This is a genomic window from Alcanivorax sp. (assembly GCF_002733835.1).
Lineage (GTDB): Bacteria > Pseudomonadota > Gammaproteobacteria > Pseudomonadales > Alcanivoracaceae > Alcanivorax.
Genome location: NZ_NVWY01000016.1, coordinates 1 through 57,671, shown reverse-complemented (window position 1 = coordinate 57,671; position 57,671 = coordinate 1). Strand labels below are relative to the sequence as shown.

At 60.3% G+C, this 57,671-nt stretch carries 54 protein-coding genes (1 of these 54 running past the window's edge); 22 read left to right on the top strand and 32 right to left on the bottom strand.

Annotation, left to right across the window (positions count from 1 at the left end; all coding sequences use genetic code 11):
* From COA55_RS09400 to ompR, 3 genes are all read right to left on the bottom strand, one after another.
* Positions 1–542 carry the 5' portion of an outer membrane beta-barrel protein gene (locus tag COA55_RS09400; protein WP_290501770.1) on the bottom strand. Its footprint begins 31 nt before the window's first position, so 542 of the gene's 573 nt are visible here — the first part of the coding sequence; its start codon is at positions 540–542; its stop codon lies beyond the left edge, outside the window.
* A gap of 611 nt (positions 543–1,153) precedes the next feature.
* Positions 1,154–2,473 (bottom strand): ATP-binding protein, encoded by a 1,320-nt coding sequence (locus COA55_RS09395; RefSeq protein WP_290501769.1) that lies wholly within the window; start codon positions 2,471–2,473, stop codon positions 1,154–1,156.
* A 96-nt stretch (positions 2,474–2,569) separates the two neighbouring features.
* Positions 2,570–3,280, bottom strand: a complete 711-nt coding sequence (ompR, locus tag COA55_RS09390; RefSeq protein ID WP_007150894.1) for a two-component system response regulator OmpR — start codon at positions 3,278–3,280, stop codon at positions 2,570–2,572.
* A gap of 181 nt (positions 3,281–3,461) precedes the next feature.
* On the opposite strand from ompR, the gene COA55_RS09385 reads away from it, so the two are divergent.
* The 10 genes from COA55_RS09385 to rsd all read left to right on the top strand — a co-directional run bounded on the left by COA55_RS09385 (position 3,462) and on the right by rsd (position 16,277).
* Positions 3,462–4,805, top strand: a complete 1,344-nt coding sequence (locus COA55_RS09385; RefSeq protein ID WP_290501768.1) for an HlyD family efflux transporter periplasmic adaptor subunit — start codon at positions 3,462–3,464, stop codon at positions 4,803–4,805.
* The gene (locus COA55_RS09380) at positions 4,798–8,409 is read left to right on the top strand and encodes an efflux RND transporter permease subunit (RefSeq protein WP_290501766.1); all 3,612 of its coding nucleotides are present in this window, start codon (positions 4,798–4,800) and stop codon (positions 8,407–8,409) included. Before COA55_RS09385 ends, COA55_RS09380 begins: the two co-directional genes overlap by 8 nt.
* A gap of 136 nt (positions 8,410–8,545) precedes the next feature.
* Positions 8,546–8,908 (top strand): response regulator, encoded by a 363-nt coding sequence (locus tag COA55_RS09375; protein WP_290501764.1) that lies wholly within the window; start codon positions 8,546–8,548, stop codon positions 8,906–8,908.
* Positions 8,909–9,090: 182 nt separating this feature from the next.
* Positions 9,091–11,454, top strand: a complete 2,364-nt coding sequence (locus COA55_RS09370; RefSeq protein ID WP_290501763.1) for a Tex family protein — start codon at positions 9,091–9,093, stop codon at positions 11,452–11,454.
* Between the two features lie 105 nt (positions 11,455–11,559).
* On the top strand, positions 11,560–13,122 hold the full coding sequence (gshA, locus tag COA55_RS09365) for a glutamate--cysteine ligase (protein WP_290501761.1): 1,563 nt from the start codon (positions 11,560–11,562) through the stop codon (positions 13,120–13,122).
* Positions 13,123–13,372: 250 nt separating this feature from the next.
* A complete protein-coding gene (locus COA55_RS09360; protein WP_007150230.1) occupies positions 13,373–13,564 on the top strand; it encodes a ribosome modulation factor in 192 nt (63 codons plus the stop codon).
* Between the two features lie 161 nt (positions 13,565–13,725).
* The gene (locus COA55_RS09355; protein WP_290501759.1) at positions 13,726–14,229 is read left to right on the top strand and encodes a disulfide bond formation protein B; all 504 of its coding nucleotides are present in this window, start codon (positions 13,726–13,728) and stop codon (positions 14,227–14,229) included.
* Positions 14,230–14,236: 7 nt separating this feature from the next.
* Positions 14,237–14,626, top strand: coding sequence for a CidA/LrgA family protein (locus COA55_RS09350; protein WP_290501758.1), 390 nt, complete (start codon positions 14,237–14,239; stop codon positions 14,624–14,626).
* Complete coding sequence (locus COA55_RS09345; protein ID WP_290501756.1) at positions 14,616–15,344, top strand: LrgB family protein; 729 nt, start codon at positions 14,616–14,618, stop codon at positions 15,342–15,344. Before COA55_RS09350 ends, COA55_RS09345 begins: the two co-directional genes overlap by 11 nt.
* 432 nt (positions 15,345–15,776) lie before the next feature.
* Positions 15,777–16,277 (top strand): sigma D regulator, encoded by a 501-nt coding sequence (gene rsd, locus COA55_RS09340; protein WP_290501754.1) that lies wholly within the window; start codon positions 15,777–15,779, stop codon positions 16,275–16,277.
* Positions 16,278–16,601: 324 nt separating this feature from the next.
* Here rsd and COA55_RS09335 read toward each other — a convergent pair whose 3' ends face one another.
* Together COA55_RS09335 and COA55_RS09330 are read right to left on the bottom strand one after the other, a co-directional pair.
* Positions 16,602–17,321 (bottom strand): FKBP-type peptidyl-prolyl cis-trans isomerase, encoded by a 720-nt coding sequence (locus COA55_RS09335; protein WP_290501753.1) that lies wholly within the window; start codon positions 17,319–17,321, stop codon positions 16,602–16,604.
* 22 nt (positions 17,322–17,343) lie between these two features.
* On the bottom strand, positions 17,344–17,685 hold the full coding sequence (locus COA55_RS09330) for a DUF4124 domain-containing protein (protein ID WP_290501751.1): 342 nt from the start codon (positions 17,683–17,685) through the stop codon (positions 17,344–17,346).
* Positions 17,686–17,950: 265 nt separating this feature from the next.
* Between COA55_RS09330 and COA55_RS09325 the strand changes: the two genes are divergently transcribed.
* Entirely contained in the window at positions 17,951–18,619 is a 669-nt protein-coding gene (locus COA55_RS09325; protein WP_290501750.1) for a ParA family protein, read from the top strand.
* A gap of 187 nt (positions 18,620–18,806) precedes the next feature.
* Here COA55_RS09325 and bioA read toward each other — a convergent pair whose 3' ends face one another.
* On the bottom strand, positions 18,807–20,081 hold the full coding sequence (gene bioA, locus COA55_RS09320) for an adenosylmethionine--8-amino-7-oxononanoate transaminase (protein WP_290501748.1): 1,275 nt from the start codon (positions 20,079–20,081) through the stop codon (positions 18,807–18,809).
* A 200-nt stretch (positions 20,082–20,281) separates the two neighbouring features.
* Positions 20,282–20,746 carry a TIGR02444 family protein gene (locus tag COA55_RS09315; protein ID WP_290501746.1) on the bottom strand — a complete coding sequence of 155 codons (465 nt, stop codon included), beginning with the start codon at positions 20,744–20,746 and terminating at the stop codon, positions 20,282–20,284.
* A 123-nt stretch (positions 20,747–20,869) separates the two neighbouring features.
* Here COA55_RS09315 and COA55_RS09310 point away from each other — a divergent pair, with 123 nt between their 5' ends.
* Entirely contained in the window at positions 20,870–22,783 is a 1,914-nt protein-coding gene (locus COA55_RS09310) for an ATP-binding cassette domain-containing protein (RefSeq protein WP_290501745.1), read from the top strand.
* 138 nt (positions 22,784–22,921) lie between these two features.
* Here the strand turns inward: COA55_RS09310 and COA55_RS09305 are convergent, their stop codons facing one another.
* Positions 22,922–24,088, bottom strand: coding sequence for an acetyl-CoA C-acetyltransferase (locus COA55_RS09305; RefSeq protein ID WP_290501744.1), 1,167 nt, complete (start codon positions 24,086–24,088; stop codon positions 22,922–22,924).
* A 413-nt stretch (positions 24,089–24,501) separates the two neighbouring features.
* On the opposite strand from COA55_RS09305, the gene COA55_RS09300 reads away from it, so the two are divergent.
* Positions 24,502–25,662 (top strand): lipid A deacylase LpxR family protein, encoded by a 1,161-nt coding sequence (locus COA55_RS09300; RefSeq protein WP_290501742.1) that lies wholly within the window; start codon positions 24,502–24,504, stop codon positions 25,660–25,662.
* A 190-nt stretch (positions 25,663–25,852) separates the two neighbouring features.
* Here the strand turns inward: COA55_RS09300 and COA55_RS09295 are convergent, their stop codons facing one another.
* The 12 genes from COA55_RS09295 to COA55_RS09240 all read right to left on the bottom strand — a co-directional run bounded on the left by COA55_RS09295 (position 25,853) and on the right by COA55_RS09240 (position 36,950).
* Positions 25,853–26,266, bottom strand: coding sequence for a YciI family protein (locus COA55_RS09295; RefSeq protein WP_063520082.1), 414 nt, complete (start codon positions 26,264–26,266; stop codon positions 25,853–25,855).
* A gap of 22 nt (positions 26,267–26,288) precedes the next feature.
* Complete coding sequence (locus COA55_RS09290) at positions 26,289–26,735, bottom strand: nuclear transport factor 2 family protein (RefSeq protein ID WP_290501740.1); 447 nt, start codon at positions 26,733–26,735, stop codon at positions 26,289–26,291.
* Positions 26,736–27,194: 459 nt separating this feature from the next.
* Positions 27,195–28,451: an RNA polymerase sigma factor gene (locus COA55_RS09285; protein WP_290501739.1), complete on the bottom strand. Its 1,257-nt coding sequence runs from the start codon at positions 28,449–28,451 to the stop codon at positions 27,195–27,197.
* 16 nt (positions 28,452–28,467) lie between these two features.
* Entirely contained in the window at positions 28,468–28,851 is a 384-nt protein-coding gene (locus COA55_RS09280; protein ID WP_290501737.1) for a CbiX/SirB N-terminal domain-containing protein, read from the bottom strand.
* 96 nt (positions 28,852–28,947) lie between these two features.
* Positions 28,948–29,757: a histone deacetylase gene (locus COA55_RS09275; protein ID WP_363970148.1), complete on the bottom strand. Its 810-nt coding sequence runs from the start codon at positions 29,755–29,757 to the stop codon at positions 28,948–28,950.
* A gap of 136 nt (positions 29,758–29,893) precedes the next feature.
* Positions 29,894–31,279 carry an efflux transporter outer membrane subunit gene (locus COA55_RS09270; protein ID WP_290501733.1) on the bottom strand — a complete coding sequence of 462 codons (1,386 nt, stop codon included), beginning with the start codon at positions 31,277–31,279 and terminating at the stop codon, positions 29,894–29,896.
* A complete protein-coding gene (locus COA55_RS09265; protein ID WP_290501731.1) occupies positions 31,272–33,206 on the bottom strand; it encodes a MacB family efflux pump subunit in 1,935 nt (644 codons plus the stop codon). The genes COA55_RS09270 and COA55_RS09265 overlap by 8 nt, the downstream gene beginning before the upstream one ends.
* Positions 33,206–34,366: an efflux RND transporter periplasmic adaptor subunit gene (locus COA55_RS09260; RefSeq protein ID WP_063537191.1), complete on the bottom strand. Its 1,161-nt coding sequence runs from the start codon at positions 34,364–34,366 to the stop codon at positions 33,206–33,208. Before COA55_RS09260 ends, COA55_RS09265 begins: the two co-directional genes overlap by 1 nt.
* Before the next feature lie 232 nt (positions 34,367–34,598).
* Positions 34,599–35,279 (bottom strand): DUF4336 domain-containing protein, encoded by a 681-nt coding sequence (locus COA55_RS09255; RefSeq protein ID WP_290501729.1) that lies wholly within the window; start codon positions 35,277–35,279, stop codon positions 34,599–34,601.
* Between the two features lie 59 nt (positions 35,280–35,338).
* Positions 35,339–35,554, bottom strand: coding sequence for a DUF3820 family protein (locus COA55_RS09250; RefSeq protein ID WP_063519858.1), 216 nt, complete (start codon positions 35,552–35,554; stop codon positions 35,339–35,341).
* A gap of 119 nt (positions 35,555–35,673) precedes the next feature.
* Entirely contained in the window at positions 35,674–36,528 is an 855-nt protein-coding gene (locus COA55_RS09245; protein WP_290501775.1) for a cation diffusion facilitator family transporter, read from the bottom strand.
* Between the two features lie 80 nt (positions 36,529–36,608).
* Positions 36,609–36,950: a DUF3703 domain-containing protein gene (locus tag COA55_RS09240; RefSeq protein ID WP_290501726.1), complete on the bottom strand. Its 342-nt coding sequence runs from the start codon at positions 36,948–36,950 to the stop codon at positions 36,609–36,611.
* A gap of 96 nt (positions 36,951–37,046) precedes the next feature.
* Here COA55_RS09240 and COA55_RS09235 point away from each other — a divergent pair, with 96 nt between their 5' ends.
* Together COA55_RS09235 and COA55_RS09230 are read left to right on the top strand one after the other, a co-directional pair.
* Complete coding sequence (locus COA55_RS09235; protein ID WP_290501725.1) at positions 37,047–37,463, top strand: helix-turn-helix domain-containing protein; 417 nt, start codon at positions 37,047–37,049, stop codon at positions 37,461–37,463.
* Between the two features lie 170 nt (positions 37,464–37,633).
* Positions 37,634–38,026: a hypothetical protein gene (locus COA55_RS09230; RefSeq protein ID WP_290501723.1), complete on the top strand. Its 393-nt coding sequence runs from the start codon at positions 37,634–37,636 to the stop codon at positions 38,024–38,026.
* 194 nt (positions 38,027–38,220) lie between these two features.
* Here the strand turns inward: COA55_RS09230 and COA55_RS09225 are convergent, their stop codons facing one another.
* The 4 genes from COA55_RS09225 to COA55_RS09210 form a co-directional block, all read right to left on the bottom strand.
* The gene (locus COA55_RS09225; RefSeq protein ID WP_290501721.1) at positions 38,221–39,333 is read right to left on the bottom strand and encodes a DUF1513 domain-containing protein; all 1,113 of its coding nucleotides are present in this window, start codon (positions 39,331–39,333) and stop codon (positions 38,221–38,223) included.
* 147 nt (positions 39,334–39,480) lie between these two features.
* Positions 39,481–40,515, bottom strand: coding sequence for an imelysin family protein (locus COA55_RS09220; RefSeq protein ID WP_290501720.1), 1,035 nt, complete (start codon positions 40,513–40,515; stop codon positions 39,481–39,483).
* Between the two features lie 36 nt (positions 40,516–40,551).
* Complete coding sequence (locus tag COA55_RS09215) at positions 40,552–41,946, bottom strand: di-heme oxidoredictase family protein (RefSeq protein ID WP_063537192.1); 1,395 nt, start codon at positions 41,944–41,946, stop codon at positions 40,552–40,554.
* Positions 41,947–42,059: 113 nt separating this feature from the next.
* Positions 42,060–43,349, bottom strand: a complete 1,290-nt coding sequence (locus COA55_RS09210) for an imelysin family protein (protein ID WP_290501717.1) — start codon at positions 43,347–43,349, stop codon at positions 42,060–42,062.
* 267 nt (positions 43,350–43,616) lie between these two features.
* On the opposite strand from COA55_RS09210, the gene nhaD reads away from it, so the two are divergent.
* Positions 43,617–44,846, top strand: coding sequence for a sodium:proton antiporter NhaD (gene nhaD, locus COA55_RS09205; RefSeq protein ID WP_290501715.1), 1,230 nt, complete (start codon positions 43,617–43,619; stop codon positions 44,844–44,846).
* A 37-nt stretch (positions 44,847–44,883) separates the two neighbouring features.
* Here the strand turns inward: nhaD and COA55_RS09200 are convergent, their stop codons facing one another.
* Both COA55_RS09200 and COA55_RS09195 read right to left on the bottom strand, forming a co-directional pair.
* A complete protein-coding gene (locus COA55_RS09200; RefSeq protein WP_290501713.1) occupies positions 44,884–45,417 on the bottom strand; it encodes a hypothetical protein in 534 nt (177 codons plus the stop codon).
* A gap of 403 nt (positions 45,418–45,820) precedes the next feature.
* Positions 45,821–46,183, bottom strand: a complete 363-nt coding sequence (locus COA55_RS09195) for a hypothetical protein (RefSeq protein ID WP_290501711.1) — start codon at positions 46,181–46,183, stop codon at positions 45,821–45,823.
* A gap of 134 nt (positions 46,184–46,317) precedes the next feature.
* Here COA55_RS09195 and COA55_RS09190 point away from each other — a divergent pair, with 134 nt between their 5' ends.
* The gene (locus COA55_RS09190) at positions 46,318–46,626 is read left to right on the top strand and encodes a hypothetical protein (RefSeq protein ID WP_039926707.1); all 309 of its coding nucleotides are present in this window, start codon (positions 46,318–46,320) and stop codon (positions 46,624–46,626) included.
* Here the strand turns inward: COA55_RS09190 and COA55_RS09185 are convergent, their stop codons facing one another.
* A complete protein-coding gene (locus COA55_RS09185; protein WP_231880664.1) occupies positions 46,627–47,475 on the bottom strand; it encodes a BamA/TamA family outer membrane protein in 849 nt (282 codons plus the stop codon).
* On the bottom strand, positions 47,415–47,813 hold the full coding sequence (locus COA55_RS09180) for a hypothetical protein (RefSeq protein ID WP_290501709.1): 399 nt from the start codon (positions 47,811–47,813) through the stop codon (positions 47,415–47,417). Before COA55_RS09180 ends, COA55_RS09185 begins: the two co-directional genes overlap by 61 nt.
* A gap of 83 nt (positions 47,814–47,896) precedes the next feature.
* On the opposite strand from COA55_RS09180, the gene COA55_RS09175 reads away from it, so the two are divergent.
* Complete coding sequence (locus COA55_RS09175) at positions 47,897–49,465, top strand: phospholipase D family protein (protein ID WP_290501707.1); 1,569 nt, start codon at positions 47,897–47,899, stop codon at positions 49,463–49,465.
* Between the two features lie 49 nt (positions 49,466–49,514).
* On the opposite strand, the gene COA55_RS09170 is transcribed toward COA55_RS09175, so the two are convergent.
* Positions 49,515–50,054, bottom strand: coding sequence for a DinB family protein (locus COA55_RS09170; protein WP_290501705.1), 540 nt, complete (start codon positions 50,052–50,054; stop codon positions 49,515–49,517).
* A 13-nt stretch (positions 50,055–50,067) separates the two neighbouring features.
* Positions 50,068–50,304, bottom strand: coding sequence for a serine protease (locus tag COA55_RS09165; protein WP_290501703.1), 237 nt, complete (start codon positions 50,302–50,304; stop codon positions 50,068–50,070).
* A gap of 259 nt (positions 50,305–50,563) precedes the next feature.
* On the opposite strand from COA55_RS09165, the gene COA55_RS09160 reads away from it, so the two are divergent.
* Genes COA55_RS09160 through COA55_RS09145 form a run of 4 tightly spaced genes read left to right on the top strand, consistent with a single transcriptional unit; the run spans position 50,564 to position 54,918 of the window.
* On the top strand, positions 50,564–51,355 hold the full coding sequence (locus COA55_RS09160; protein ID WP_231880667.1) for a DUF3348 domain-containing protein: 792 nt from the start codon (positions 50,564–50,566) through the stop codon (positions 51,353–51,355).
* Positions 51,352–53,598, top strand: coding sequence for a DUF802 domain-containing protein (locus tag COA55_RS09155; RefSeq protein ID WP_290501700.1), 2,247 nt, complete (start codon positions 51,352–51,354; stop codon positions 53,596–53,598). The genes COA55_RS09160 and COA55_RS09155 overlap by 4 nt, the downstream gene beginning before the upstream one ends.
* On the top strand, positions 53,598–54,236 hold the full coding sequence (locus tag COA55_RS09150) for an OmpA family protein (protein WP_063538460.1): 639 nt from the start codon (positions 53,598–53,600) through the stop codon (positions 54,234–54,236). Before COA55_RS09155 ends, COA55_RS09150 begins: the two co-directional genes overlap by 1 nt.
* Positions 54,226–54,918, top strand: coding sequence for a DUF2894 domain-containing protein (locus tag COA55_RS09145; protein WP_290501697.1), 693 nt, complete (start codon positions 54,226–54,228; stop codon positions 54,916–54,918). The genes COA55_RS09150 and COA55_RS09145 overlap by 11 nt, the downstream gene beginning before the upstream one ends.
* Positions 54,919–55,119: 201 nt before the next feature.
* Here COA55_RS09145 and COA55_RS09140 read toward each other — a convergent pair whose 3' ends face one another.
* Positions 55,120–57,204: a BCCT family transporter gene (locus COA55_RS09140; protein WP_290501695.1), complete on the bottom strand. Its 2,085-nt coding sequence runs from the start codon at positions 57,202–57,204 to the stop codon at positions 55,120–55,122.
* Between the two features lie 79 nt (positions 57,205–57,283).
* Positions 57,284–57,514: a hypothetical protein gene (locus tag COA55_RS09135; protein ID WP_290501693.1), complete on the bottom strand. Its 231-nt coding sequence runs from the start codon at positions 57,512–57,514 to the stop codon at positions 57,284–57,286.
* Between the last annotated feature and the right edge of the window lie 157 nt (positions 57,515–57,671).

Sequence of the window (57,671 nt, the reverse complement as noted above, 5' to 3'; positions counted from 1 at the left end):
GTGGTCAGGTCATTGTCGTCGTCATCCAGCTGCAGCCATTCCACCGTCAGGGCATTACGTTCGTTCAGCTTGATCGACGCCCCCATGCCGTAGGAGGGATCGCTGGCCACATCGTCTTCGCTATCGCCGCCGGCCACGGTGACCTCGCGCTTCACCGAGGAGTGCCCAAGTAGCACATAGGGGGACAGCGGCAAACGGTAACTCAGGCCCATTTTCAGATAGCCACCCACCAGCCATTGCGGGTCCACGCTAACCCGGGCCGTCTCCAGCCCGCCCTCATCGTCACTGACGCCATAACCCAGCCGCGCTTCCAGCGCGAGCAGGGTGTTGTACTGCCAGCCCCACACCGCCTGAACGCTGCGCGGTTGTGCATCATCACCAACAGGGATCTGCTGATCGAGCAGGTTGTACTGCACGCCCGCATAACCGGTCCGCAACGGATCATCACTGGCCCGCAGCGGCGCACTGACAATGACGCCAACCGCAACCAGCATGGCCAGCCCCATGCGCATCCCGAAAACTCGTCGTTGGTGTATTGTCATTACCGCTCCCTGGGTTATAAGGCTGGGCGACCGACGCCTCACGCCTCAAAGCTTAGATCAAAACCGGAGAAAGAACAGCGCTGATGTCGCTTCCGGGTTCGAGCATCAGGCGTCCGAAGAATTTACCCAAACGAAAAAAAGGCCGCACAGGCGTGCGACCCAAAACCTCTCGTGGCACACAGGCCACAACAGGCTATCGGCATTCACAACACAAACATTAACCCAACCTGGTTAACGCCCGTGAGGATCAGCGAATAGAATCTGGCTGGAAATACAGGTCATCGTGGTGGCAACCACACGGCGAGGATATTCATAAGGCGCTCTCCCAAGTCCATTTGGTGTTCGCCCTGCTGCCTGCGCGCTGTGCCCGCTTCTTGTCCCATTCACCTGTTCACGGTTATGTTTTCGAACAGGTTGGCAGTGGCATCAACAACGTATTGTTGCAACAGGATCCATTTTTTTCATCGTTATTATTGGCTGTCTGTCATTGGTGTTTTTCCAGTTACCCATGCCAGTAACTGCGTACTAGAATGCACCGACCCTTACACTGCAAACCTTGCGCCAGCGCACATTCCGGGCCACAAAATGTGGTTTTTTGTTACCGGAAAACCTTATCTCACACCGGCGGAAAGGGGCTCCGGTTGCACGAATTTACCGGTTACCGGAAAACGCACTTCCACTAACAGCCCGCCATGGGGATGGTTGGCCAGCTGAATTTCACCATGGTGCATGTCCACAATCCGTTTCACGATCGCCAGCCCCAGGCCACTGCCACTGAGCGTGCGCGCCTTTTCGCCCCGGGAAAACGGCTGTAACAGCAGAGGGATGTCTTCTTCACGCACGCCGCGCCCATGATCACGCACGGTAAGCACTACCTTGTTTTCGGTAACAGCGGTGCGAATTTCCACCGGCGAGGCACCGTACTTGAGGGCGTTACCCACCAGGTTGGCCAGCATTCGTTTTACGGTCAGTCGCTTGAGCATTAACCGGGGCAAATCTTCCAGTTCGAACCGTAGCTGTTCGGCCGGGTACTTGCCGGCCACTTCCTGAATCAGGTCATTCAGGTTTTCAAAATCCGGCTGCTCATCCGCCCCGTCACGGATAAAGGAAATAAACTGATCGAGGATCGCATCCATATCCTCAATGTCTTCGACAATGCCTTTTGCCAGCTCTTCGTCCTGCATGAATTCCGCCGACAAACGCAGACGCGTCAACGGGGTTCGCAAATCATGGGACACCCCGGCCAACAGCAACGCCCGATCTCGCTGGGCATGCTGCAAGTCACGGGTCATCCGGTTAAAGGCGGTATTCACCGCCTGAATTTCCTCCGGCCCAATGGTGGTATCCAACACCGGCACCGCCTCGCCGCGTCCCACTTTCAAAGCCACTTTGGCCAGCCGGCGCAACGGTAAGTTCAGCCCCCGGGCAATCAGCAAGCCGCCGATGATGGCCAGCAAAGGCACGGTCACCCCCCAGCCCAACAACAGGTAGCGATCGTAATCCCGGAAGAACGCCATGGGCACCCGCACCCACTGCTCACCAAACGACGGCGCATTCACCCACAGAACCGGTTGGCGGTTGTCTTCCAGACGCACCGTCACCGGCTCTTCCAGCATGCCTTCCAGTTCTTCCTGAAAACGGCCCACCACCGGACGCGACAGCAGCATGGTGCCATCGTGCAGCTTTTCCGGAATCGCCACCGCAATGCCAGTGGCATTACCCAGCCGGTCGGCCAGATCCGCATCCGCCGCCGCCCGCGAATCATCAAACGCCAGCTCTGCTTGCAACACCGTCAAGCGGGCGTATTCACGGATACCGGGCAGGTAGGCATTACGGGCAAAGAACCACAGGGTCAGCGCCTGGCTAATTCCAATCACCAGCCCCACCACGATGGCGGAACGGACAAAGGCAGTACGGGGATAGAGTGTCATTGATACATCGCCAGAAGCCGGACGCCGAACGCCAGACAAAGAAAAGAACTCCCGACTTTAAGCGTCAGGCCTCCGGCGTCAAGCGTCAGGCGTTCCTTAATCAGGCACAAACACATACCCCACACCCCAGACCGTCTGGATGTAGCGGGGTTTGGAGGGGTCGTCTTCCAGCAGGCGGCGCAGGCGTGATACCTGTACGTCGATGGAACGCTCCATGGCGGACCATTCGCGGCCCCGGGCCAGGCTCATCAGTTTGTCACGGGTGAGCGGCTCGCGGGGGTTCTGCAGCAATGCCTTGAGCACGGCGAATTCGCCCGTGGTCAGACTTTGCGGATCGCCATCACGGGTCAGGGTGCGGTTGGCCAGATCCAGAATCCAGGGGCCAAAGGTCACGGATCCTTCTTCCTTGCTGGGCGCTCCGGGCAGCTCGCGCACATGGCGGCGCAGCACCGCGCGGATACGGGCATCCAGTTCCTTGGGGTTGAACGGCTTGGGCAGGTAGTCATCGGCGCCGGCATCCAGGCCTTCAATGCGCTCGGCATCATCGCCCTTTGCGGTGAGCATGATGATCGGCATAACGTTCTCGGCCTCACGCAGGCGACGGCAGATCGACAGGCCATCTTCCCCCGGCAGCATCAGGTCCAGCACCATCAGGGAATACAGCTCGCGGGACAGGGCACGGTCCATCTGCTCCGCATCGCCCACCGCCTTTACGGTATAGCCAGCTTCTTCCAGAAACCGTTGCAGCAGGCTACGCAGTCGCGCATCGTCATCCACGACCAGAATCTTGTCTTGTTGTTCGCTCACGGCACCTCCGAAGGTTTACTGGTCCCTGATTTACGCGTTGTGGTCCGAACGTGCAAGAAAATGGCACGAAGAGATTGTATAAAAACATTGCCAGCGTTGAAGATAGGGGCTGCCGATAGGCACTCCCACAAGAAAACGCTAGAGTAGCTGGCTGAGAATCATTATCGATAAAGGATTTCCCTTGCGAGACCGCCTGAAACAACTTCCCCCGGTAGCCTTCGTTATTCTGGGCACGGTGCTGGCGATCATTCTGCTCGCCATCTTCAAACCGTCCGCCCCCACCCGCGACGTGCTGGACAACCATGCCCGGGTGCGTTTCGTGCTGGCCGATCCCCAGGCGCGCTCGCCGCAGATCCAGCTGTTCGGCCGGGTGCAGTCCCCCCGCGCGGCCGGTCTCACCGCCGTGGTCACCGCCAATGTGGACAGCATTCCGGTACGGGCCGGCAACCGGGTCACCGAAGGCCAATTACTGATCCAGCTGGACGACACCGAAGCCGCCCTGGCCCGGGACCGCGCCAAAGCCACCCGCGACGAAGCCGCCGCCCAGCTGGAAACCACCCGGCTGCGCTACCAGAGCGACAAGAAAAACCTGACGCTGGAAAAGAAGCTGGCCCAGCTGTCCGCCGATAATCTGGAGCGCATCCAGTCCCTGCGTGAACGCAAACTGGTGGCCCAGACCCAGCTGGATCAGGCCGAAGAAGCCCAGGCCCGGGCAGACCTGTCTCTCAGCCAGCGGCAACTCAGTGTCAGTGATTTCCGTAACGAGCTGGCGCGCATGGAAGCCCGCCTGGCCAGCGCCGAGGCGCAGCTGGAACAAGCGAAGATCGACCTGGCTCGCACCACCGTCAACGCACCGTTCGACGGCACCATTACCCAGGTGAGCGTGGCCCCCGGCGAGCGGGTACGCCCCGGCGAGCCGCTCATTGACCTGTTTGCCGATACCGAACTGGAAGTGCGCGCGCAGATTCCCGACCGCTACCTGCCGGCCGTTCGCGAAGGGCTGATCGCCGGCGACCTGACCGCCAGCACCCAGCTGGAAGGCCATACCCTGCCATTGAATCTGAAACGGCTGGCCGGGGATGCGGCCGATGCCCGTGGCGGTATCGACGGCCTGTTTGCCTTCAGCGGTGACAGTGCCAAAGGGGTGCCCACCGCCGCGCTGGGCCGCCCGCTGACCATCACCCTGACGCTCCCCGCCCAGCCGCAACTGCTGGCGCTGCCGGCCACCGCCCTGCATGGGCTCAACCGCCTGTACCGCATCGACGACGACCACCGCTTGCAGCGCGTGTCCGCCCATATCGTCGGGGAAGCCATCGATGGCGACCGCTCCCTGCTGTTGCTGCGCGCCGACACCCTGAAAGGCGGCGAACGCATCATGACCACCCAGCTGCCCCAGGCCATCGTCGGCCTGGCCGTGGACCCGCAACCGGTGCCCGGCAGTAACGCTGATACCGAAACCGAGACCCAGAGCAGCAGCCCGGAAACGGATACAGAACCGGATAACCAGGGCGGTGACAGTGAGTGAGTCGCGGGGCCTGATTGCCAGCTTTACCGAACACAAGGTTGCCTCCAACCTGCTGATGGCGCTGATGATCATGCTCGGGGTACTGGGCCTGACCCGGCTGAACACCCAGCTGTTCCCGGATTTCGATTTCGAGTACGTCACCGTCACCATCCCCTGGCGCGGCGCCAGCCCGGAAGATGTGCAACGCTCCATCACCATTCCCGTTGAGCAGGCCCTGAAAACCCTGCCCAACACCCGCAAGTTGATCGCCCGCTCCCAGCAGGGCGCCAGCGCCATCTTTATTGAACTGGAAGACGGCAGTGACCTGGGCCTGGCCCTGGATGAAGTGCGTCAGCGCATCGACTCCATCCGCAACCTGCCACAGGATGCCGAACGCCCGGTGATTCAGAAAATCACCCGCTATTCCCTGGTCACCTCAATTCTGGTGTCCACGGAAAACGGCAGCCGGGAAGAGCTGCGCCCGCTGGTGCGGGAAATGGAAGATGAGCTGCTGGCGCTGGGCGCCGGCAAAGTGGAATTCATCGGCCTGCCGGAAGAAGAAATGGCCATCCAGGTGCCCACCAGCACCCTGCACGATCTGGGCATGACCCTGGGGCAGATCGGCGACAAGGTTCGCAGCTTCAGCCAAGACACCCCCGCCGGCACCGTGGGCCGTGACGACGCCGCCAAACAACTGCGGGCACTGGGCCAGCGCCGTGACGAAAGGGCGTTTGCCGAATTGCCCCTGATCACCACTGCCGACGGCCAGCAGCTGAGCCTGGGCGACGTGGCCATCATCGAACGACGCCCCCGGGATGATCAGGCCACGCTCACCTTCGAAGGCAAACCCGCCATCGAACTGCAGGTGATGCGCGGCGAAGATGACGACATGCTGGACCTGGCAAAAAAGGTTCGTGCATGGGGCGCCGAGCACAAAGATTCGCTGCCCGCCGGCGTCAAAATGACGTTCTATTTCGAAGCCTGGAAGCACGTGCAGGAACGTATTTCCACCCTGCTGTGGAACGGTATTTCCGGGCTGGTACTGGTGGTACTGACCCTCTACTTCTTTCTTAACTCCCGGGTGGCCAGGTGGGTCACGATTGGTATTCCCGTGTCGTTCATGGCCACCCTCGGAATACTCTGGGTGTTCGGCGGCACCATCAACATGATCAGCCTGTTCGGCCTGATTCTGGCCCTGGGCCTGATCGTGGACGACGCCATCGTGGTGGGCGAAGACACCCTCACCCATCTGCAGCAGGGCGAATCCGCCCAGCGCGCGGCCCTGGGGGGTGCGCGGCGCATGTTCTGGCCAGTGGTGGCATCGTCCACCACCACCATCGCCGCCTTCCTGCCGCTGGGCATGATGGGCGGCGCCATGGGCAAGATCGCTTTCGACATTCCCTTCGTGATGATCTGTGTGATCCTCGCCTCCCTGATGGAATGTTTTCTGGTGCTGCCCGGCCACCTGCACCACAGTTTTCGCGGCATTGAGGTCAAGGCCAGTGGCCTGCGCGAACGCATCGACGCCGGTTTCAATCGTTTCCGGGATGAGCGCTTCCGCCCCCTGGTGGAATGGTCCATCGACCACCGCAAACTGGTCAGCGTGTCGGCCGTCTGCGCCTTTATTGTCGCCCTGTCACTGGTGGCCACCGGCTGGCTCAAGTTCACCTTCTTCCCACCGGTGGATGGCGACCAGCTGCGTGCCGTGGTGGAGTTTTCCTCCGGCACCGACAAACAACAGGTGGACAACTTCCTGGCCGAGCTGGAACACACCCTGGAAGAAACCAACGAGGAACTGGGCGGGCATCTGGTCCATACCATCATCAGCCACCACGGCGCCGCCGCCGGCTTCCCCAATATCGGCGGGCGCCAGGACAAGTTCGGTGATGAATACGGCACCCTGGTGGTGGAGGTCTACACCGGCTCGGACCGGGACATCTCCAACGATCAACTGGTCGACGCCTGGCGCGAAAAACTCTCCCTGCCGGCAGGCCTGGATCAGCTGACCATATCCCAGGCCGAAGCCGGCCCACCGGGCAAACCCATCGAAGTCAAACTCACCGGCAGCGATGCTCTCACCCTGAAAGCCGCCTCATTGGCCCTGCAGGAACGCCTCAACGAGTTTTCCGGCGTCAGCAATGTGGATGACGACCTGCCCTACGGCAAGGAACAGCTGACCTTTCAGCTCACCGCCCAGGGCCGCGCTCTGGGGCTGACCCTCAGCGACGTGGCCAGCCAGCTGCGCTCCGCCTTCGACGGCAGCCTGGCGCAGCTCTACAACGAAGAAGACGAGGAAGTGGAAGTGCGGGTGATGCTGCCGGACAGCGAACGTCGACGCTTCAGCGCCATCGAACGCCTGCCCATCATCACCAATCAGGGCGAAGCCATTCCCCTGCGCGACGTTGTCACCTTTGACGCCCGCAAGGGCGTGGACCTGCTGCGCCGCGTCAACGGCGAACTGGCGGTCACTGTCTACGCCGACCTGGACCCGGAACAGGGCAACGCCAACGAAATTATCGCCACACTCAACGAAGGTATCCTGCCGGAATTGAAGAGCCAGTACGGCATCGGCGTGGGCTACGAAGGCAAGCTGCAGGAGCAGGCGGAAAACCTGCAGGATCTGGCCACCGGCGCCCTGCTCGGGCTGGCCATCATCTATATCGTGCTGGCCTGGGTGTTCAGTTCCTATTCCTGGCCAATCGCGATCATGACGGCGATCTTCTTCGGCCTCACCGGGGCGGTCATCGGGCATATCTTCACCGCCCCCTTCGGCATTAAATTCTCCATGTTCTCGGCCATGGGGCTGTTCGGTCTGTCCGGCATTATCGTCAACGACTCCATCGTGCTGGTGAGCTTCTACCAGCAGCTGGTCGCCGAAGGCATGGAACGATTCCAGGCGATTGTGGAGGCCTGTGTACGCCGTCTGCGCGCGGTGCTGCTCACGTCCATCACCACCATCGCCGGCCTCACCCCGATTCTGTTCGAAAGCTCCCTGCAGGCCCAGTTCCTCAAACCCATGGCGGTCAGCCTGGTGTTCGGGCTGCTGTTCGGCACCGGGCTGATTCTGTTGGTGGTGCCCGCCATGCTGATGCTGATTGAGGAGCAGCGCGATCGCATCCACGGACTCAGCCACCATCTGGCGTCAGACAACTGGGGCTCCCTGTTGCAGCGCGCCTGGCGTTTTGATCCGGCTCACTACCGCCAGCAACCCGGCCCGCAGGGCCTGGGCGGCAACCTCTGGTGGGTCATGCTGCTCGGCCCCTTCCTGCTGCTCAAAGTGTTCGGCAACCTTGCCTTGCTCATGGCCGCCGCCAGCAACGATGCCAGCCTGCTGCTGCTCATCCCTGCCGGGCTGGCGTGGCTGCTCATGTTGGGGCTGGGAGCAGCCTTTCTGTGGTGCCTGTTCCGTCGGCGCCACCTGGCGCTGGCGCTGGCGCCGCGCTGGCTGCTGATGACCGGGCTGGGCAGCCTTATCATTGCCGCCCTGGCACCACTGGCAGGGCATCACGGCGATCTGCTGGCCAACAGTTTCTGGGCACTGGCCCGCTGGACGCTGATAACCGCCCTGATTGTGTTGCCCATTCTGCTATGGGGGCGGCGCAGCGCCCACACATTTACCCGGTAAGCTGCCCCATTGCGGCACACATGTGCCACAATTCGACAGCTTACCTTTTGACCCGTCGCTGGTATGATTCGCGATTGGATCGAGACACATATAAAAATACAGCCGATGGGATCAATAGCGGCTTGAGGAGAGCAACATGGCCAAAATTCTTGTGGTGGACGATTCCCCGACCCAGCTGACCAATCTGGTAAAGATTGTCCAGGGTCAGGGCCATGATGTCGTTACTGCCACCAACGGCATGGAAGGGATAGAAAAAGCCCGTCAGGAGCAGCCCGATCTGATCCTGATGGATGTGGTCATGCCGGAACTGAACGGCTTCCAGGCCACCCGCAAGATCACCCGCGACCCGGCCACCGAAAGCATTCCGGTGATTCTGGTGACGACCAAGGACCAGGAAACCGACAAGGTCTGGGGCGAACGCCAGGGCGCCTTCGGCTATGTGGTCAAACCGCCGGTGGAAGCGGAACTGGTCGCCAAGATCAATGAAGCGCTGGGCTGAGTCGCCGTTCGCGGCCCGTCACGCGCGATAACCGAGCATTCATGACCTGCGCCACAGCCACAGCCGCTTTTACAAGTCAATCTATCAACGACCGGATTCATTCCCTATGATTCCGGTCGTTTTGTATTTGAAGAACGCTTGCCGGCAATACGCTCGCAGGCCGCACGCCGTCAGGACATATCATGCGTAGTATCGAACAGATTATTGCCGAAGAAATCGGTTGCCAGGAACGCCAGGTCAACGCCGCCGTCGCCCTGCTCGACGAAGGTTCCACCGTCCCCTTTATCGCCCGCTACCGCAAAGAGGTCACCGGCGGTCTGGACGACACCCAGCTGCGTAACCTGGAAGAACGGCTGCGTTATCTGCGTGAGATGGAAGAGCGCCGCGAGGCCATCCTGAAAAGCATCGCCGAACAGGAAAAGCTCACTCCCGAGCTGGAAAAGGCGATCAAGGCCGCCGACACCAAGACCCGGCTGGAAGATCTCTACCTGCCCTACAAACCCAAGCGCCGCACCCGCGCCCAAATTGCCCGCGAAGCTGGCCTGGAGCCGCTGGCAGACAGCCTGATGAATGATCCCACCCAGGAACCGGAAGCGCTGGCCGCCGGCTACCTGAACGAGGAACATAAAGTTGCCACCGCCAAGGACGCCCTGGACGGTGCCAAACAGATCCTCATGGAGCGCTTCGCCGAAGACGCCGAGCTGCTCACCCGCCTGCGCACCTTCCTCTGGGACAAGGGCCACATCCAGGCCAAAGTCGTCGACGGCAAGGAAAAAGACGGCGCCAAGTTCAGCGACTATTTCGATCACAGCGAAACGCTCAAGGGCATCCCCAGCCACCGCGCCCTGGCCCTGTTCCGGGGCCGCAATGAAGGCATCCTGCATGTTTCCATGGTGCTGCCAGAAGAGCTGGAGAATGCCCAGCCGCATCCCTGCGAAGCCATGGTCACCGCCGTGGCTGACTGGCAGCACGCCGGCCGTGCCGCCGATGACTGGCTCAAGGAAGTGATGCGCTGGACCTGGAAGATCAAGCTCAACACCCACCTGGAAACCGAGCTGCTGGGCCGGGTACGGGAAATGGGCGAAGAGGAAGCCATTCAGGTGTTCGCCCGTAATCTGAAAAGCCTGCTGATGGCTTCCCCCGCCGGCCCCAAGTGCACCATGGGTCTGGATCCCGGTCTGCGCACCGGGGTGAAGGTGGTGGTCGTGGATGCCACCGGCAAGCTGCTGGAACACACCACCGTGTTTCCGCACCAGCCAAAAAACCAGTGGGACCAGTCCCTCAGCAAACTGGCGGCCCTGAGCAAACAGCACGGCGTGGAATTGATCGCCATCGGTAACGGCACCGCCAGCCGGGAAACCGACAAGCTGGCCGGCGAAGTGGTCAAGCTGCTGAAAGACCAGCCGATCCAGAAAATCATCGTTTCCGAAGCCGGCGCATCCGTGTACTCCGCCTCGGAACTGGCCGCCCGGGAATTCCCGGAACTGGACGTGTCCTTCCGTGGCGCCGTTTCCATTGCCCGCCGCCTGCAGGACCCGCTGGCCGAACTGGTGAAAATCGATCCGAAAGCCATCGGCGTGGGCCAGTACCAGCACGACGTGAGCCAGGTAAAACTGTCCCGCTCGCTGGATACCGTGGTGGAAGACTGTGTGAACTCCGTGGGTGTAGACGTGAATACTGCCAGCGCCCCGCTGCTGGCCCGCATTGCCGGGCTTAACAGCACCATCGCCGGCAACATCGTTACCTTCCGGGAAAAGAACGGTGCCTTTGCCAGCCGCGCCAACCTGAAACTGGTGCCGCGTCTGGGCGACAAAACGTTTGAACAAGCCGCCGGTTTCCTGCGCATCATGAACGGCGAGAACCCGCTGGACAGCTCCTCAGTGCACCCGGAAGCCTACCCGGTGGTGGAAAAGATCGCCGGCAAGCATGGTCGTCCGTTGAAAGACCTGGTGGGTGATGTGCCCTTCCTCAAGAAGGTCAACGCCGCTGAATTTACCGACGACAACTTCGGCCTGCCTACCGTCACTGACATCCTCAGCGAGCTGGAAAAACCCGGCCGTGACCCGCGCCCGGAATTCAAGGCGGCAGCGCTCAAGGAAGGGGTGGAAACCCTCAAGGATCTGAAGCAAAGCATGATTCTGGAAGGCACCGTCACCAACGTAACCAACTTCGGCGCCTTCGTGGATATCGGCGTTCACCAGGATGGCCTGGTGCATGTGTCCGCGCTGGCCGACAAGTTTGTGGAAGACCCGCACCAGGTGGTCGCCCCCGGCGATATCGTCAAGGTGAAAGTGCTGGACGTGGACCTGGATCGCAAACGCATCAGCCTGACCATGCGCATGGACGACCAGCCCACCGAAAAAACCAGCGGCCAGCGCCCCGCCAGCAACCGCGCCAATCAGGCCAACAAAGGCAATAACCAACGCCGCGGTGGCGGAGGTCAGCGCGCCGGTGGCCAGCCCCAGGGCGGCGGCGGCACCTTCGCCGACCTGTTTGCCAAGGCCAAGGAAGAGAAGCAGAAGAAGGACAGCAAGAAGCGCTCCTAAACGGGAGTGACTTCTCAGCGTCATTCTATTGCCCCATGATTGTCGGAATTCCGTCACACCCGCGGCCAGCCCCACACCCGGGCGGCCGCACGACAGGCCCCAACCATGAAGCATCTTGAACAGAGAATTCATGCCCTGCTGGATTCAGATGCCGCCGCCACCCTGGCTGGTATCCGTCGCGGCATCGAGAAAGAAAGCCTGCGCATCACCACCGATGGCACCCTTGCGCAAACCCCGCATCCCAAAGCGCTGGGCTCTGCACTGACGCACCCCTACATAACCACGGATTATTCCGAAGCGCTGCTGGAGTTTATTACCCCGCCCAGCACCGAACTGCACAAACCCATCGAGTTTCTCGAACAGCTCCACCGCTATGTGTACAGCCACATTGGCGATGAAGTGCTGTGGGTCAACTCCATGCCCTGCATGATCGGCAAGGACAGTGATGTACCCGTGGCGCAATACGGCAGTGCCAATGTGGGCCGCATGAAAACCGTCTACCGGGAAGGGCTCGGCCATCGTTACGGCCGCAAGATGCAAACCATTGCCGGCATCCATTACAACTTTTCCTACCCGGAAGCATTCTGGAAACTGAACCAGCAACTGGAAGACGACAACGCACCGTTGCAGGATTACATTTCCCGTCGCTACTTCGACCTGACCCGCAATTTCCAGCGCTATTCCTGGCTGCTGGTGTACCTGTTCGGCGCCTCCCCGGCCCTGTGTGCCTCTTTCCTGGCCGGCCGCGAGCACGATTTGCTGGAGCGTTTTGATCACTCCCTGTATCGCCCCCAGGCCACCAGCCTGCGCATGAGCGACCTGGGCTACCAGAACAATGCCCAGTCGTCCCTGGCGATCAGCTACAACAACCTGGATGAGTACGTCAGCACCCTCACCCACGCCATCAAGACACCGGAACCGGCCTACGAGAAAATCGGCGTCAAGGTGGGGGATGAATACCGCCAGCTCAACACCAATATTCTGCAGATCGAGAACGAGTACTACTCGTCCATTCGCCCCAAGCGCACCATCAACCCGGGCGAGCGCCCCACCACAGCATTGCGGGAACGCGGCGTGGAATACATCGAAATCCGCGCGCTGGATCTGAATCCGTTCGAACCGGTGGGCATCAACCAGCAGGAAATCCGCTTTCTGGACCTGTTCGCCACCTATTGCCTGCTGCGCGAATCACCGCAACTGGAAAAATGCGACCTGCATGCCAGCAAGGAAAACCTGCGCAAGGTGGTCTATGACGGCCGCAACACCGCCACCCAGCTCTGCAACTGGGGCAAGTCGGTGAGTCTGAAAGACTGGGCCACGGAAAAGCTGGAGCAGATGCAGCCCATTGCCGAACTGTTTGACCGCGCCCATGGCGGCACCAACTATGCCGAGGCACTGGCGCACCAGCAGGAAAAAGTCGACAACCCCGGCGCCACTCCGTCCGCGCGGATTCTGGAGCAACTGGAAAACCGCAATCAGGGCTTTTTCCAGTTCGCCATGGATCAGGCCCTGGCCCACCGGGATCACTTCCTGTCCCGCCAGCGTTGCGACGAGACCAACCAGCGACTGGAAGAACTGGCCGCCGACAGCCTGGCGGAACAGGCCGCTGGTGAAGCCGCCGAACAGCAATCCTTCGAGGATTACCTGGCCGATTACTTCCGCGACTGACCCAGGCCCGGTGAAGCTCACCCCCTGCGGGGCAGCTTCACCGGAACCCACTATCCCGGCTTTTCTCGCGGAAAGGTGTCAGCGCACCTCACCCTCACGTTGCACTGCGACACATTTCGTTGCACAGGCCACCGATAACGCTGCACCTGGGCGGCGTTTGCTGCATTTGCACAACAAAAATGCGGACTCGCACGCTATGCAAATTGCACTGCAGTGCTACTCTCGATGGAACGTGACAAGGAGCAACGGCATGTCTCCAGATCGGGAACAGTGCGAAAAAGCGTACAATCAGGGCTGCATGTGGGGGATGTCCGGCGGTGACAGCAACCGCTGCCCCTATACGGATGCCCCACTGACACAATGGTGGTTCGACGGCTGGCAAGCCGGCATCGACGCCTGGCACGACCGCAATCTGCAGCAGAAAAACGCCAAACAGGCCTGACGCGAGCCCGCACAACGGTTAGCTCCCTCCCGCCTTGCGGGGGAAGCGTTGCTTGCGCCTTGCGCAGCCGACATCCTGCGTTCCCCCCAGCCGTTCTTCCCCCTTGCCGCCACCGCCGCTTTTGCCTACCCTTCGCCGGTCCCCGACGAAAAGAGCCGCCCATGTCGTCCATTATTCCTGCTCCTCGCCTGCTCAATATCCTCGCCTTGCTGGCCTGCCTGGCCGCCATGGCCGGCGCCCTGTACCTGCAACACGTGGATGGGCTGGAACCCTGCCCCCTGTGTATTTTCCAGCGCGTTGGCGTGATCGCCGCAGCGGTGATCCTGCTGATCGCCAGCCTGCACGGACCCAAAGGCGTGGGTGTGCGGATCTATGGGGCTCTGACCGCCCTGGCCGCCCTCGGTGGCGGCGCCGTGGCCGCGCGCCACATCTGGCTGCAGAACCTGCCGGCAGACCAGGTACCCGCCTGCGGCCCCGGGCTGGACTACATGCTCGACGTGTTTCCCCTGCAGAACGTCCTCCAGCAAGTGCTGGCCGGATCCGGCGAGTGCGCAGAAATGGACTGGTCATTTCTCGGCCTGAGCCTGCCGGCCTGGTCCATGGTGGTGTTTGCCGGACTGCTGGTGGTCGCCCTGATCCAGATGTTCCGCCCGCTGCCCCGCTGAGCCCGTCATGATCGATGGCCTGCTGATTCTCCTGTTATTCCAGTTTTTCGGTGAGGTGATTATTCGCCTCACCGGCATTCCCCTGCCCGCCTCCGTGGTCGGCATGGTGCTGCTACTGCTGGCATTACTGCTGGAAGCGCCGTTCACGCAACGGGTGGCGCCCGCGGCCGGCGGTCTGATCAAGCACATCAGCTTGCTGATCTTTCCGCTCGGGGTGGGCATCGTGCTGCAGTGGCACCGCTACGAGGAGTATGCGCTGGCATTGGGCGTGGCCGTGGTGCTGGGCACCATTCTCAGCATGATCGTAGTCACCCTGATGCTGAAAAAACTGCTGGGTGGCAAGCACCGGGAGCCCACCAGCAAACCGGCTGGCCGCGGAGGTGACCATGCTGATTAACCTGGATCAGCTGGCCGAACTGGTCCACACGCCGCTGTTTGGCCTGCTACTGACGCTGGCCAGCTACCGCTTCGCGCTGTGGGTTTACGGGCGCAGTAACAGCCTGCCCATTTTCCACCCCTTCCTGGTGGCCTCGATTCCGGTGATTATCGTGCTGCCGCTGGTCAACGTGGACTACGAGGAATATCGCGAACAAACCCAGATGATTTCCTTTTTATTGGGTCCCGCCACCGTTGCACTGGCCTGGCCGTTGTACCGGCAACTGCACACCGTGCGCAGCGTACTCAAGCCCATTATCGTCGCCACCCTCCTCGGCGCGATCATCTCCGCGGCCATCGCCGTAGGCCTGGCCTGGTGGCTGGGCGCCCCACCCGAAGTGGTAGGCTCTCTGGCCCCTAAATCCATCACCACGCCAATTGCCGTGGAAGTGGTGAAATCCACCGGCGGCTATGTGTCGCTGGCGGCCGGCGCCGTGGCCATTACCGGCATTGTCGGCGCGCTCGCCGCCGGGCCCATTTTCCGGCTGCTCAAGGTCAGCGATCATCGGGTAAAAGGCTTTGCGCTGGGGCTGGTGGCCCATGCCATCGGCACCGCACGGGCTTTCGAATACGGCGAAAAAGCCGGCGCCTTTGCGGGCCTGGCGCTAGGCCTGTGTGGCCTGGTCACCGCACTGGCACTACCCTGGCTGTGGCCCTGGGTGGCGCAGCATCTCGGCTAACGCGGATTAACCTGAAGCATTACCGCTGTGCCAGCTCAACCGGAGGGGCGGCATTGCTCGTTTTGCAGGACGCAAGAAGCCTGATGCCTGACATTACACCCCAAAGCAAACCGGTGGTGCGACCACAACCCGACCCGGTTTGCACAGCCGTCTGGCGTCAAGCACGAGGCATCAGGCGTTCCTATCCGCCGTTACAAAGCACTAAAAGCCCCTGTCTTATAAAAAATCCGTCTTTAGCAACAAGTGGCTGACGCCGCGCTGTTTTTTCCACTGTTTGTGGCTACTCCGCAAAAAGGTCACTTTCTGCCCATTGCGCCCCCATCACCCTCCATCCTAGTCTCGATAGCCCTGCTGAAGAATCAAAACGACCGGTCGCCCAGCAGCCTGCGCCGGCCCAAGGCAGTCTCAGCCATTCACTAAGGAGGGAACACAATGGCGAGTTCCACATCTGCAGCACTGGCTCAATGGCAACGCATCGAAGCACTGGTTCAGGCCTGGCTGGATGAACGCCAGCAGTTGATTGTACTGTTGTGCACCATGCAGGGCCTGAAAGGGCTTTCCACCGCCCAACCCTACGAAAACCAGCAACCCATGCATCGTCAGGTGCAGCGCTTCTGCCAACTGCTGATGGATTACATCAGCGCTGGTTATTTCGAGGTGTATCGGGAGCTGGTCAACGAAGCCCGGCATTTCCACCGGGACAACCCGGCACTGACCCGGCAAATTCTGCAAAAGCTCGACAACTCCACCGATGCGGCGCTGGCCTTTAATGAGGATTTCGAACACGCGGACCAGTGCCTGGCCCAGCGCAAGGTGTTACCCCAGCGCATCAGTGCACTGATGGAAACCCTGGAGGAACGCTTTGCCCTGGAAGATCAGCTGATTCTCAGCATCCACCAGCAGGAACCACCGCGACAGCAAGCAACGCATTAAGAGCAGCAGCAAGCGACACGCTTCAAGCGGCAACACGGAGCAATCCATGGAGCAAGGCTTCACTGCCCGTGCTCCGCGCGTCAAGGTTAATTGTAGGAGCGCCGCTTGGGGCGCGAATGAAGGAGGCTACCAACCATACAGGCTTGGCAGCTTACTCGGTTAAAGCCTCCTGAGCTCTGATATTCCTGACCGCCCCTTGGGCGGCTCCTTGCCAAGGCAAGGTTCGCGTCTCAAGCGACGCTCCTACAGCGGCCTTGTAGAAACACTGATCCACCAAAAAGGGCGCCTTTCGGCGCCCTCTTGGTAGCAACAAACGCTCGGCGATTACTCTTCGCCTTGCGCCTCATCACCACTGCCTTTCACATCCAGCAGCTCGATTTCGAAAATCAGCACCTGGTTCGGGCCGATGTCGCCACCGGCGCCTTGCTCACCGTAGGCCAGTGATGGCGGCAGGACGATTTTCCATTTGTCGCCTTCCTTCATCATCGGCAGCGCTTCCTGCCAGCCCGGAATGATCTGCTGCAGGCCGAAGGTCGCAGGCTGATCACGCTCTACGGAGCTGTCGAACACAGTGCCGTCGGGCAGCGTGCCGTGGTAGTGCACTTCCACGGTGTCTTCCAGAGTCGGAGACGGCGCTCCTTCTTCACCGGAGGCCAGCACTTCGTACTGCATGCCGCTGTCGGTAACGGTCACGCCGTCACGTTCAGCATTGTCCGCCAGGAATTTTTCGCTGGCTTCCAGATTCTTGCCAGCTTCTTCTTCAACCTTTTTTTGCTGGGCGGCCATCATGCGGCCCTGGAAATCACGGATCAGCTGATCCAGATCTTCATCACCCAGACGGGACTCGCCTTTCTCGTCGAAGCCATCACGCAGGCCTGCAACCATGGCATCCAGATCCAGGTTTTCCAGGCTGCGCATCTGCTCGGCACTGCGGAAACCCAGTGCATAGGACGCCTTCTGGTCATCCGTTTTCACTTCTGCGTTGTCCTGACCACAAGCGGCCAGCAAGACCGTTCCTGCCAGCACGATTCCCAATTTCTTCATTCTGCCTCCAATTGGCCAACTGTTATTGTTTCTGTTGTGTCTCTTCCAGCCCCTTGCCAGCACGCATCTGTTCCGCGCTGATGGTGTCCGGAGCCTTTACCGTAATGGGTTCCGCCGATACACCCGGCGGCGGAATCTGGCCATACTGCCAGTTTCCATCGGGGTCACGCCAGCGATACAGCTCCGTGTCACCCTTTTTTTCCAGCCAGGGAGACAGGCTCCCGTCAAACAGCTTTTCCGGCTGTTGCCAGTTCTGTTCCACATGCTGCCAGTTTAGCAATGGCTTGCCGCCACCCAGCGGCACAATAAACAAGGCCGCCAGCACTGCCAGCAGCAGTACAACAATAATGAGCAAAAAACGCATAATGCCGGATTCCCCTGTAGAGCCCCTTCACGGGATCGAGTTCCCCATGGGAGCAAAATAACATCACAATTTACATCACTTATGCCACTTTTGCGGTAGTGTTGGATTTGTGAGCAGAATCACCCTTTCTTCCGACAATCAACGCACCGGCATTAGGGGCAGGTAGAATCATACGAAATAACCATAAAGAAACGGTATGAACAGCGCACAGAATAGCCCATCCACGGGGATCGGCTCCCAGCACAGATCCCACGGATCGCGTTTGGTGATTCTGGTCGCAAACAGCAAAGGGGGTTGCGGCAAAACCACCATCGCCACCAATCTGGCTTGCTATTTCGAAGCCTTGGGGCGCCCGGTATGTCTGATGGATCTGGACCCGCAGCAGTCCGCCACCCAATGGCTGAAAATGCGCCACTCCGCCACCATTCAAGGCCTGAGCTGGCCTGCCGGAGAACCGGTTTCCCTGGGCCGTCTGCAGCAACGTCTGGATCAGGCGGGCAATCTGGTCATCATCGACTCTCCCGCCGGGCTTGATCCGCATCAGCTGGATCATCTGATGCGACTCTCCCAGGTGGTGCTGGTTCCTGTGCTGCCCAGCCCCATTGATATCCGCGCCACCACCCGCTTTCTGCAAAGCGTGATGCTCACCCCCAGCTACCGCCGGCGCCCCCGACGGCTGGCAGTGATCGCCAACCGGGCACGCACCCGCACAAAAATGTACGAAGCCCTGCGTCAATTTCTTTCCAGCCTGAAAATTCCCTATCTGGTCACCCTGCGCGACACGCAGCTTTATGTGCAGGCCATGAGCCAGGGCGAAGGCATCATGGATGCCGCCGTCTCCCGCCACCTTGAGGACCAGCAACACTGGCGGCTAATCGGCGAATGGCTGGAGGTACAGCGGCATTTAATACAGACCATGCCGGGGTTTCGGTAACCCACCTGTAGGAGTTCCCTTTCAGGGGACGAACCGCGTGTAAACGCGGAATTGCTCACAGGGCCGATCAGGTTCTAGATCGACTCATGACAGTGCGGCAGGTGAAAGCTCTTGTAGCCTCGCTTCGCGAGGTTCGTCCCTGGAAGGGAACGCCTACAGCGGGTTTGTAGAAAGTTAGGTCTTAACGTCAACTGCCCTCTGCCAAATCCCGCATGGCCCCGGTGAGCTTGCTTAAATCCTCCGGCTCGATCACGAACGGCGGCATGATGTAGACCAGCTTGCCGAACGGACGAATCCATACGCCCAGCTCCACAAAACGCGCCTGCACCTGCTCCATGGCCACCGGTTCTTTCATTTCCATCACTCCGATGGCGCCCAGCACCCGGGTATCGGCCACCGCAGGCAGCGTCTTCAACGGCAGCAATTCCTCCTTGAGCTGACTCTCGATGGCGGCCACTTTTTGCTGCCAGCCGGAATCCAGCAGTAACTGGATGCTGGCGTTGGCCACGGCGCAGGCCAGCGGGTTACCCATAAAAGTCGGCCCGTGCATCAGCACCCCGGCCTCCCCCTCACAAATACCCGCGGCTACCTGACCGGTACACAACGTGGCCGCCAGAGTCATGTAGCCCCCGGTAATCGCCTTGCCCAGGCACAGGATATCCGGGCACACATCCGCATGCTCCAGCGCAAACATCTTGCCGGTGCGACCAAAACCCGTGGCGATTTCATCAAAGATCAGCAACACACCGTACTCGTCACACAGGGCCCGCACCGCTTTCAGGTAGGTGGGATGATAAATACGCATGCCGCCAGCGCCCTGCACCACCGGCTCCAAAATCACGGCGGCGATCTCCTGGTGATGGGCCGCCAGCATCTGCTGGATGGAATCCAGATCCGCCGTATCGAAATCATTGTCATAGGGGCACTGCGGTGCCTCAGCAAAATAATGTTTGGCCAGCACGCCACTGAACAGCGAATGCATGCCGTTGACCGGATCACAGGCCGCCATGGCGCCAAACGTATCGCCGTGATAACCGTTGCGCAGGGCCAGCAGTTTGTCCTTGCCGGTGTATCCCTGGCTCAGCCAGTACTGCAACGCCATCTTGATCGCCACTTCCACGGCCACCGAGCCGCTGTCGGCCAGAAACACTTTCTCCAATGGATCGGGGGTCAGCGCCACCAGCTTCTTGCCCAGCTCCACCGCCGGTTCGTGGGTCAGCCCGCCGAACATCACATGGGCCATACGATCAATCTGGTCTTTTGCCGCCTGGTTAAGCACCGGGTGGTTATAGCCATGCACGGCTGCCCACCAGGACGACATGCCATCGACGAGTTCACGCCCGTCATCCAGCGTCAGCCTCACCCCGGCGGCACTGGCCACGGGAAAGGTGGGCAGCGGTTTCGAGGTAGACGTATAAGGATGCCAGAGGTGGTCACGATCGAAATCCAGGTCGGTGCTCATGGGATGGTCCGAATAAAACGTGGACAGGAAGAATGGCAGCGGCGGGGGGAAAGTTCAAAGTTGAAAGTGGTAACACGCGATTTCTGCAGGAACACCGCTTGAGGTGCGAACCGCGTGTCAACGCGGAATCGGCGGCAGGACAATCAGGCGCTCCAGGGCTCAACAGGCTTTCTGGAACGGGACGGGAGTAGCGGCAATGCCTAGAGCGCAACCAACTCATTGAGCGATTTCTGCAACCCTTCACACTGCGCCGTTTCCGGGATCAGCACCAGCAACCAGCCCATCGGGTCCACCGGTTTGCCGGCCGGCAGCAAGGTATCGCAGAGCATCGGCAGAGAGGTCAACAACCAGCGCTCGCCTTCCAGCTCCACCTGCTGGAGTTGCCGCTTGAATTCGGGCAACCGCTCATCCTGCCCGGCCTTTCGGCGCACCGCCCGCAGAGGTCGCAGGTAATCCGACTCGAACTGCCCGGCCAGTTCCGCCAACCGCCGGCCCACCTTGGCATCCGGCTGCTTGCCCAGCTCGGCCAGCCACAGCCCACACAACAACAACGACACCGGCACCTGATATTCATCCTGCAAATGCAGGCAGGTTTTCTCGAACGCCTTGTCCTGCCAACGGCCCAGCGCGAAACGCCACAGATCCGGTTTTATCTCATCACTCACGGGTATCCCCTGATTCACCGTCCGCTGACGGGTTGGTGCTTAAACAGGCCATCGCTTACACTGCGCCGGTTTCCTGCGCGTCTACACTTGCACGCAGGCCACTGTCTTGGAAATAGGCTCACCATGCTGTCTCTCGAACATATCAACCTTCGTCGCGGCCCCGACCTGCTGCTGGAAGATGCCAACCTGGTCTTGCACAAGGGCTGGCGCGTGGGGCTGGTGGGCCGCAATGGCAGCGGTAAAAGTTCGCTGTTCAAGCTTATCATGGGCGAGCTGGAGAGCGACGGCGGCAACCTCAATCTGCCTGCCGACTGGCGCCTGGCCATGATGGCCCAGGAAGTACCGGCACTGGACCAGCCAGCCATCGATTACGTGCTGGACGGCCACCATGCCCTGCGCGCCGCCGAGCGCAAACTGGCGGCCGCCGAACAGGCCGGCGACAACCACGCCATTGCCCTGACCCACGGCGAGCTGGACGCGCTGCACGCCTGGCAGCAACCGGCCAACGCCGCCGTCCTGCTGGCGGGCCTGGGCTTTAGCGAAGCCCAGCAACGGCAGCCGGTCTCCAGCTTTTCCGGTGGCTGGCGCATGCGCCTGAATCTGGCCCAGGTGCTGATGAGCGATGCTGACCTGCTGCTGCTCGATGAGCCCACCAACCACCTGGATCTGGATGCCATTCTGTGGCTGCAGAGTTATCTGATTCAGCAGCCCGGCGCGCTGCTGGTAATCTCCCACGACCGGGCATTTCTGGATGCCATCGTCACCCAGATTTTGCACATCGAGCATAACAGCCTGAAGCAGTACACCGGCGGCTATTCCGACTTCGAGCGCGAGCGCGCCGAGAAGCTTGCTCTGCAACAAAAGATGCATGACAAGCAGCAAACCCAGGTCGCCCACCTGCAAAAATTCATTACCCGCTTCAAGGCAAAAGCCAGCAAGGCCAAACAGGCCCAGAGCCGGGTTAAGGCGCTGGAAAAACTGGAACTGATTGCGCCCGCCCATGTGGATTCCGGCTTCAGTTTTGATTTTCACAGCCCGGAAAAACTGCCCAACCCCATGGAGAACCTGGACGCGGTGCAGTGCGGTTACAGGAACGACGGCGCCGACATTGTCATTCTCGACCGGGTAACACTCAGCCTGCGCCCGGAAACCCGCATCGGCCTGCTCGGCCCCAATGGCGCGGGTAAATCCACCCTGGTGCGCACCCTGGTCGGCGAGCTGCCCGCTCTGGGCGGCCACTTTGAAAAAAGCGATGATCTGAAAATCGGTTACTTCCATCAGCAACAGGTGGATCGCCTGGACGCCAACGACACCCCCTACCAGATGCTGTCGCGCTTCTACCCGCAATGGAGCGAATCGCAATTGCGCAGCGAACTGGGCCGCTTCGGTTTTCAGGGCAATGATGTGTTTGCCCCCATCGGGCGTTTTTCCGGTGGTGAAAAAGCCCGCCTGGCGCTGGCCATGATCGTCCAGCAAAAGCCTGCCCTGTTGTTACTCGATGAGCCCGCCAACCACCTGGACCTGGACATGCGCGAAGCGCTGACCCTGGCCCTGCAAGCCTTCGAAGGGGCCGTGGTGCTGGTCTCCCACGACAGGCATTTGCTGGAAACCACCGTGGACGATTTTTTCCTGGTGGCCAACGGCAGCGTCAGCCATTTCGACGGCGACCTGGACGACTATGCTCGCTGGTTGCAACAAAACCGCCGCGACGGCAAACCGGTGAAAGAAGAGAAAGCCAGCGATGGCCAGGACGCCAAGGCCCGCCGCCAGCAAGCCGCCCAACAGCGCCAGCAGTTACGGCCGTTGAAAAAACAGGTGGAAACCCTGGAAAAACAGCTGGGCCAGTGCAGCGAGAAATTAATCGCTGTGGAAGCGTCGTTAGGTGACGACACGCTATATACCGACGCAAACCGCAAGGATGAAATGAACAACCTGCTGGCAGACCAGGCCCGCCTGAAGCAACAGCACGACGAACTGGAAGGGGCGCTACTGGAAGCCATGGAAGCGCTGGAGGAGGCTGAAAGCGCCCTGCCGTAATCCCCATCAGGCAATGATGGCGCGTGATATTCACCCTACTCCGCGAAGAACCAACAAAAAGCCGGCCCGAACAATTCGGACCGGCTTTTTCATGGAATGGCAGCCGTGGTCAGCTCGGCTTTCATTCTTTTGCTGCTATTACAACACTTCGATAATGGTCGCGTTAGCGGTGCCCAGGCCTTCGCAGATGGCCAGCAAACCGTACTTGCCGCCACGGCGTTTCAGCTCATACACCAATGTGCCCATCAGCTTGGAACCGGTGGCCCCCAGCGGGTGGCCCAGCGCCTGGGCGCCACCGTTCACGTTCAGTTTTTCGTAATCCGCACCCAGGGCCTTCATCCAGGCCAGCGGCACGGAGCCGAACGCTTCGTTGACTTCGTACAGGTCGATATCCGCCATGGTCATGCCGGCCTGCTTGAGCACTTTTTCAGTCGCCGGGATCGGGCCTTCCAGCACCATGGTCGGGTCAGAACCCACCACCGCCATGGCGTGAATACGCGCCAGCGGCGTCAGGCCCAGTTCCTTGACCGCTTTTTCGCTGGCGATCATCACCGCCGAAGCGCCGTCGGTAATCTGGCTGGCATTGGCAGCACTGATATGGCCCCCTTCCTGCAGCGGCTGCAGCGCCTTGATGGCCTCCAGCTCCGCTTCCCAGCGAATCCCTTCATCAACCAGATGCTCTTCCTGGGAGCCGTCTTCCAGGGTCACCGGCACCGGAATGATTTCATCCTTGAAGCGGCCCGCTTCGGTCGCCGCGGCGCCACGCTTGTGGGAATCGTAGGCAAACTGGTCCAGTTCCGCCTTGCTCACCCCGTATTTCTCCGCCATGCGCTCAGCACCATGGAACTGACTGAAGGTTTCCCCCGGATAGCGCTTGCTGATTTCACCGGTAAACGGGTTGCCCATTTCCTTGACGGCCATCACCGGAGAACCGATGGGCACCTGGCTCATGGATTCCACCCCGCCGGCAATCACCAGGTCCTGGGTGCCACTCATCACCGCCTGGGCGGCAAAGTGGATCGCCTGCTGGGAGGAGCCGCACTGACGGTCGATGGTGACGCCCGGCACGGATTCCGGCAGGCAGGAACTGAGAATGGAAGTGCGCGCCACGTTAAAGGTCTGCGGACCGATCTGGCTGACACAACCGAAAATCACGTCATCCACCTTTTCCGGTGCCACGCCAATACGCTCGACCACCGCATCAATAACGCGACCGCCCATATCTGCGGGATGTACCTTGCTCAGCCGACCGTTCTTTTTGCCACCAGCGGTACGCACCGCCGCTACGATATATGCTTCTGCCACCGTGCTCTCCTCATTATCACAGTCTGTTGACCATCAGGTCATGGATATGAAATCGAGGCTACGCCCTCTCCATAAGCAAGCTCAATGACCGAAGTGAACGGCAGGAGCGGGGATCTGGTCATTTCCCAGAGGGAGTGCAGGGTTCGGGAAGAATCGAAAAATTCGATTAAATGGCCAACCCTGTCGCACTGTTTCATCGAACAGTCATCGCCCATTCTAGTCCCATTGAACACTCAGCGGCTCAACGATGGCGCCGCTGCCGCTGGCAGAACAACAACTCTCTGTAGAAACAGGCAACAACCGCCCAGCAACGCGATACCGACCATGCGCGTGCGGGGCATACCGTACGCGTCACTGAATTGCAGTTCTGGCGAGCCGCTTGTGGGCTCCCGGAGTGAGACGGATACGGAGCCATGACAGAGAACACACGCGACAGCCTTTTTCCCTCCCCCGGTTTTCGGGCCACAGCCTTACTGGCGATCGCCATGCTGGCGAGCCCGGGACTGAGCGTCGCCGCGCCCCTGTCCGACACCGCCTCGCCGCTGGCCCGGGCCGCAGACCCGGGACTCACCGAAATGCGCCCACGCCAACCCCGCCCTCAACCGCAGCAGGAGCGCGAAACCGGTAGCTGGGCGCTGACCCTGGATAACGACATGCTGGTGCCGGGCACCCGTGATCAGGATTACACCTACGGCCTCAGCATGGCCGCCACCGGCACCCGGGCACGGGATTTTCTGCTTTCCCTGGACACCCCGCTGGGCTGGATCGATACCGCCCTGGGCCTCAATAGCCTGTCCGGGAGCCGGGTTCGCGGCCACAGTTTTGAAGCGGGCATTTTCGGCTTCACCCCGGAACAGAAAGAGCGGCCTGAGCCCCTCTACGACGACCGCCCCTACGCCAGCATGATCTACCTTTCCAGCAGCCGCGTGCAGGTGAATCCCGACGACCAGGTGGCCTGGCACAGCACCCTGACACTGGGCGCCCTGGGGCTGGATCTGGCCGGCAACATTCAAAATGGCGTGCACAAGGTCATCGGCAGTGAACAAGCGGAAGGCTGGGACCACCAGATCAGCGATGGCGGCGAACCCACCGCTCGCTACTCGGTGGCCCGGCAGAAGACCCTGCCCATTTCCAGCGACAATCTGGAAGTGAAAAGCACCGTGGAAGGCTCCGTGGGTTACCTCACCGAAGCACGCTGGAGCCTGAGCTTTCGTGCCGGGCGCCTGCGCAGCCCCTGGTGGCAGAGCAACCCGGAACTGACCCGCTACGGCGAACGCAACAACACCACCGCCACCAGTGAGGACAACGAACACTATGTGTGGGGCGGCATCGCGCTGGTCGGGCGCGCCTACAATGCGTTTCTGCAGGGCCAGTTCCGGGACAGCGATGTGCGCTACGACAGCGACGAAGTAAACCATGGCGTCGCCGAAGCCTGGCTGGGTTACACCTATGCCTTCAGTGACGGCTACCGGCTCAGCTATGTCCTGCGCGGCCACACCTCCGAACTGAAAGAGGGCGTGGGCGACCGCAATGTACTGTGGGGCGGTTTGGTTTTTGCGAAGACCTTTGATTAGGACCTGTTAACACTACCGAGGTGACGCCTGTTGAGCCCCCCAAAGTTTTAGGGCGCCTCTGAAAAAAGACAGGCAGGCTGTGGGAAGCGATGCTTGCATCGCGACAGGACCGGCCACACCCGACGTTATTCGTGATGCAAGCATCACTTTCCAAAGAAAATCAGGGGTGCCGGGCGTTTTCAAAAACGCTTTAGTCCGTCACCTTCTCGTTTTCCGATACGGCGTCCGCATAAGGCACGGCATCCGACGACTCGCCGTAGATATCGCGCACCGGCCGCACCTCGATGCTGCCGTAGCGTGCCGGCGGAATACGGCTGGCCACTCGGATCGCATCGTTCAGGTCATTGGCGTCGATCAGGTAAAAGCCCGCCAGCTGCTCCTTGGTTTCCGCAAAGGGGCCATCGGTGACACTCACCTGCCCGTCGCGCAAACGCACCGTGGTCGCCGTGGACACCGGTTGCAGGGCGGAGCCATCCAGCATCACGCCGGACTCCTGCAAGCCGCCGCTGTAGGATTGGCACTCCTGGTTAAGCGATTGCCAGTGATCATCGCCACGTTCCTGCATCGCCGCTTCGTTGTAATACACCAGACATAGATATTTCATCGTGCTCTCTCCCGGGCCGGTTTTAATGAAAAGGTACCGGTGCGTGCTCCGGTTGCCACGTCATAATCAGCGACATGTCCTCCGGATTGAACGGGCAGGAAAAGTGTTCGTGCACAATCTTCCACTGGTCGCCATCACGTTTCCACACATGTGTACAGCGCATCCAGCCGCCCTGCTTTTCCCCTTCCACGGTGGCACCGCAATGGGTCAGGCTGTGCGACACCGCCAGGGAATCGGATGCTTCCACAACCAGGTCGTGCATCTCGAAAAACGCTTCCGCCGGGCAGGACTCCATGCACTTTTGCCAATGCGCCCGATACGCTTTCTCGCCAGATACCTGAATAGCCAGAATGGCATCGAATGAACGGATAGCCGGGTGATAGAGGGCCATGATCGCCTCGACATCATTATCGGCTGCGCCTTTCAGCCAGCGGCGAGTCAGGTCCTGAATGGTTGCTTCAATGCTCATGTTCAACTCCTTTATGGGTCACTTTCCCATTAGTCGAACCTGAAACCCCGCTTTCGACAGCGCCCCTGTTTATTTTATTCATCGCAGAATTAAGCGGTGAGCCAATTTCAGGCGTTGTCTTTTTATCCACCCCGCGCAACCGCTAGACGCCGGATGCCCGACGACGGACGCTTGCATTCAAAACCTGAACACTATGGCCGCCGTGCTTTCCGCGCAAAATGCATTGCCCGATTATTGCCGGAATGATGGCCCTGACTATTCCTTAAAATAACGCTCAAAAGAGACACCGCAATAACGACGGCCTCTCAGGCTATGGGGTTTTACGTCAGGCATTCGGCGTCCAGCGTTTGGCAAAGTGCCAAGTATTTGCGAGAACCCATCAAACAGCGAGAAGCGTGTTATCCATTCGAACCCGCGATGAGCTATTTGTTTCAAAACTCCGCTGACCGCGAAAAACCGCTACCTGGAAAGGTCGGCAAGCCGTTGTTGCAGAAAGCGTTTCTCCGCTGGTTGCGTCGCCAATGCCAGTGCTTGCGTGTAGGCCTGAGCCGCCGCGTCCTGATGGCCCAACTGCCGGTGCATATCGGCCAGTGCGGCATGGGCCAGGTGATACCCTTGCAGGGCCTTGTTCTCCATCAGCGGCTCCAGCGACTGCAAGCCCGCCTCCGGTCCATCACGCATGGCCAGGGCCGCCGCCCGATTGAGCGCCACGATGGGGGTCGGCATATGCTGCATCAACAGATCATAGAGTCCGACGATTTCCTGCCAGTCGGTCTCCGCACTGCTGGGTGACTGTGCATGCACTGCCGCAATGGCGGCCTGCAGGGTATAAGGCCCGAAGCGCCGTGACAGCAAGGCCTGGCGCACCAGCTGATCGGCGCGCTGGATTTCCTGCCGGTCCCAGAGACTGCGCTGCTGGTTTCCCAGTAGCACCAGCTCGCCTTGCGCATCCGTTCGCGTGGCCCGACGAGCATGGTGAAGCAACATCAGCGCCAGCAAGCCCTGGCATTCCGGGTCCGGCTGGTCGGTGCGTTCCGCCAACAAGGCCAGCACCAGCTCGGCCAGGCGAATCGCTTCCTCACTGAGATCATGGCGCAACGCCTGCTCGCCGGACGATGCCAGATAGCCCTCGTTGAACACCAGATAGATCACCTGCAGGACCGACTGCAGACGTTCCGCCAATGCCGCGCCTTCCGGCACCTCGTAGGGAATTTTCGCATCGCGGATCTTGCCCTTGGCGCGGACAATACGCTGGGCTACGGTGGCGGGTTTGCTGAGAAAGGCGCGGGCGATGGCTTCCGTGGTGAGTCCACACACTTCCCGTAATGTCAGCGCCACCTGTGCTTGCGGCGCCAGCCCCGGGTGGCAACAGGTGAAGATCAGGCGCAGCCGGTCATCCTCGATGGCGGCATTCTCTATCTCCATTTCCACCGTCGCCTGGGCGGCAAGGTGATCCGCCTGCTCACGCAATAGCGCGTCGTAACGGGCACGGCGGCGTAACTGATCGATGGCCTTGAAGCGCCCCGCAGAGACCAGCCAGGCACGGGGATTGTCCGGCACGCCGTCTTCCGGCCATTGCCTCAGGGCGGCGACAAACGCTTCCTGCAAGGCATCTTCTGCCAGGTCGAAATCCCCCAGCAGACGAATCAGTGTCGCCAGTACCCGGCGGGACTCGCTGGCAAAAATCCGTTGAAGCGTGGTTTCCATGTCATCCATGACAGCCGGGTCCGGGTCAGTTTTCCTGTTCCTGAAGATGCTGCACCACCAGCGGTGCGAGCCCGGCGGCACTGCCAAAATAACGCATCAATTCGATATCCAGATCCGGGAAACGCTCGCGGGCCTCTTCAATCTGTGCCGGAATATCCTTGCCCACGTGTTTCCCCTTGTTGAAGAACAGCGGGTAAAGCTGCACGGCTGTCACCGGCTGATGTTCCAGCTGTTGGATCGCTTCGATCAAAGAGGGTGTCGCCAACTCGAGAAAACAGGGCAATACGGCCACGTATTCCTGCCCGGCGGCGTGGGCAGATTCCGCCACGGTGTCCACCAGCGCACGAAACTCGTCGTTGGCCGTTTCACTACGGCTGCCATGGGCCATGATCAACAGGGCTTTGGACATGAGAGCTCCTTCGGAGCAGTTGAAAGTTAAAAGTTGAAAGTTAAAAGCGACACAAAACGCAATGTCATATCACCGGCCTTGACCGCGTTTGAACGTTTAACTTTCAACTTTTAACTCAAAGGCTTGCTCTATAACGATGGCATGGCGCTGCGCCAGCGCGTCACGATCATCATCGTAGCCGCCCCCGATCACCGTGGCCACAGGAACGTTACGCTGACGACAACGGGCAAGGACGCCCCGGTCGCGATCGGCGATACCCTGCTCGGAAATATGCAGGCGCCCCAACGGATCGTGCTGAAAGATATCCACGCCGGCGTCATAAAAAACCAGATCCGGCTGCACTGAATCCAGTAATCGATCCAGCGTCTCAAACACCGTATCCAGATAGTCCTGATCCGTCATACCCAGCGGCAACCCCACATCCAGATCGCTTTTCATCTTGCGCACCGGAAAGTTTTTCTCGCAATGAATGGAGCAGGTAAACGCCCGAGGCTTATCTGTCAGCATGGCTGCAGTGCCATCGCCCTGATGTACATCGCAATCAAACATCCGGGCTTTTTTCACCACGCCCCGGTTCAGTAACTGGCGCACCGCAAACGCCTGATCATTGAAGATGCAGAAACCGGAACCGAAATCGTAGTGGCCGTGATGGGTGCCGCCGGCCAGATGACAGGCGATACCGTGCTGCAGTGCCAGCTGCGCCGTCATCAAGGCTTCTCTCCACGGCAACCCCATGCGCCGCAGCGCCCTGGCATCCAGCGTCCCGTCCACCATGGCTGATACGTATTGTGGGCAATGCGCCTGACTTAACAGTGCCGCCTTGGCCCGGCCGGGGCGGAATTCGTTATCGCCATGGGCAATACCCCGGCTGCGCAGGTAGCCATGCAGCCGGGCAAATTTTTCCATGGGAAAACGATGTTTGCCGGGAAAGGGAAAGCTGTATTCGGGATGATAAACAAGCGGCAGCACGGCCGACCTGACAGGCTGGAGTCGATCGTCGTATTGTGTCGGTTAGCGGATCAAGCGGCAAACCAGCGGCACTTCAGGATTCCGCAGGTGCCTTTCCCCCTTCACCCAATACCCGGTACAGAGTGATGCGCGACTGATACTGGTTGTAGATCAGATCCAGGCTGTTCTGGCGCGCACTGTTAAAACTGCTTTGCGCGCTGAGCACATCGGTGAGCTCGGTTTCGCCTTCCTGATAACGAACCTGCGCCACCCGATAGGCTTCCTCGGCTTGCTGGTATGCCTCTTCACGATACTGCTGCTGCTCGGCCAACCCCTGCACATTACTCAACGATTGCTCCACTTCCTGCAGGGCCACCAGCAAGGTGCCGGTATAACTGGCCACCTGCTCTTGCCAGGCGGCCTTGCTCTGATTGATCCGCGCATTGCGGGCACCGCCATCAAACAGGGTTTGCGCCAACGACACGCCCAGGCTGTACACCGCATCGCCGTTGAACAACGACGACAGGGCACTGCTGGCATAACCGCCACTACCGGTGAGCGTGATGGAGGGCCAGTAGTCCGCCCGGGCGGCGGCCACAGAATAATCCGCGGCCATCAGGCTGGCCTGGGCCTGGGCAATATCCGGGCGCTGGGCCAGCACCTGATCCGGTAAACCGGCCTGGATCTCCGGCAGCTGCAGATTGCTCAGGGTACCGCCACCCACCTGGAATGCCTGCGGCATTTCTCCCACCAATACCGCCAGCGCATAACGGCTTTGCCGCAGCTGGTGACGCAAGGACGGCAACTGCGCTTTCACATTGGCGACCACGGTTTTCTGCTGGGCCAGATCCTGGGGGGAGACGGCACCGTTCTCTACCTTGGCCTGCACCACATCCAGCACTTGTTGGGCCAGCGCCAGATTCTCTTCCGACAGGGCCAGGTTGTCCTGCAGATACAGCACCTGCAGATAGGTATTCACCACACTGGCAATCACCGTGAGCTGCACGGTATCGCGACTGAACTGGCTGGCCAGCAGGGAGGCCCGCGCCACATCACGGCTATTGCGAAGCTGCCCCCACAGGTCCAGCTCGTAGCTGGCACTCACGGAGGCGTTGTAGCTTTCACTGCTACCGCTTTCGCCGAATACACCACTGCGGCTGCCGCCGGCGCCCAATCCCAGGGTCGGAAACAGGGCTGAACCAGCCTGACTGAGTTGCGCATCCGCTTGCTCGACCCGCGCCGTCGCCGCCAGTAAATCCGTGTTAGCCGCCAGCGCCTGGTCCACCAACCGATCCAGTTCCGCACTGTTGAACTGCTGCCACCATTGCGGGTGATGCACCATGGCTTGGCTGGCCTGCTGCTGGTTAAGCCATTGTGCCGGCATGTTTTGTTCGGGCGCCTCCAGCCCGGACCGCATGGCGCAGCCGGATAACAGAACAACAACCGTCACCCATACCAACTTGTTCATTGCCTTAGTCATTACTGAGTGCCTCCACAGGGTTCAGACGCGCGGCCTTCAATGCGGGGGCAAAGCCAAACAACAGGCCGATGCCCGCGGCACAAACAAACGCGGCCACCATCACTGGCACCGAGAACACAATGGCCATGCCGAAAGCGTCCAGCAGCCAGCCCACCAGTACCCCAATCACCACACCGATCACGCCACCCAGCGCAGACACCACCACCGCTTCGGTAAGAAACTGCTGCAGGATATTGCGCTGACGAGCGCCGGTGGCCATGCGGATACCAATTTCGTGAATACGCTCGGTCACGCTCACCAGCATGATGTTCATCACCCCGATCCCCCCCACCAATAATGAAATCGCCGCGATGGAGCCCAGCAGCAACGTCAGGGTGTTCTGGGTTTCCGACACCATATCCAACAAGGACGCCATATTGAAAACCCGCACATCCTCCTTCCCGTGACGCTGGGTCAACAGGTTAACCGCCGCAGTTTCGGTCTCATCAATGATGGCAACGTCATCCACGGCCAGGGTGATGGAACGCAGATAATTCTGGCCGAACAGGCGCAGGGTGCCCGTCGACAAAGGCACGAACACCACATCGTCCTGATCATCCCCCCAGTCGGTCGCCCCCTGGCGGCTCATCACACCGATCACCTGGAAGGGAATACTGTTGAGCAACAGAAACTGGCCCAACGGATCACTGTCCGGAAACAGGTTGGCTTTCACCGTCTGCCCAATCACGGCCACCGGCGCGTAGCTGGCTTCATCACTGCGGTTGAAATACACCCCTTGCACCGGCTCCCAGTCGCGCAGGCTGGGGTAATCCGCACTCACCGCCTGCACACTGGTGGAAATATCCTTGCCGTTGGCCCGCGCCGTTACGCCGCCGGAAATTTCCGGTACGGCAACGCGAATATTGGGCAGGGTTTTCAGGGCTTCGGCATCCTCCGGCACCAGGGTGGCGATCACCCCGTCGGCAACGCGCTGTTGGCCCCGGTCCGGCCGGATCACCAGCAGGTTCACGCCGCGCTCGCCAATGCGGGCCACCACGTCTTCCTTGGCGCCCTGGCCAATGGCCAGCATCACCACCACCGAGCCCACACCGATCACAATACCGAGCAAGGTAAGCAAGGTGCGCAGCCAGTTGGCGTGCAATGAGCGCAACGCCATGACCACGGATTCCAGCACTTCACCCAGGTCTGGAAAGCGGCTTTCCTGCGTCGGTTGCGGCACGGCGTGGGCCGCCTCCACACGGTGCGGGCGGCGACGGCGATCATCAATCACCTGTCCGTCGCGGATTTCCACTACCCGGTCGGCGTGCTCAGCCACCGCAGCATCGTGGGTAATCACGATCACCGTGTGGCCCTGTTCCGCCAGCGCCTTGAGCTGGCCCATCACCGCGTCACCGCTAACGCTGTCCAGCGCGCCAGTGGGTTCATCGGCGAGAATCACCTTGCCTCCGTTCATCAAGGCTCGGGCAATGGATACCCGCTGCTGCTGGCCACCGGACAGTTGGTTGGGCCGGTTTTCCAGTTTGTCCTGCAAGCCCAGATCAGCGAGCAGGGTCTGGGCGCGCTGTTTGCGCTCTTCTCGGGGCAGCCCCGCATAAATGGCGGGCAGGGCCACATTTTCCCAGGCGCTGGCGGTGCCTATCAGGTGGTAGCTCTGGAATACAAAACCGAACATCTCCCGGCGCAGCCAGGCCAGCTGCTCATGGTCCATGTCGGTCACCGCCCGCCCGGCGAAGCGGTAAACTCCGTCACTGGGTTGATCCAGGCAACCCAGAATGTGCATCAGTGTGGATTTGCCGGACCCGGAGCTACCCATGATGGCCACAAATTCGCCCGCCTCGATGGACAGGTCGATGCCATGCAGGACTTCCACTTCCTGCTCACCGGCCGGGTAACGTTTGCGGATGCCCGCCAGTTCGATCAGTGCCATCAGAACAATCCGCCGCGACGCGGACGGTCTTTTGACGCCCCGGCGGCTTGCCGGGCGGCCTGCCCCAGCAGCACCGTATCCCCTTCGTTCAAGCCTTCGAGAATCACCGTGCGCACCCGGTTATTGATGCCGGCTTTCACCGTCTTGTTCTGTGGCTGACCATCACTGCCCGGAACCTGCACCTGCCACTGGCCACGATCATTACGTTTCACCGCCGCCACCGGCAGGTTCAGCACATCCTTTTCCGAGTTCACGACAAAAAACACCTGGGCCGTCATCCCCGACATCAGCTTGCCCTGGGGGTTGGCGATATCGAATTCGGCGGTGTACAGCACCACGTTGTTCACCACTTCCGGGGTGGGCAGCACCTGGCGCAAGGTACTGTCATAACGCACCTGGCCATTGCCCAGGGTATTGAAGTAGACCGGCATGCCTGCCGCGAGGCGATCCACATCCGCTTCCGAGACCTGGGTCGATACCGTCATGGTGGACAGGTCGGCGATCCGCATCAGCGTCGGCGTGGTCTGGTTGGCATTGAGGGTTTGTCCTTCACGGGCCTCCAGGCTGACCACAGTGCCACTGCGTGGCGCATAGATTTTTGCGTACCCAAGGTTGGCCTGGTCGCCTTCCACGCTGGCCTGCTTCTGACGAATCTGGGCTTTCAATACCTTGATCTGGGCGCGGGTAATGACCCGCGTGGAACGGGCGCTCTGAAAAGCATCGTCACTGGTGGCATTGGCAGCACGCAGCCGCTGTTGGCGCTGAAACTGCAGTTCGGCCAGATTCAGCTCGGCTTCACGTTGCTCCAGCTGCGCTCGCAGGGCTTCCAGTTCCGCCAGGCCCGCGTCCACCTGGGTTTGCTGTACAGAGGCGTCGATTTCCGCCAGCAATTGGCCCTGCTCCACACTGTCACCCACATCCACATGCAGCCGGGTAAGCTGGCCGGAGACCTGCGCACCCACGTCCACATAATCGCCCGGCTCCAGGGTGCCCAGCGCAGTGACCAGTTCTTCCACGTCGCCACGCTCCACCGTCGCCGTTTGCCACTGCGTAACCGGCGCCGACGTAAACCCCCAGCGCCAACCGGCAAGCAGCAGGGATACCATCAGAATGACAAACAAAAGAGCCGCTTTCGGATAACGGCGAATCCAGCGGGACATGGGCAATTCCACAGACCAGTAATGATGGTTGAGGAATATAGCGGGAAAAGTTGCAAAAAATATGGAGAGGAGGAAAACAAGCTTCAAGCTGCAACGCGGATTGGGGGCGCGGCCACACGTTAACCGCTCTGCCCGCGAAAGATCAGTTGAAAGTTCAAAGTGAAAAGTTGAAAAGGAAAACCAGGGAACGTTCCCTGTTTCCCTATCCAGTCTTGTAGCTTGTAGCTATTCCCTAGAACAACCACTCCATCCCATGACGGACCTGGTTGCGGGCGTTTTCAGTGATCACCTCACCGTGGGCCAGGCTGAGCCTTTCGAAGGGCCACTCCAGAATGCGGGTGACGCTGGCGCGGGCCTTGCGACGATTCAGGTAAACCAGGCGCAGCACCGGATGCCAACCCGGGGACTTCCACAGCCCTCCCAGCTTCAGATACCAGCGGGTGAAACCGTGGTCACATTGATGAAAGTTTTCAATCAGGTCCGCCGCAATCAGAGTCTTGCTGGGCTGATGGTAGAACACCGTCTCGTGCAACATTGAGCCTTCAATAAAGACCAGCTCAAAGTCATCTCCCCAGTCCGGATGGGGTGTTTCCGAGAGTACCGCATCCAGCGACAGATCCTTGCGTTTGCTCGCCAGTTTCGCCGGCCCGTGCAACACCGCCTGCGGGTAACGCTGTTTCACTTCAGCGGCAAAAACATGGTGAAAAAGATTGGGGCAAACAATGTGGGTCACCTCGCCCAACGCCGCCAGCTCCTGGGCAAGAGGCTCATCCACCGGCACCGGGGAATGCAGCAGCAAACCGCCAGCAGACAATTTGATCACGGTCATGCGGGCACCCACGTGTAGCCCCATGAAGCTATGGGGAACCGAATACGCCCACACATTATTGGCAACAACATCGAGTAACGGCACAGCTGGCTCCTGAACATGGCAATGACCTCAGGATACCTGCTTGATTCAGCGGATACAGCCTATTTACGCAACGGCTCCAACAAGTTTTCCGTGCCGTCCATTTTCAGCATCAAGGCCAGCGCCATCAGCCGCCCCAACTCGCCCTTCGGAAAGCCTTTTTTGGTGAACCACAGCAGATAAGGCTCAGGGAGATCAATCAGCACCCGCCCGGCATATTTACCAAACGGCATCGTGCGTTCGACCAGAGCGGTCAGGTCTTCGTGTTTGAAATCCATAGGTATCCATCGTGATGGCAGGGGCGGGCCGTGGCCAGAGAGGAAAGGGACGATCACCCGGCCCCCATTACGTTATGCAGCCTACAGCCCAGCCACCTTACCGCCAAGCACAACCCCCATCATTCACCCTCTTCATTACCCTGCTCAGCGTTACGGCACATCTCCTCCGGCCATTCCAATTCGATGGTGGAGTGGGCAAAACCGTATTCCTTCACCAGCGCGCTGAAGCGGGATTTGAGCCCCCGCAGCTCCTCCATGGGCGGCTCACCACCCAACTTGATATGGGCGCTGAACACATGCTGCTGGCCGTCCAGACTCCACACATGGACATGGTGCACACCGGCTACGGCCGGCGGTGCCTGCAAGGCGTCCACCAGAGCATCGGTATCCACCTCCGTCGGCACCGCTTGCAGGAAGACCTTCAACGATGCCCATACATTGCGCGCCACATTGAACAGAATGAACAGGGTGAAACCGATGGACAAAATGGGATCGAGAATCGGAATTTCCCAGACCATCAGCACCAGCGACACCACCAGCACAGCCACCCAGCCCAGCACATCTTCCAACAGATGCCAGCGGATCACGCTGGCATTCAGCGAGGACTGGCGCAGTAACCGCCAGGCGCCAAGCCCGTTCACCGTTACCCCGAGAATGGCCAATGCCAGCATGCCAGTGGTATCGGGCATCTCCGGTGCCCACAGCCGGGGAATGGCTTCGCTGATCACGAAGACCGAGCCCGCAATCAGCACCAGGGCATTGAGCAACGCAGCCAGCACCGACAGCCGCTGGTAGCCATAGCTGAAGCGCTGGTCCGCCTGCTTTCGACTGACTTTGCCCAACACCCACCCCATGCCGATAGCCAGGGTGTCCCCCAGGTCGTGCACCGCATCGGACAAAATCGCCACCGAATTCACCATCAGCCCACCGACAAATTCGATGATGGTGAAGGTAAAATTCAGCCAGAAGGCCATTCCGATGGCCCGGTCCTCATCACCGTGACCGTGGCCATGAGAATGATGTGAATGTGGCGAGTGTGAAGAGTGATCCTGCATCATTGTTCCTCCATCAAAACGCGCAGCGCATCAGGAACCGGCATGGACTGCAGCGGGTTCACATTGGCGCCGCCGGTATTGCCGACGGGCACCCATAACCGCGACATCACCAGCGCGGCCAACAGACGCAGCACCTGCCCGCGGATTTCTCGGCCATCCCGGCGTTGCCAGCCCACTTTCAACATCCACCAGTGGCTCAGAGTATGGGCGCCAACCCGCCGCTGTCCCAGAATATGCGCCCGCTCCAACTGGACAAACGCCCGGTCCCACTCCTGCCTGGCATAAGCCCGCCGCGCCGCCTCCATGGCGGCGTAAAACGCCCGTCGTTGCCTGTCGTGCATCATCCTGCTCCTTGATTCTGTTTCACCCTGGCTCCATTAAAAAAGCTATAGTGACTACAGGTTCAAGTCCGGTTATCCCTTTTTGACGAGGTAATCATGCCCACCCTCTTTTCCATTGGCACCCTCAGCCACGCCACCGGCTGTAAGGTGGAAACCATCCGTTATTATGAAAAAATCGGCCTGATGCCCGAACCCGCCCGCAGCGAAGGGGGCCAGCGCCGTTATCATCGTCGTCACCGGGAGCGATTGCAGTTTATCCGTCACAGCCGGGAGCTGGGCTTCACCCTGGATGACATCCGCGAACTGCTGACGCTCAGCGAACAGCACCAGCATGCCGATGCCATTGCTCGCCGTCACCGGGACGCCGTACAAAACCGCATCAGCGCACTGACCGCCCTGCGCAATGAACTGGACCGGATGATCGGCGAATGCGAGAAGGGGCACCCGGGCGAATGCCGGGTAATCGACGTACTAAGCGATCACGGGAAATGCCTGACCGAACACAGCGGGTAATCCCGGCCACAGCGCCCTGACCCGCCGGGCGCTGACACTTTTACAACAGCTTCCATACCGATATACCCCATATGGGTGAGGCGTTTTTTTCCCAGTTTCCTACAATTATTACGACGGGCTCGCTTACCGGGCCAATGAGGTCATCAACGAAGGGAACAAGGGGAACGACTATGAAATGGACCATTGGCATTGCCGCACTATTCGCCTCACAGTTTGCTGCCGCTGATTATTATTCCAGCGTCGACGACGACACCTGCTGGGATGCCCGCAACAGTCGCGGTGGCCCCTGTATGGTGGTGCACAAAACCAAATGGAGTGAGTACAGCAAGGACAACTTCATCATTACCTACCGCAACACCTGCAGCCACCGCATCTATGCCCGCTTCTGCAACGAGCGCAAGAACGGTTCCGAGGATTGCGGCGCCTCCGGCATCGGCGCGGGCAACACCAAAAGCTGGTCTACCCACAATGCCAATGGCCGCTACAGCTACAATTCCATTGGTGTGGTAAAAGGCTCCAAGGACTGGGTGTGCTCCGGCAAGGTATCCAACTGGCACGATTGAGAGCCTGCATATCGCTATTGAAAAGCCATAACGTTTAAGCCCGGCTTTCCGGGCTTAAACGCATTGCCGGTTTCCCGCTCCGAGGTTCGCGCCTCAAGAGGCACTCCTACCGAAAAGCCGACGCCCCCTGACCTGTGAGAACGGTGGTCCCACCGCGATGCAAGCAACGTTGGTTAAGCGGGAGGGGGCGCGCCTTAACTCAGCCACAGGTGGTTATCCCACCACCCCCCCGGCAGTTCCAGCCACTGGCTTTGTACCTCTGCAGTGCGGCTATCGTAGTAGCGGCATTTGCCCTGCCCCGAAGTCACCGCAAAACCGCCCGGCACCGCACCAACACCGGCACAGTCGGACATGGGCGTATCCAGCAGCGTATCGCCACTGTCCAGGTCCCAGATAAAGAAACGGTTTCCCCGTGGCGCGGTCATGGCCACTTGTCGCTGCTCGCTGTGAATGGCAATGCTGGCGGTGTATTGATCCATCATCGCCAGTTGTGCCCGGCTGACCGGGAACGGTTGATAGGCTTCCCCGGGCCGCTTGATCGCCAGCAACGGAACACTGTTGTAGGCCGGGCCATGGTACTGCTGGCCGGTAATCACGGTGCCATCGGCAGCTACATCCAGGTGGCGGATGCTGCTTTGTGCGTCAGCCAGGGTTTCCTTGCTAATCAATTCGCCATGGCGGCTCATGATCACCAGGCTGGGCGCCATGGCGTCCAGATTCATTTCCTCACGGCTGCCGCCTTCGGTGCGGATTCCGCCGTTGCCGATCACCAGGGATTCACCGTCCGGCATCCAGGCCAGCTCGTGGGGGCCGACACCATGGGTAGCCGCCTCCCCGTCATGGGTCAGCCGCAAGGAGGCTTGATCAAGGCGGTAACGCCCCAGCACTCCCCGGCCCGGTTCGCGGGTATCGTTCTCGGTGGTGTATAGCCACTCGCCGCGGGCATGGAATACGGCATGGCCGTAGAAATGCCGATCCGGCTGGCTGTGCAGGGTTTGCAGCAACCGGCCATCACGCAGGTCAATCAAGTAACTTTCCCGCGCCGGGCGGCGCCCCACATACAACGCCACCGGCAGGAACGGATGGCGAGCCACCGCATGGCAGCGCTCGGCCACCGGCGTGGCAAACGCCCGCTTGCCGTTCAGGTAATAACCCACGGCATAATGCTGACCGGCATCATCGTTGCGGGCAGATAATAGCAGGGGCGATTCACCCGCCGTGCCGGTCCATAGCGCCCAGCCACCCAGCGCGGCCACACCGGCCATCGCCGCACCCGCGCCCAGCAGCTTTCGCCGTGTCAGTGACATAACGCTCTCCTGCAAGCCCGCACTGCCAACGCCGTGCCTGGCTTTTTTAACTTTTAACGTCTAACTTTTAACGTCTAACTTTTAACTCGCAACTCGCAACTCGCAACTCGCAACTCGCAACTCGCAACTCGCAACTCGCAACGGATTCTAATCCCCGTCGTTGGCATTAAAACCAATCTGGATATTCAGGTTGCGGGCCAACTCCGTCTGCTGACGGTTTTCCAGGTTATCCAGCGCGGCATAGAGCGTCGCCAGCGTCTCGCGATGCGCCGGCTCCTGTACCAGCACCATCAACGGCGCGGGCAACGCCGCAAGCTGGTTGGCCACGGCCGCATAGGCCTGGTCGATGTCTTTCACCAGGGCCGCATCGCTGACCAGCGAACGGACCCGCTCCCATACCGCCTGCGCCCCCTGCAACGACGCCTGCAGGTTTTCAATGGACTGCCGGCTACGCCACGCTTCCGCCTGGTAAGGCTGAACCACACCCTGATTCAGCCGCCCCATGGGGGTGCCCAGCTTTTTTTTCAGTACATCCACGCCGGTGATCTGCGTGCGCAGAATCGCCGCCAGGCCTTCATCCGCCGTGGCGTAACGCTCATTGGGGAAGTCGCGCAACTGCGCCAGCATGCCGCCCGGCTCATTCCACAGCGCCAGCACCGACTCGGACAGCGCCAGCTGATGACCGGCGATACCGGTCAGCAGTGGGCAGTAACGGCCACGGCTATCCGCCAGTGCGACCGATTCATCAAACAACACATATTCAAACGCCGTCAGCCCCTGCACCACCACGCTGGCCTTCTCCAGCTGCGCGCGGGTCAGCGGATCGGCCTCGTCCAGCAAGGATTCTGTTTGCCGCACCACCATGTTGCGTTTGTCCGGCCAGAACTGAACCTGCCAGCTGCGGTTGCCTTCCGATAACGGGCCGACCATTAACGGTTGCAGGTGCGACCACCGGGACTGGGCCTGATAAAACGCGGTTTCCAGATCATCCGCCGATGCCTGCGGGGCCGCGCAGTACGTCTCCACGGCGTCGACCAGGGCAGCATTGCTGTCGCGCCACTGCTGGTGGGCCGGCAGCAGCACCTCGTTGGCCAGCTGCACGGTGACTTCCTGACGCGGGTTACTGCACGCCGTCAGCAGCATCGACAAGGAAACTGACACCAGCACAATCAAAGCACGCATGATCCATCCTCAACCTTGGAACCGTTACAGAAAAAATTACAAAGAGTTCAGAAACGCCAACAGCGCCGCCCGTTGCTCGGCGTCAAACGCCAGTACCGCGTCCCGCGACCCGGCCGCTTCGCCGCCGTGCCAGAGAATCGCTTCCATCAGGTTGCGGGCACGGCCATCGTGCAGGAACTGGGTGTGGCCATTCACCGCCTCGGTGAGGCCGATGCCCCAGAGCGGCGGCGTACGCCATTCCTGACCATTGGCCAGGAACTCCGGGCGACCGTCGGCCAGCCCCGGCCCCATGTCATGCAGCAACATGTCGGTATAGGGCCGGATGGTCTGGTTAGCCAGCTCCGGTTCGGCGGCGTCGGCACCGGTGGTGAACACCGGCACATGGCAGCCCTGGCAGTTAGCCTGGAAGAACAGGCTCTTGCCCGCCAGCACCTGCGCATCATCCACATCCCGGCGGGCGGGAACCGCCAGATTGCGGGTATAGAAAGTGACGTTGTCGAGAATCGAGTCGCTCACTTCCACCTCGCCGCCATTGGGCATGGCCAGGCAATCGGGCTGGGCAGCGGAACAGGAATCCGTTGGCACCAGATGGCTGGTCAGCCCCATGTCATTGGCGAAAGCTTCCGCATTCTGCTGGCGCAAACTGGGCTGGCCGGCTTTCCAGCCGAAACGCCCCATGGCGGTGGTGTTGTTGCTGCGATCCCAGACCCGGTTGGCCCGGCCACTGATACCATCACCGTCCTCATCCTCCGGGTCGGCATGGGCCAGCAGGTCCGCTTCCGGAATCGCTTCCAGCAGCCCCAACCCAATCACCGGCGGTGCAATGCGCGCGGAAAACAGCGTCGCCGGGTGCATCTCGCCATACGCCAGGTTGCTGAAGCTCAGGCGGGGGACGCGCAGAGCCACCTGATAACCGTCCTCAAACGTGACGATCCGGGTGCGGTAATCGACCCGTACCCGCCCCTCCGGTTCAACACCCGGAATGGCCGCATCCTGAAACTGCCCGCCGTAGGTTGGCTCGGGCATCAAGCCGCTCCGGGTCAGGTCATCGTCGGTCCCCGCCGGCACCGACAAGCGCACCAGCATGGACACCGCCTGCCTGGCATCAGGTGCGGGCGGGTGCCCGCGACCATCCTTGATATGACAGTTCTGGCACGCGTTGGTGTTGAACAGCGGCCCCAGCCCGTCACGGGCATCGGTGGAGGCCGGCGCGATTACCCAGGGGTTGCGGAAAAAGCTGTTGCCCACGCTGAAATCCAGCCGCCGCGACGGCGACAAATTGGCCAACGGCAGAGAGAAGGCGTTCTGGTCCGTCTTGGTCACCGTGGCTTCACCCGCAGACAACACCTCGCCAGGTTCGGCTTCGGTAAACGAGGGGCCGGCATCACAGGCCGCCAGCAGGGCGGCAAGGGTCAACGGGAGATATCGCAAGGGGCAGTCTTCCTTCTTTCTTGATGGCTGGCGGACAGCTGGCTAGAGAAGCGCGCCTGCAGCCCTAAGGGGGCCGCCGCCCCGTGTGCATGCGCGTCTTTCCGGTTCTGGCGTCAGAAACTGTGATTGGCGGTATCCGGGTTCAGGGCCTGGATGTTCAACACCCGCGCCGCTTTCTCGATGCTGGTGGTCTGCACGACCAGGGCACCAATGGCGGCATTCACCGTGTCGGCACCCTGGGCATTGCCCGGGGCAATCAGCTGATCGAAATGGGTCCCGTTGTTGGCGCTATCTACCAGCACCTGCAGCGCCGCCTCGCTGGCGTTCAGGTCGGTTTTCAGCTGGCTGTCCGCCGCCGGCTGGTTCGCCGCCACCAGGTCGCTCAGCGAGGGGCCGGTCAGGGTTTCCCCGTTGCTCCGCTGATACTCGCCCAGATACACATTGCGAATGCCCTTGCCATTATAGAAGTGCGACGCATGGGTGTTATCGCTGAAGCAGTCGTGCTCGTCTTCCGGGGAGTGCGCCGCCAGCGCCACTTTCATGCGCTCGCCGGCCAGCTCGCCCAACGACAGGCTGCCCATGCCAAACAGCATCTTGCGCAGGCCGTTTTCCACGCTGTCCGCTTCCAGTTCGGCCCGGTAATTTTCTTCACCCGGTCGCCATTCATCCACCATCACTTCCAGATCGTCGATAAGCAGATCGGTCACTACCGACAGGTATTCGCGCCGACGCTCGTTATGACCACCCGTTGCGTCCGGGCCGGTGGCGAAATCCGTTGCCGGGCGCTGGCCGGCACCGGCGTCAGTGCCGTTCAGGTCCTGGCCCCACAGCAAGAATTCAATGGCGTGGTAACCGGTAGCCACGTTCACCTCGGAACCGCCCAATTCGTTGAGGCTGGCCAACAGTTCCGCGTTCAGGTCGGTCAGGTCCAGGGTCTGTTCACCGATTTTCAATGACTCGCTGGCAATAATATTGGCGCGGGCACCGGGGTTGCCCATCACCGCCTGATAGTCCTCGTTCACGTAATCGATCAGGCCTTCATCCAGCGGCCAGGCATTCACCTGCCCTTCCCATTCATCCACCACAGCATTGCCGAAGCGGAATACTTCAGTCTGCATGTAGGGCACCCGCGCGGCACGCCAGGCATCGCGGGCGGCGGCCAGGTTGGCCTCGGTGGGCGCGGCCAATAGCGTGCCGATCTGCGTTTTCAACTCGCGGGCACCGGCCAACGCATCGCTATACGTCGCCAAGGCCACATCGCCATAGTGGCTAACCACCTGCCTGCCAAGGGCATCATCATAAGCCGGGGCCACATCTGCATCCGTGGATTGCGGTTCGTCACTACAGGCAGACAGAAACAGGGAGGCCAGCAACAGGCCTCCGGTGGACAGGCGGGTCAGCATGAAAATTCCTCGATCAGATCAAACATCACAAGCAAACGCGCAGATCAGAGCCGGCGCGGAAACAGTCTGGGCGCACATAATGCGAATTATTCTCATCTTTTTAAAGGGGTGCGTGCAAAATTTGCACATTCCCTGCGTTTTTTTCACCGTAATTGGTCGGATTCTTCGGGATAAACAGGCCGTTTCCGGTGAACACTGTTCACAAAACGCCTAGAATAGCGCCGCCCTCCACTCTTCACTCTCTGCCCATAGTGCGAGTCGCCCGTTATGACTACCGTTTTGCTGATCCTGGTGGCGCTGGGCTTTTTGTCCATCGTCGTCGAAGACATCGTTCATATTGATAAAGCGAAAACCACCCTGTTTTTCGGGTCATTCGCCTGGCTTTTGTTCTTTATTGCCCCGCCGGCCCACCTCAGTCACGACGCGCTGATGGAAAGCCTGAATGAAAACCTGCTGGATATTGCCACCCTGTGGCTGTTCCTGATGGCCGCCATGACCTTTGTGGCCTACCTGTCCGGTAAGGGCATTATCGACAGCCTGGTCAACAAGCTGCTGCCCGAACGCATCAGCGAACGTAAATTGATGCTGCTCACCGGCCTGTTTGCCTTTCTGTTCTCCTCCATGGCCGACAACATTACCGCCACTCTGGTGTGCATCGCCGTGCTGATGAATCTGAACCTGCCGGCGAAGAAACTGATGCGCTACGTGGTGCTGGTGGTGTTCTCGGTGAATGCCGGCGGCACTGCCCTGATCACCGGCGATGTCACCACGCTGATGATCTTCCTGGCCGGCAAAGTGGAAATTCCGGACCTGCTGCTGCTCAGCCTGCCCGCCGCCGGCGCCGTGGCCGTGCTCGCCTTGATGCTCTCTCTGGGACTCAGTGGCGAGGTGCATATCCAGAAAAAAAGCAGCGCCATCGAGCGCGGCGACAAGGTTATCGCCCTGCTGTTCTTCGCCACCATTGTCGGCACCATCGCCGCCAACGTGGCCTTCGGCATTCCGCCGGTGCTGTGTTTCCTGTTCGGCCTGTCCTTGATGTTCATGGTGGTGCAGTTCCTGAACAAGGACGAACCGATTCTGGAATACATTCGCAAGATCGAGTTCGACACCCTGCTGTTTTTCCTGGGCGTATTGCTGCTGGTCGGCATGCTCAAGGAACTGGGAATGCTGGCCTACTTCCCGGCACTGTATGACGTGATGCCACCGGTGGCCGCCAACTTCCTGGTGGGCCTGGCGTCGGCCCTGTTTGACAACGTGCCGCTCACCGCCGCCCTGCTCAATTCCGGCATCGAAATGAACCTGGCCCAGTGGCTGTCTCTGACCTATTCGGTCGGGGTGGGTGGCGCACTTCTTGTCATCGGCTCCGCCGCCGGCGTGATCGCCATGAGCAAGATCGAAGCGCTGACATTCGGCAGCTACCTGCGATATTTCGGCTATCTGTTGGTGGCCTATAGTGTTGGTTTTGCTGCGGTCCTTGGGCTCGGCCAGCTTCTGTAGCCCCAGCTATACGCCGGACCGGGGTTCCCGGTCCGGCCTACCAGCGGCCTTCGCGCTGCAGCTGATTTTTCCATTTTCGCCAGCGGGGTTCTGCATACGCCGGGCGTGGCTTGAGTGCCCGTAACGGCGCCCAGTCATTCTCGCCCAGCCGGCTCATCCATTCCTCATCCGGCAGAACCGCCTCCCCTTCATGAGGCTCCCCATGGCAGCTATAACGGAAACGCAGCAACCACAGCGTTTCCTCTCCGTCCTCGGGCTCATTGTATTGCGTCACTGACAACACCACCCCATCCACATTGGTGCCGTGTTCTCTAAGCAAGGCCCGCTCGTAGTAATAGCCAATGCTGCTTGCACTGGTCACCAACGCCATGATCATGACCCCAATGCCGACCAGCGCAAAGAAGGCCCCGCCAAACGCCGCCCCCCAATCATCGCCACCTTCAAACCAGAGCAGACCGACGCCAACCGCCGCAAACGGCAAGCCAAGAAAGAAGAAGAGCATGAAGAAAAAGGAAAAATGCCGACGCGCCGTTTGCAGCAGCAGCGGCCAGCTGAGTGGCCCAATGGCCATAGAGTGACTCCCGTCCCTGGAAAAACCAGACAGAAGCATACCGAAAAAGCCCCCGGACCCCGAGGGCTAAGGAACCTCTGAATAACTCCTTGCATGCTCAGTCTTTCAGGCTGGCTCGCAATCTATACCCCATTCGGGGCACAGAGGGCGCGATTTTGAAGGTGTCCCCTAACTGGGATCGAGATATGTCCATCCATCGACTCTTCACCTTCAACACGCAACGACGAGTGCGGCCAGCCTGGAAGACCCGGAGGGCACGGCCTGAAGCGTACATCTGCTGCGCCTTGCCCCTAGGAAAGGGAACCACCCTGTCCGTCAAGACAAGACTCAACAGCTGCACGCTTCAGGCCACGCTGAGTACGCAAGGAGTTATTCAGAGGTTCCCTAACAGGCGGTCATCGAATCAGTTGGCGCCGTAAAGATCGCTGTCCAGTTCCTTCAGGTCCTTGTCCAGCTGTTGCCAGTTAGCCTGGCCATCCACGCTGTCTGCACCGGTCAGTTCATGGTATTCGTCAATGCGTTGCTGCAATTCTGTGAGCACATCCTGCAAAGCCAGCTGATGTCGCTCCGCTTCGGTGCTGCGGTCTCCGCCCCCCTGCTTTTCCAGTTGATCCAGCTCGGCTTCCAGTTCATCCAGCTTGCCTTTGATATCGGCAATCATTTGTTTACCGGTTTCCATAATCGCAACTCCTTGTTCGATCAGGGATTCACAGGTGAACCCGGTTTCAGAGTGGCCCCATTTATTGAACAGGGTCAAGTCTGTCACCGGCAACGGTACAGACGGTCAGACAATCGGGCATCAATACGTGTTCCCGGGGTCCATAATGGTTATGGTCCTTATTAACGGTTTTCGCTACATTGCGGAACAGTCCCTTACCCGATTGACCACGCAGGCCAACAATGAAAAAAACAGCAGAACGAGCAGAGCTGCTCAAGGACATGATTCAGGAAGCCATTGAAGATGGCGCCACCACCGTGGAAGACGTGCACCAGCATATTGCCGGGCTACCGTTTGACGCGCTGGAGAAGCTGGGCCTCTTTGAAGACAAGGCGCCAGCCCTGAAAGAAAAACAGCGCAAAACCATCGGCCTGGTGTACGACACCATTCGCAAGGTGAATCAGGAAGTGGGCGCGCTGATCTCCGAACAGTTTGCGGCACTGGAAGATGCGCGCACCGCAGCTAAAAACATGGACGAAAAAGAAGACTGATCAACGCCAGCTGGACCCCGCCTGAATATACCAGGCGGTCTCCTCCGGCCCCCGGGCAATATCAATCCCCATCGTCATCCCGTACCGGCGAGCGATCAGATAGCGAAACCCGCTACCGTAGCTATTGGCCACTTCGGCGTCTGACAAATCCGAAAGGCTTTCTGCGGCACGTCCACCGCCACCAAAAAAGTTGAACCGCCAGCGAGGACTGGCTTTCCAGATCGCCTCCACTTCTGCCACCGCGACCGCCTTACCCTGATAGCGAACAGCAGGAATGCCGCGCATATCCACATAAGGCAACACATAAGGTGGCAATCGGGTACTGTCGCTCACATCGACACCGTCATACTGAAGGCGCAGGGCAAAATTGAAATGCTCGTTAACGTTCCAGTAATTCAGGCCCTCCAGCGTATAGCTGCCAAAGTTGATATCACTGCCAACACTGTCCCCGTACCACACATAATTACCCGCATAGTAAAGCCCGGACTGAGGAGCCAGAGGGTTATCCCGGCTATCGTATTCCGCCAGCACCCCCAAGCCGGAGGTACGAATCTTGTCCCCCAGATTGTTGCGCAAGAACGTATTCACCGCCTGCTCCAGACGCGGGCTGGGTAATGAGATATCTTCCTCAAGAGACAGCTCAACCTGCCTGTAAACCTGCCTTGCCCCCAACATCCAGCGGCTTGCGCCGAGCCTGAACTTCAACTCCTGGACCGCCGCCGGCCCTTTCACATTCAGTTCGACAGGGTCACGGAGGTCACGCCCGCCCAATGAATAAAAATCCAGATTCAGATCAGGAAACAAGGCAAAGCCGCGATAACGAATGCGGTCATTATGCCAGAAACCCATGTGCCCCAGTCCTGCCGCGCGCGTTCCATTTTCCGTGGCACCCAGCCCCACCACACTGATGTTATTCGGCAAAATGGCCGGACTGCCACCAGACACCCGCTGCTTTTTTTGTTCCTCACTTTCGTGAAAAAAATCGCGCCCATGCCCAGGCCCGCGCCCACAGCAGGTTCGGTGATAACCATCGGAATCGGCAAGAAACCCTGCGGCACCTCGGAAAGGTAACGGCTGCCATCCAGCATGCCGTCTTCCGGGTCGATCATGTAATCCTGAAAGAAATCCGCCTGAACCGCCCCCGCCATTAAACCTGCAACGATTGCCAGCATCCCTCGCTTCAACATGGCCCGTTCCCTGTTCGCGTTCAGTTTGAAATTATTGCGCTGTTGCGCTTTGATAATCGCAGACTTGCTGCGATGACTCCACCATGCCTCATATGCCGCCACTGATCGGGTTATTACTGATCACCCTGCTCTCCACCGCCTGCCAGGCACAATCCGGCTATGACCCAGACAGCCGTCCGGCCAACACCGCCCTGCCCAGCCCAGCGGAGGGCCCCATCGCCGCAAGCCTGGAGCAACTTCACGACAACCCCGAGCATGAAAATCAATCCGGTTTTTATCTGCTGCACGAGGGACTGTCTGCTTTCGTGGCACGCGTTGCCCTGATTGAAGTGGCCCGGTCCTCGCTGGACCTGCAGTACTATATTGTTTCCGATGACACCTCGTCGCGCATCATTGTCGCAAAATTGCTGGAAGCGGCAGACCGGGGCGTGCGGGTGCGTCTCCTGGTCGACGATCTGGGCACCCGTGTGGCAGAGCCACTCGTTGCCACCCTCGAACAACACCCCAACATTCATATTCGTATCTTCAACCCGGTAGCGGCCCGCAGCGGCATTACCCGGGCGTTGCAAATGGCCTCACATTTCGGGCGCACCAACCACCGCATGCATAACAAACTGATGGTGGCGGACAGCAGCGTCTTGATCACTGGCGGGCGTAATCTGGGCGACGAGTATTTTTCCAATACCAATGTGGATTTTCAGGATGTGGATGTGATGGCCGTGGGCAAGATTGTCCCTGACGGCGTAGCCAGTTTTGATCGATACTGGAACACCCCCGCCTCGGTGCCGATCAATCGGGTTCTTGATGCCGACGATGCAGACATGGACCTGCCTACCCTGCAACGCACGCTGCTCCGTTTTCTGGATGAACAAAAGAACAGCGAGTTTGCCAATGCGCTCTCCGGTTCCAGCCTGGGTCGCCGCCTTGTGGAAGGGAAAGTGCCGCTGGACTGGGGGCAGGCCACCCTGTATGCCGACCCACCGGAAAAAGCCACCGCCCGCGACACACTGAGCCGCGATGATTATCTGGGCGCCTCCCTCAAGACCATTCTCGAAAGCGCCCGGCAACGGTTGCAAATCAGCTCCGCGTATTTTGTACCCGGCGATGCCGGAGTGACACTGTTTTCATCGTTGTCCGAACGGGGAGTCAAGGTGGATATTCTTACCAACTCACTCAGCACCACCGACGTGGCTATCGTGCACAGTGGCTATGTGAATTACCGCAAACCGCTACTGGAAAATGGCATCACCCTGTGGGAGCTTCGCGCCGAAGCCGGGCAACAGGAACGCATTCACTGGTTCAAGGGAAAATCCCGCGCCAGCCTGCATGCCAAAACCTTTGTCATTGATGACGACCGCACCTTCATCGGCTCCGTGAACCTGGACGGCCGCTCGATTGTGCAAAACACGGAAATCGGTTTGCTGATTGAAAGCGAATCACTGAATCAACAACTCAGCCAACTGTTTGCCAGCTGGGTCAGTGACGATTCCGCCTGGCATGTCAGCCTTGATGACGAGAGAGAGCTGCAATGGCAGGCGAGAGATGCAGACGACCACACCCCACGGACCCTGGACCACGACCCGGAGACGTCCCGCTGGCAACGCATCAAGGTGTGGATGCTGTCGTGGCTGCCCATTGAATCGCAAATCTGATGCTGACCTGTAGCAACCCGCTACCGGTTAGCGTCGTCATCTTTTTTGTTCACTGCAATTCATCAGCAATACGCACCAGCAAGTCCGTCACGCCAACATCCACACCCGCTTGCGACAGCAACGTGGTTACCTGCCCGCGGTGATGGGTCTGATGATTGAAAAAATGCGTCAGCAAGCTGCCAAACCGCCGCCGCGACGCAACGCCCTTGCTGTTACGATAAGACAGCACGTAATCCAGATCGCCGTCACCCAAATCGCCACACCAATCCACTATTTGCTGATCCAGCCATAGCCGGTGTAAATGCAGCTCGGCAAAGGTGTCCCGTACCTGGGCATCCAGCGTCGGCGGCGTGGGCAACATGGTGATGGGCGCAAGGCTGTCGATACACGCCGGGTGCACCGCAAACCGCTTCAGCCACAGCGTGTCCGCCACCAGCAAATGGTTCAGCGTATTCTCGATGGAACCGAAAAAAGCGCCCCGGTCTTCCTGGCGCACGGCCTCAGGCAGGGTAGCGGTGACCTCAAAAAGGCGCCCGTTCATCCATTGGTTATAGTCTGCCAGCAAACGGACTGTGCTTAACTCACTCATGGCATTCTGCGTTTTATGGCTCTGTTGGCAAATCGGTACAAAACGCCTCGAACCCGGCCTGGGTATTGTCGAAGCCGTGCGCCTCAGCCAGTTCCCATGGGCGCTCGCAGGCTCCGGTGGCCGGGCACCATTGATAACCCGCAGAAGGCAGGCAGCCGAAACGGTCACGGTCACCGCCTACCACCTTCTCCTGCTCGCAGCCGCTGAGTAGTCCCGCTGCCAGCAGCAGGGCAGGCATCGCCGTCGTCATTGCCCTCACATCGCATTCCTTTGCTTGTCGATTCATCGGTTTTGGCAGAGGCGCTCATCACCCCTCTCCGCCCAGCCCCCAGTCTACGACGGATTTCGCAACCCGTCCCTCAACCGACCAGCGCATTATCATCACCGGCCTTTCCCGATTAGAATGGGCGGCTGGCCCGTCGATCCATTTCAATCGGCACAGGCAGCGCCTTGCTGCGGCCACCGACAAGCCCGTTTTCACAGTACCTGCAGTCGCCATGGACAACAGTATGCATAGGACGCAAACACCCGCGCAAACCGGCCCCGCCGGCAGCCGGCTGGTTCAGCTGCTCGCCAGCCTGGACCCGAAAGCCGCCGCGTCCTCCCATCCCTGTTTTGCCGAACGGCTGGGCCGCCTGTTTGACCTGTCCGACACCATTGCCCTGGATGCCGCCACCCAGCACCGCCCCAGCGGCCCCTTCACCGCCCAGGACGATATCACCGCCACCCTGCAGGCCGACCTGCTGAAAACCCGTAACACCCTGCTGGAGAACCTGAGTTACAGCTTCGCCGGCAAACAGGCCGCCTCGGTGATCAGCCTGCCCGCAGTGAACCGCAACACCCCGGCAGACAAGCGCCCCAGCTTTGGCCCCTACGAACGCTTCCACCAGGCCCACCAGCGGCAAATGATCGCCGCCCTGACCAACCTGCGCCTGCGCGCCCGCCGCCAGCTCACCGCACACAGTGCCGAGCTGGCCCGGCTGGCCGAGCTGGATGCGGTGTTCGAGCACAGCCTCTCGGCCTACGTACGCCGCTGCTTTACCGCCCTGCCCGCCTTTCTGGAAAAGCGTTACCGCACGCTCTGGCAGCAGGGCCAACACACACCACCGCAGGACTGGATGGCCGCCAACGGCTGGCTAGCGCAGTTCTGTCAGGAAATTCAAATGCTGTTGCTGGCTGAACTGGACGCCCGTCAGGAGCCCATTCTGGGCCTGCTGGGCGCAGCCACCGCCGCGTCCTGCGACGCAACCACCGGCTCCACGTTCGCCGACATTGATCACAAGGAAAGCACCACCCCATGAGACGTTTTTTATTTGCTCTGCCCTTTGCTCTTGGCGCCGTGGCCGTTATCTGGATTGGCGCCACCTTTTTGCGCAATCCGGTGGCCCTCACCGTTACCCTGCTGATCGCCGCCGTCTACGGGCTCGGCTTTGTGGAACTGCTGCGCTACCGCCGCGACACCGCCCGGCTGGATCAACAACTGCAGCAGCTCCCCGAGCCCGATGCCGGCCGGGAATCGCTGACCCGCTGGCTCACCGACCTGCCCGGCACGTTGCGCCATGCCGTGCAACGCCGCGTCGACGGCCAGCCCGCCGCCCTGCCCGGCCCGGTGTTAACCCCTTACCTCACCGGCCTGCTGGTGATGCTCGGCCTGCTCGGCACCTTCGTGGGCATGATCGTGACCCTGAAAGGCGCCGCCACCGCCCTGGACGGCAGCAGCGAACTGACCGCCATCCGCAGCGCCCTGTCCGCCCCCATCGCCGGCCTGAGCCTGGCCTTTGGCACTTCCATTGCCGGGGTAGCGGCCTCCGCCATGCTGGGTCTCACCGCCACCCTGTGTCGCCGCGACCGCATGGACGTATCCCGCCAGCTGGATGACGCCGTGGATGGCCAGCTGTATCGCTTCTCCCTGAACCACCAGCGTGAAACCGCCTACGCCGCCCTGCAAAGCCAGTCCCAGGTATTCCCGGAACTGGTCACCGCCCTGCAGACCCTCACCGGGCGCATGGAGCAAATGGGCGAGCAGCTCACCGGCAATCAGCAAGCCTTCCACAACGGCCTCCAGGAGCAATACCAGGGACTGGCCCGCTCCGTGGGCGACTCCCTGCGTGACACCCTGGCCGACAGCAGCCGCCTGGCCGCGGAAAGCGTGCAGCCGATCATGGCCCAGTCACTGGCCAGCCTCAGCGAGCAGGTTCAGGGCACCCACGAAAAGCTCAACGCCATCACCGAACAGCAGCTCGGCACCCTCACCGAACGCTTCCGCGACACCACCGAGCACGCCGCCGAACAATGGCGCGCCGGCCTCGCCGAGCACCAGCAAACAAGCGCCCGGCTGGTCAACGACATCAGCACCTCCCTGGCCGCTCACCACGACCAGTTCCAGCACAACAGCAACACCCTGCTGCAACAGGTCCGCGATACCCAGCAACAACTGGGCAGTGCCAGCGAGCAACAGCTGGCCAGCATCACCGGTGAATTCCAGGCGGTCACCCGTCAGGCACTACAAGACTGGAACGCCGGACTGGAAGCCCACCGGGCCAGCGGCGCGGACCTGCTTGAACAACTACAGAGCAGCCAACAGGCCGTGGCCGAACACAGCGAGAAGCAGTTTGCCGCCATCGCCGGGCAATTCCAGGCCAGCACCGAACAGGCCGCCCAGCACTGGCAAACCGGCCTCGGCGAGCAACAACGCACCGTGGCCACGCTGGTCAGCGAAATCCGTAGCGCCCTGCACGAACACAACAGCGAATTTCGCGACAGCGCCGCCGGGCTGCTCAGCGGCCAGCAAACCGGCATGGACAGCCTGATCACCCAGCTGGGCGAACAGTTGAATGCCCTGCGCGACCAGGAAGCGGTCCGTGGCGATGCCGCCAGCGAACGCCTGGCCGGGCTGGAGGCCACCGTCACCGAGCATCTGGGCCGCCTGGGCACCGCTCTGGAAGCGCCCATGACTCGCCTGATCGAAACCGCCTCGCAAACCCCGAAGGCCGCCGCTGAGGTGATCACCCGCCTGCGCGAGGAAATGACCCACAGCAGCGAGCGGGATAACGAACTGCTGGAAGAGCGCCGCCGCATCATGACCGAGCTGGACACCCTGCTCTCTGGCCAGCAAGCCGCCGCCGATGCCCAGCGCAACGCCATCGACACCCTGATCCGCACCTCCAGCGAGACGCTCAGCCAGGTCAGCGACACCTTCTCGCAACAGGTCAGCGACCAGGCCAGCCGCCTGAATCAGGTGGCCGGCGACGTCACCGGCAGTGCCGCCGAAGTGGCCAGCCTCAGCGACGCCTTTGCCGCTGCCGTGCAGGTGTTCAGCAGCGCCAACGACACCCTGCTGGACAACCTGCACCAGGTGGAAACCTCACTGGAGAAATCCGCCGCCCGCGCCGACGAGCAACTGGGCTACTACGTGGAGCAGGCCCGCGAGGTAATCGAGCTGAGCATGGCCTCGCAGAAAGACGTGATCGATGCCCTGGCCAGCCTGCGCCATGGCGAAGCGCCCGCGCAGGATGGCCAGCGCACGGCTTCCGAGGTCAATTGATGGACGAATTACACGACAGCGATGCCCAGGCCTCGCCGGTCTGGGCCATCTTCTCGGACCTGATGGCCGCCCTGGTGGGCATTCTGGTGCTGCTGCTGGTGTGGGTGATCGGCATCCAGCTGGAATTGAGCCAGTCTCTGGAACAGGAAAAAGCCAAACGCCTCGCCGAAGAACAGCGCCGCATGGCACTGGAAGAAGCACTGGCCGACCCGTTGGCCAGCGGCCGGGTGACCTTCCACAACGGCCGCATCGGCATCAGCGGCAGCGTGCTGTTCCAGCTCAACTCCGACCAGCTGCAACCGGAAGGCGAAGCCCTGCTCAGCGATCTGGTCAAACCACTGCAGGTATTCCTCAGCCAGCACGACGACATGCTCATGGTCAGCGGCTTCACCGACGACCTGCCCATCAACCGGGGCAACGGCCGTTACGCGGATAACTGGGGCCTGTCGGCGCAGCGAGCACTCACCGTCACCCGCACCCTGATCGAACAGGGCATGCCGGCGGACCAGGTCTTCGCCGCCGCCTTCGGCGACAACCAGCCGGTGGCCCCCAACGACAACGCCGACAGCCGTGCCCGTAACCGCCGGGTGGAGCTGACCACGGTGCCCAGGCAAAGCGAGGCAGCCGATGCCCCCTGATCACGCCGCGCCCTCGCCCACACTCGGCGCCCTGCTGGAGCGGCTAGCCGCCCTGCGCGAACAGGGCGCGGAACATTTCGAGCCGGTGCAGTTCCATTACCTGAACAGCCTGGCCCGGCGGCTGGCTGCCCTGCGTGAGCCTTCCATCCGCACACAGGGCAAACTGACCGCCCAACTGGCCGAGTACGAAGATGCGCTGCATCAGGCAAGAGACACCCTGCAACGCGCCGGGGAAGCCACCGACAATCCCGGCCAGTTCCGCTCCCTGCTACGGCGACCCCAGCCAGTAACGTCTTCACCGTTTGCGCCCTTACAGCAGGCCTACAGCAACCCACCAGCGGATGACAGCCCGGAAGAAGGCAACACTCTGGCAGGCTTGCTGAAACAACAGGAAACCCGGGTACTGGCAGATAATGGCGCCAGCGCCCCATCCCCGCCGCCCAGGCAACGGGAGCTGAGCGCCCTGCGCCAGCTGCGCCACCAGCGCCAGGCACACCGGGCACGCCAGCGCATCGACGATGCCATCACCCAGACCCCCAGTGACGCCGGCCCGCTCAACTCCCACCGGCTGGTGGCCCGCTCCATCGAAACCCTGCGTGAGCTGTCGCCTGCGTATCTGGAGCACTTCGTGAACTATCTGGATACCCTGATGAGCCTGGAAAAACTGGCGCGTAAACGCTGAACTCTCACCCTTCGAGTTTTGACGACCCTAAATGTTGGATTACGCCTTTCAGGCTAATTCAACCTACAAACCAGAGAGTCGTCTGGTTTTGCAGGTCCGATTTACCCAAGGGCACAGAGAGCCTGAAAGCGTAGGCCTGAAACGAAAAACGCCCCAACATGTGGGGCGCCTGGCGATAACAGCGTTTCGGTTAGTGAATCATTACACCGGCTTCACGCTGCCATCGTCTTCTCCGTCATTGCCTTCACTAGGGTCACCGGGCTGATCGCGCAGCAGATCATCGTGCTCCGCCATTTCCCAGGGCAGCTTGCCCGGGGCCACATTCAGGAAGTGCAGGTAGTTTTCAAACTGGTCGAGCATGTCGCGGATGATATCCACCTCATCGTAACCGAACACATCGTAGGAACGGCCACCACGGCGCAGGAACACCTCGGCGCGGCAATACTCATGGGCATCGCTCACCTTGGCCTCGCGGCTGCTGTAGGCATATTCCGGCACCGGCGTGGTAATCAGGCGGATGTCATAAATAAAGCCCACATGCTCATCACGGTTCACCACCAGCTCGGCACGGATAAACTGCTCGTCGAAATTCACCGTGGCATCCCAGCCCGCCTTGCGTAGCTCTTCCACTACCTTGTTCATGCTGGACATGGCCGTTTCACGAATAAAGGATTCCACCTCCTCGCGGGAAGGGTAACGGATCATGGCGGTGAGGCGATGGCGCCACTGGCTGCCGGTCATATGCCGGCTATGAGCCATGTGCGCCTGCAAACTGGTTTCCCGGTGCCCCTCGATCACCAGCGCCCGCCACATGCCCACGGCGGCCAGCAGAATGACAATCGCAAACGGCAGTGCACTCACCATGGTCATCGTCTGAAGCGCACTCAAACCACCGGCCAGCAGCAGCACCGATGCGATCGCCCCTTCCAGTACCGCCCAGAAAATCCGCTGCCAGGCAGGGGTTTCCAGCACACCACCAGACGCCAGCGAATCCACCACCAGCGAGCCGGAATCCGAGGACGTCACAAAGAAGGTCACAATCAGGCACACCGCCAGGAACGACACCAGCGTGGACCAGGGCAAGTGATCAAACAGCTGGAACAGGGCCACCGCCTTGTCTGCCTGCACCTGGCTGACCAGCTCGGTATAGCCTCGCTCCATGATCGCATTCAGTGCCGTATCGCCAAACACCGAGAACCACAGGAAGGTAAAGATACTGGGCACCAGCATCACCCCGACCACAAACTGGCGAATGGTTCGGCCACGGCTGATTTTCGCAATAAACAAGCCCACAAAGGGCGCCCAGGCAATGGTCCAACTGAAGATAAACAGCGTCCAGTTACCAATCCAGTCGCTGTGGGTGTACGCCTGCAGGTTAAAGGTACGCTCGACAATATTGCTCAGGTAGCTCCCCGTGTTCTGCACAAAACTTTCCAGAATGTGCACCGTCGGGCCAACCACAAACACAAACAGCATCAGTATGACTGCCAGCACCATATTCAGAATCGACAGGCGCTTCACCCCCTTGTCCATCCCGGCCACCACCGACACCGTGGCCAGCGCCGTGACAATCACAATGGCGCTGATTTGCACCATGTTGCCCACCGGCACGTCCCACAGGTAATTCAGCCCGGCATTAATCTGCGCCGCCGACAACCCCAGGGTGGTGGCGATACCGAACATGGTGCCGAGAATGGCAAACACGTCGATGGCATGGCCGATCGGCCCGTAAATTTTTTCACCAATAAGGGGATAGAACGCCGAGCGCATGGACAATGGCAAACCGTGGCGGAAAGCGAAATAGGCCATCACCAAACCGACCAGCCCGTAAATCGCCCAGATATGAAAGCCCCAGTGGAAGAATGCAATCTGCATGGCCTGTTTCGCCGCATCCACTGTTTGCGCAGCGCCCACTGGCGGCTCGGCATAATGCAGCACAGGTTCGGCCACACCAAAGAACAACAGCGCGATGCCATAGCCCGCCGAGAACAACATGGCGAACCATTCCGGAAACGAATACTCCGCCTCACAATGGTCCGGCCCCAACTTGATGTTGCCCCAGGAAGTCAGGCTGATGCCGACGATAAAGATAAAGAACAGCGCCACCACCAGCATATAGAACCAGCCGAAGTTAACGGTGATCCAGGACTGGGCAGCCGAAAACGCCTCCCCCGCCAGCTCCGGATCGTTGATGGTGCCAATAATCAGCAATATCGCAACGATAACCGCCGGCACGAACACCGGCACAAGAATGGTTGAATTTCGCAACACAGCATTCTTCGCCATACAAAACATCCCTAATCGGCAAACAGACTGGTCAGTGGCAGCCGCACAAACCCCTGGTTCTCTATGACCATACAGACCGTTAACTCGGCTTTCCAGCACCCCGCTCACGGCCCAGGTTACGAATATAACTCACCGCCTGTGGCATACTCATGGTCAGCCGTTCAACACGATCCGCTGTAACCTGAATCAGCGAACCCGACCAGGGGTCCGGCGCACCGGGCAGATAAATCGTCACCTCGCCGTCATCCGCGCGCCCCACCTCAAAACACAGTTGCGAATAATCATCAAAGCGCACCTGCACCGGCACCATTAATGCCTCGCCGCTTGCGTCCAGCGACAAGGACTGGGAAAAGGATTTGAGGAGCCTCTGAATAACTCCTTGCGTACTCAGCGTGGCCTGGAGCGTTCAGCTGTTGTGTCTTGTCTCGATGGTCAGGGTGGTTCCCTTTCCGAGAGGCAAGGCGCAG

What these genes read in the sequence shown, in the direction of transcription:
- COA55_RS09395 (WP_290501769.1), bottom strand. Translation starts at nt 2,473, where the DNA reads ATGACACTCTATCCCCGTACTGCCTTTGTCCGTTCCGCCATCGTGGTG.
- COA55_RS09375 (WP_290501764.1), top strand. Translation starts at nt 8,546, where the DNA reads ATGGCCAAAATTCTTGTGGTGGACGATTCCCCGACCCAGCTGACCAAT.
- COA55_RS09370 (WP_290501763.1), top strand. Translation starts at nt 9,091, where the DNA reads ATGCGTAGTATCGAACAGATTATTGCCGAAGAAATCGGTTGCCAGGAA.
- gshA (WP_290501761.1), top strand. Translation starts at nt 11,560, where the DNA reads ATGAAGCATCTTGAACAGAGAATTCATGCCCTGCTGGATTCAGATGCC.
- COA55_RS09360 (WP_007150230.1), top strand. Translation starts at nt 13,373, where the DNA reads ATGTCTCCAGATCGGGAACAGTGCGAAAAAGCGTACAATCAGGGCTGC.
- COA55_RS09355 (WP_290501759.1), top strand. Translation starts at nt 13,726, where the DNA reads ATGTCGTCCATTATTCCTGCTCCTCGCCTGCTCAATATCCTCGCCTTG.
- COA55_RS09350 (WP_290501758.1), top strand. Translation starts at nt 14,237, where the DNA reads ATGATCGATGGCCTGCTGATTCTCCTGTTATTCCAGTTTTTCGGTGAG.
- COA55_RS09345 (WP_290501756.1), top strand. Translation starts at nt 14,616, where the DNA reads ATGCTGATTAACCTGGATCAGCTGGCCGAACTGGTCCACACGCCGCTG.
- rsd (WP_290501754.1), top strand. Translation starts at nt 15,777, where the DNA reads ATGGCGAGTTCCACATCTGCAGCACTGGCTCAATGGCAACGCATCGAA.
- COA55_RS09335 (WP_290501753.1), bottom strand. Translation starts at nt 17,321, where the DNA reads ATGAAGAAATTGGGAATCGTGCTGGCAGGAACGGTCTTGCTGGCCGCT.
- COA55_RS09330 (WP_290501751.1), bottom strand. Translation starts at nt 17,685, where the DNA reads ATGCGTTTTTTGCTCATTATTGTTGTACTGCTGCTGGCAGTGCTGGCG.
- bioA (WP_290501748.1), bottom strand. Translation starts at nt 20,081, where the DNA reads ATGAGCACCGACCTGGATTTCGATCGTGACCACCTCTGGCATCCTTAT.
- COA55_RS09310 (WP_290501745.1), top strand. Translation starts at nt 20,870, where the DNA reads ATGCTGTCTCTCGAACATATCAACCTTCGTCGCGGCCCCGACCTGCTG.
- COA55_RS09300 (WP_290501742.1), top strand. Translation starts at nt 24,502, where the DNA reads ATGACAGAGAACACACGCGACAGCCTTTTTCCCTCCCCCGGTTTTCGG.
- COA55_RS09295 (WP_063520082.1), bottom strand. Translation starts at nt 26,266, where the DNA reads ATGAAATATCTATGTCTGGTGTATTACAACGAAGCGGCGATGCAGGAA.
- COA55_RS09290 (WP_290501740.1), bottom strand. Translation starts at nt 26,735, where the DNA reads ATGAGCATTGAAGCAACCATTCAGGACCTGACTCGCCGCTGGCTGAAA.
- COA55_RS09285 (WP_290501739.1), bottom strand. Translation starts at nt 28,451, where the DNA reads ATGGATGACATGGAAACCACGCTTCAACGGATTTTTGCCAGCGAGTCC.
- COA55_RS09280 (WP_290501737.1), bottom strand. Translation starts at nt 28,851, where the DNA reads ATGTCCAAAGCCCTGTTGATCATGGCCCATGGCAGCCGTAGTGAAACG.
- COA55_RS09275 (WP_363970148.1), bottom strand. Translation starts at nt 29,757, where the DNA reads ATGGAAAAATTTGCCCGGCTGCATGGCTACCTGCGCAGCCGGGGTATT.
- COA55_RS09270 (WP_290501733.1), bottom strand. Translation starts at nt 31,279, where the DNA reads ATGACTAAGGCAATGAACAAGTTGGTATGGGTGACGGTTGTTGTTCTG.
- COA55_RS09265 (WP_290501731.1), bottom strand. Translation starts at nt 33,206, where the DNA reads ATGGCACTGATCGAACTGGCGGGCATCCGCAAACGTTACCCGGCCGGT.
- COA55_RS09260 (WP_063537191.1), bottom strand. Translation starts at nt 34,366, where the DNA reads ATGTCCCGCTGGATTCGCCGTTATCCGAAAGCGGCTCTTTTGTTTGTC.
- COA55_RS09250 (WP_063519858.1), bottom strand. Translation starts at nt 35,554, where the DNA reads ATGGATTTCAAACACGAAGACCTGACCGCTCTGGTCGAACGCACGATG.
- COA55_RS09245 (WP_290501775.1), bottom strand. Translation starts at nt 36,528, where the DNA reads ATGGCCTTCTGGCTGAATTTTACCTTCACCATCATCGAATTTGTCGGT.
- COA55_RS09240 (WP_290501726.1), bottom strand. Translation starts at nt 36,950, where the DNA reads ATGCACGACAGGCAACGACGGGCGTTTTACGCCGCCATGGAGGCGGCG.
- COA55_RS09235 (WP_290501725.1), top strand. Translation starts at nt 37,047, where the DNA reads ATGCCCACCCTCTTTTCCATTGGCACCCTCAGCCACGCCACCGGCTGT.
- COA55_RS09230 (WP_290501723.1), top strand. Translation starts at nt 37,634, where the DNA reads ATGAAATGGACCATTGGCATTGCCGCACTATTCGCCTCACAGTTTGCT.
- COA55_RS09225 (WP_290501721.1), bottom strand. Translation starts at nt 39,333, where the DNA reads ATGTCACTGACACGGCGAAAGCTGCTGGGCGCGGGTGCGGCGATGGCC.
- COA55_RS09220 (WP_290501720.1), bottom strand. Translation starts at nt 40,515, where the DNA reads ATGCGTGCTTTGATTGTGCTGGTGTCAGTTTCCTTGTCGATGCTGCTG.
- COA55_RS09210 (WP_290501717.1), bottom strand. Translation starts at nt 43,349, where the DNA reads ATGCTGACCCGCCTGTCCACCGGAGGCCTGTTGCTGGCCTCCCTGTTT.
- nhaD (WP_290501715.1), top strand. Translation starts at nt 43,617, where the DNA reads ATGACTACCGTTTTGCTGATCCTGGTGGCGCTGGGCTTTTTGTCCATC.
- COA55_RS09200 (WP_290501713.1), bottom strand. Translation starts at nt 45,417, where the DNA reads ATGGCCATTGGGCCACTCAGCTGGCCGCTGCTGCTGCAAACGGCGCGT.
- COA55_RS09190 (WP_039926707.1), top strand. Translation starts at nt 46,318, where the DNA reads ATGAAAAAAACAGCAGAACGAGCAGAGCTGCTCAAGGACATGATTCAG.
- COA55_RS09185 (WP_231880664.1), bottom strand. Translation starts at nt 47,475, where the DNA reads ATGGGTTTCTGGCATAATGACCGCATTCGTTATCGCGGCTTTGCCTTG.
- COA55_RS09180 (WP_290501709.1), bottom strand. Translation starts at nt 47,813, where the DNA reads ATGTTGAAGCGAGGGATGCTGGCAATCGTTGCAGGTTTAATGGCGGGG.
- COA55_RS09175 (WP_290501707.1), top strand. Translation starts at nt 47,897, where the DNA reads ATGCCTCATATGCCGCCACTGATCGGGTTATTACTGATCACCCTGCTC.
- COA55_RS09170 (WP_290501705.1), bottom strand. Translation starts at nt 50,054, where the DNA reads ATGAGTGAGTTAAGCACAGTCCGTTTGCTGGCAGACTATAACCAATGG.
- COA55_RS09165 (WP_290501703.1), bottom strand. Translation starts at nt 50,304, where the DNA reads ATGACGACGGCGATGCCTGCCCTGCTGCTGGCAGCGGGACTACTCAGC.
- COA55_RS09160 (WP_231880667.1), top strand. Translation starts at nt 50,564, where the DNA reads ATGCATAGGACGCAAACACCCGCGCAAACCGGCCCCGCCGGCAGCCGG.
- COA55_RS09155 (WP_290501700.1), top strand. Translation starts at nt 51,352, where the DNA reads ATGAGACGTTTTTTATTTGCTCTGCCCTTTGCTCTTGGCGCCGTGGCC.
- COA55_RS09150 (WP_063538460.1), top strand. Translation starts at nt 53,598, where the DNA reads ATGGACGAATTACACGACAGCGATGCCCAGGCCTCGCCGGTCTGGGCC.
- COA55_RS09145 (WP_290501697.1), top strand. Translation starts at nt 54,226, where the DNA reads ATGCCCCCTGATCACGCCGCGCCCTCGCCCACACTCGGCGCCCTGCTG.
- COA55_RS09140 (WP_290501695.1), bottom strand. Translation starts at nt 57,204, where the DNA reads ATGGCGAAGAATGCTGTGTTGCGAAATTCAACCATTCTTGTGCCGGTG.
- COA55_RS09135 (WP_290501693.1), bottom strand. Translation starts at nt 57,514, where the DNA reads ATGGTGCCGGTGCAGGTGCGCTTTGATGATTATTCGCAACTGTGTTTT.